Source organism: Collimonas sp. OK242 (assembly GCF_900107095.1).
Lineage (GTDB): Bacteria > Pseudomonadota > Gammaproteobacteria > Burkholderiales > Burkholderiaceae_D > Collimonas.
Map to the genome: position 1 here is coordinate 1 of NZ_FNOR01000011.1, position 57,328 is coordinate 57,328.

The window sequence follows — 57,328 nt, forward strand, 5'->3', positions numbered from 1 at the left end:
GCGGCGGCGATTGCCGGCTTTGACGAAGCTGAAGTGATGTACCAAGGCCAGCGCATGAGCGCGCCGCAAGCGATTGCCAAGGCCGGCGTCGGCCCGGTCAAGTTCGACCTGAAAGCCAAGGATGCCTCGGCCCTGATCAACGGCTGCACCGCTTCGCTGGCGGTAGCGGTATTGGTCGCGCACGATGCACGCAATCTGCTGAGCGACGCCTGTCTGTCGCTGGGCCTGACTTTGGAGGCGATGCGCGCTGAAATGGCGGCTTTCGACCACCGCATCCAGCAAGCCCGTCCGCATGCCGGCCAGATCAAGACTGCCGCCATCATCCGCAATCTGCTGTCGGGGTCGACCCGCACCACGCATGAAGCGCGGGCCGTGCAGTTTCCGGAAGAAACGCGCCGTACCGATATCCCTTACAGCGCGCGCATCCAGGATGTGTATTCGCTGCGTTGCGCGCCGCAGGTCTACGGCCCGGTATTCGATGCGCTCGACTATATCGACAATATCGTCGACAAGGAAATCAACTCGGCTACCGATAACCCGCTGATTTTCGACAAGGAAGGCGGCGGCTTTGAAATCATCTCCGGCGGTAATTTCCACGGCCAATACCTGGCGCAAGCGATGGATCTGCTGGCCATGGCGATTACCGACCTGGGCAGCATCTGCGAACGCCGTGTCGCGCGCCTGATCGACCCGACCCTGTCGTGGGGCTTGCCGCGCAATCTGATGAGCGGCGTGCGTGGCGTCAACACCGGTTATCCGGTGGTGCAATGTTCGCTGAGTTCGCTGGTGATGGAAAACCGCACCCTGTGCATGCCCGGCAGCGTCGACAGCATTCCGGCCAAGGGCAATAGCGAAGACCACGTCTCGAACTCGACCTGGTGCGCGCGCAAGGCGGCGACGGTGGTGGCCAATACGCAATACATCATCGGCGTCGAGATGCTGCTGGCGGCGCAGGCGTTGACCATGACGGAAGATCTGCTGCCGGGCTTCGTGCTGGGCAAGGGAACGCAAGCGGCGTATCAGGAAATCCGCCGCCAGATTCCGGCTTGCCTGGAAGGCGATCGCTGGTTCCACAACGATATCGTGGTGGCGCAGTCGTTTGTGGTGAGCGGTTCGGTGCGTAATGCGGTGGTTAAGCAGATTGGCAAGTTTGCCTGATAAAGAATAGCCGGGCCAAGGTGGCTAGCGCCTCGGGAAGTACGGTATCGGCTTCCTGCGGCCAGCTAAGCTGCAACTGTTCCTCAATTGTAATTGCTCAGACTTAACCGTGAATAAGGGGACAAATTTTATCGCTGATAGACTGAGTTTGAAGAACAGCAATCCGCCAGCGAACCCGGCCGCTTCCACGGAAACAGAGCCCCATCGCTACAACCCCATTGCCCTCGTCAAAAACGCTTTTACATCAGCCTCGGATTTTCTGCCTTGATCGAGACTGGAGCCAGCTGAGACGCCTCGAGCAATGCAGCGCCTGTATTCAGCAACCATAGCCTGGAAGCTGGCGTATTTCTCGCCGGTCAGCAGTCGGTAATACGCATCGTGCCGAACGTCGAGGATAGCCTGGGGACAATCGCGGAGCGTCGTGGCACCGGGAAAGTACTTGAAGTAGACGTGCGTATTGTCGAAATCGTGATAAGCCCCGGGGTACACGTGCACCTCCACCGACTGTCCATCTCGCTTCATAGTGTCCGCGGCATTGAGGCATGGCTGCGCTGGTGTGTAGTCATCCTTCTCGCCCACGGCCAGCATCAACGGTGCCCCTGTCAACGGAGGTGGCGGGACCTCCCACCAGAGTTGAGTGCATCCGGGGTAGAAACCAATCAGTGCAACGAACCGTGTATCGTCGTCGATGACACCTTTTCGGAACGATTCGAGCACCATATCCATCGCAACGTGCCCACCCCGTGAAAATCCGATCTGCCCGATTCTTTGCGGATCGATACGCGGATCCGTACTCAGCAGTTTCAAGGCAAATAGCGCATCGGCGTCGTTGGCGGCAGGGCTCAATTGCGATTGGTCATCCATGGTGCCAGTAATCCCGCGCCCGCCAAACGAGTCGACCACGAACGCTGCGATTCCCATCTGGTTGAACGCACGTACCCAGCGGTCGATGTCCTTTTCCTGTACGCCCGCTGACCCGTGGGAGATCACCATGGCGGGAACTCTGCCTTGGACGCTCTCGGGCATGTACAGCATGCCCCAAACGGTCGTTGGCTTCCTGCCGTACTTACGACGGACTAGCTCCCATTTGCTCTTCGGGGTGACGCTGTTGAAATAGATTCTTCCGGACGGCCTGGAGGCGAGGTCGTTGTAGATTTCCTGAGCCAGTACTGGCAATGCAACCGCTGTGGCAAGGCTGATTGCGAACAACTGACGCAACAAGCTGGTTTTTAACAGACACCTCATGAGTTTTCCGCGTAGTCGTATCCGAACACTGATTGTCCATCGCCAGGCAGCTCTTGTCGAATGGCTCCTTCTGGCCGGACTCTGTCATTCGCGCATGACCGAATTCGCCCCTAGCCGCCAAAAGCGCGTCTCCAAAGAGGACGTAGAAATGTGAACTTGCTCATACGGTTAGTTTGTCATTTCAGATGAGCGGCCATCTGTGCCTTATGAAGCAAGCATTGAGGCTTTACCTGTGGCCTTTTCAAGCGCGGCAAGAGCTAGCAGCCGAGTTGAATCCAACGTTGGCAACGACGAATTACAATCGTTGATGATCAATGGAATTTCTGTGCACCCCAGGACAACGGCATCACACCCATCGTTCTTTAGTTGCTCGATGACGCTTTGAAAACTAGCCACACTTTCTGGCTTGAAAATGCCATGGACCAATTCATCCATGATGATTCTCCCTATCACGGCACGCTCATCATCGCTGGGCCGCACAAAATCCAGGCCCCTTGCCGCTAGGGCGTCGGGATAAACGCAACTATCGACCAACCAGCGTGTTCCGGTGATGCCTAATCGCTGAAAGCCGCGCATCACAGCCGCGGCAGCGACCACTTCCGCGATATGAAGCCAGGGTAAGGGCGATTTTTTCTTCACTGTAGCAAAGGCCTGATGAATTGTATTGTCTGGACATATTAGGAAGTCAGCGCCCGCGGCGGCGAGCTTTCTTGCGGATGACAACATAAGTTCCGCAACGCCCTCCAAGTCCCCTTGATTCAAGCATTCAACATAGTCGGCCAACGAATGTGTGTGAACTGATACTTCCGGGTGAGCATATGGACCGAGTAATTTCGCTCCCTCTGCACAAATTGTACGGTAGCAAAGCGCGGCACCCTCAGCGGAGCATCCAACAATCCCAATATGTAATGGCATAGGCAAAGGAATCCTTTCACTTTCTGTCGAATAAAAAAAATTATATGGCAGGCGATTAGAATTTTTGCTAATTATTTACCTTTCTGGTTATAGTTATAATGCATCGACCAGTTGAATCCGCCGCCGACTCCTGCCCTTTGTGTCACTTGCACTTTAGTTCAAATGAATTGTGGTGTGACTGATGAAGTCGATAATATTATCGATCGCCGCCGTGTCAATTGTCGTTTGACTGACATCGAAGTCGTCAGGAGCACTTCTCATTTCAACACAAAAGGTATAGCCACATGTGGTCCTCGCCCCCCCAGCTTTGAAACTCTGCTTTTGCAAGGCTATTGGGCATCGTTAAGCAAGCAGCACCCGCCGCTCACGCCAACACCGCATACTCGCTAAGCCCGCCCTCGATTTCTTCTCATTCAGAAATTTTCATTTGCATTGGGAAATTTTCATTTACTTTGTAAATGGTAATCATTATTATTCGTATTAACTAAATTTCTCAACGGAGAAACGAAATGGTCCATCACAGCATCCTGAACAGCATCGGCAATACGCCGATCATCCGCTTGTCTCGTCTATTCGACGATCCACGCTGTGAGGTTTTGGCCAAGCTGGAAATGGCCAATCCCGGCGGCAGCGTCAAGGACCGGCCGGCGCGCTATATCGTCGAGCGCGGGCTGGCCGAGGGTTCGATCCGGCCGAATGCGCATATCGTCGAAAGCTCTTCCGGCAACCTGGCCATCGCCCTGGCCATGGTGTGCCGGATCCACGGCCTGTCTTTTACGGCAGTCGTCGATCCCAAGATATCCCCGACCAACCTGCACATCATCCGCTGCTACGGCGGCAAGGTCGACATCGTCACCGAAAAAGATAGCCAGGGCGGTTATCTGGAAACGCGCATCAAGCGCGTCAAGCACTTGTTGCATGAGCAGCCGAACAGAGTCTGGATCAACCAGTACGCCAATAAGCGCAACTGGCAAAGCCACTACCACGGCGAAGGCGAAGAAATACTGCGGCAGCTGGACCGTCCGGCTGACTACCTGGTGCTCGGGGTAAGCACGTCCGGCACCTTGCACGGCATCGCCCGCCGCTTGCGCGAAGCCTGGCCGGAACTGAAGATCGTCGCCGTCGATGCAGTCGGCTCGGTGCTGTTCGGTACGCCGCCCTATCCGCGCGATCTGCCTGGCATCGGCGCCAGCCGCGTGCCCGAGCTTTTGCAGCGCGATGAAATTACGCAGGTCATCCATATCGACGACTACCAGTCTGCCACTGCCTGCCGCCAGCTGGTGGCACGCGAAGGCATTTTTGCCGGTGGCTCGTCCGGCTCGGTCATCGCCGCCATCCAGCACCTGTCCGCCGGCCTGTCCCGGCCAGCCCGCATCCTGACCATCCTGCCCGACCGCGGCGACCGCTACCTGGATACCGTCTACGACGATGACTGGCTGGCACGCATGCAAGAACGTCACTTGATCCGCACCACCGACATTTCCATCAACGCCACTACGGGACAAACAATATGACCAGCACTACCATTGCGCTCTCAACCTCCCCTGCTCCACACCTGCTCTATCTCAGCCGTGCCGACCTGGTAGCTCTCGGCGGCGGTACCTCGCAACCTTACGTCAATGCGATCGGCACCGGCCTGGCAGCACATGCCCGTGGCGACTACGTGCAACCACTCAAACCTTACCTGCGCTGGCCGGGCGCCGACCACATCGCCGACCGCATCATCGCCATGCCCTGCTATATGGGCGGCGAACAAGCAGTGGCCGGTTTGAAATGGATCGGCAGCCGCCAGCACAACCCGGCGCGCTTCGGACTGGAGCGCGCCAGCGCCGTGATTGTCCTGAACGACGCCCAAACCAATTATCCGATCGCACTGATGGAAGGCGGGCTGATCAGCGGCATGCGTACCGCAGCCATCACCGCCGTCGCCACCCGTCACCTGGCGCGCAGAGGTTTTACCGAGGTCGCCTGCATCGGCTGCGGCCCGATCGGGCGGATGCAGATGTTGACGCTGCTGGAGCAGTTTCCGTCGATTTCCCAACTTCATCTGTTCGATCTGTCGCCAGCCGCCGCCGATGCTCTGGCGACCACATTGGCAGAGCGTTTCCCTCACATCGCTTGCGTCTGCGCGGCGTCGGCTGAAGCTGCGGTACGGGCAGCCGAGGTGGTCGTCACATGCACCGTGGCCGACGCGCCCTATCTGACTTTCGACTGGCTCAAACCTGGCGCCTTCGTCAGCAATGTCTCGATCATGGATGTCCATAAGGACGTCTATGCCAAGGCTGACAAGGTAGTGGTCGATGATTGGGACCAATCCAACCGCGAGAAAAAAATCATCAACCAGCTGGTGCTGGAAGGCCGCTTCAGTCGCGAGAAATTACATGCCGAACTGGGCCAGATCGTCATCGGCGAGAAGCCCGGCCGTGAAAGCGACGATGAAATCATCCTGCTCAATCCGATGGGCATGGCGCTCGACGATCTGGTGTGCGCACGCCATTTCTACCAACTGGCGCAAGCCGGCGGCGTTGGCACCCGACTGCCGCTATACGGCTGAAGCGTATGCACGCAACCTCCCCACATCCTTACCGGCAACGGCTAGCCCAGGACCTGCTTGACGCGCTCTGGCTGGAAGACCTGTATGGCTTTCGCACTCACTGCATTTTCCATCCTGTTGCCAATGACAGCGAGGACGCGATGATGCTGGAAGTTGTACTCGACAGCACTCGCTCGCTGCACTGGCGAGGCAGCCGGGCCGGCGGCCTGCGCCCGTTCCGGGTCACGGATCGCGCGGCGGTATTGCAAACTGCAACGCTCGCTATCGAACTGGAACCGGTCAAGGCAGTCGAGATATTGCAAACCGCGGACTGGTGGCAAGACCGGCTGGGCCGCTGCGCCCGCTTCTTCCGCCTGGCTTATCGACAAGCTGCCTTCGCTGCAGAGCGCGAACCGGCCATCCTGGCCCGGCTGGCGACGACGCCGAACCAGCTACTGAGCTGGGAAGCCTTGAGCTGCCTGAAAGACCGGCCCTTCCATCCGCTGGCGCGCGCCAAGGACTGGGGCAGCCTGGATGGCAGTTCCTACGCCGCCGAGACCATGGCCGCTCTGGTGCTGCAATGGGTCGCGGTACCGCGCGATCAGATCTGCGGGACTACTTGCGCCGGCCAGCCGTTGGCTGAAGCTCTGCTAGACACGGCGCAGCAAGATGCGCTGGTCGCCAAAGCCCGCACTTGCGATGCTGACAGCGATGCCTATTTGTGGCTCCCGGTTCATCCATGGCAATGGGCGTGGTTGAAGCAAAGCACTACAGCATCGGTATTGAGTACCTGCATCGATCTCGGGAGCGGCCCGGGAACGGCAACGCCAACCGCCTCGCTCCGTTCGCTCGCTGTCAGCGGATTCCCAGACACTCACCTGAAGCTTGCGCTTTCGGTTAACGCGCTGGGCGCGGTGCGCACGCTGCCACCACGCTACCTGCACAACGGCATGCTGGCCAGTGCTTGCCTCGAACAGCTACGCCAGCGCGACGTCTGGCTGGCCGCACATCTTTTGTTGTGCGACGAAAATCGTTGGTGGGCGCTTAAGCAGCATGCACAAGAAAACGGCCAGACAAATGCGCAAGAACATACGCAAGAACGTGCACTTGCAGCTGAACCGGGCGAATTGGCCTGCCTGATCCGGAGGTATCCGACATTACCCGACACCACTCTGATTCCGATGGCAGCCTTGCCGGTGTCGACCGCCAGCGGCATCTTGCCGGCATTTGAACACTTTCTGGGCGCCTCGGCTCACGAAGCGGCGGCATGGACGTTGTTCGGCGATATCGCCCGCATGCTGCTGGAACTGGGTCTGCGCTGCCTGGCGCAAGGTGTGATGCCGGAGCTGCACGGACAAAACGTGGTACTGGCTTGCCGCGGGCAGAAAATTGTCTCGCTGCTGCTGCGCGATCATGACACCTTGCGCATCTGTCCGCCGCTGATGCAGGCGCAAAACGTCGAGATACCGGCGTACGTGATTGATCGCAGCACGCCCAATACGCTGGAACTGAACGACCCGCGCGCACTGCTGAGCTACCTGCAAACGCTGGCAATCGAGGTCAACCTGTACGCCATCCTGGCCGCACTGTCCGAGCATTATGGACGGGACGAGGCGCATGGCTGGCAACTTGTCCGCATCGCGCTGGAAGATTGCCTGGCGTGCGTGCCGCTACCGGCACGGATCGCACGCCAGACCAGGGAGCTGCTGCTGGATCAAGCCGACTGGCCATTCAAGCAAATACTGGCGCCGTTGCTTGGCCGCGCCAACTTCAGCACTGGCATGCCCAGTGCAATGGGGCGCATCGGCAATCCCTTCAGTGATGCAGCATGAGCATGAGTCCGGCTAAAAAAACAGGCAGAAGCGCAGGCGCAAATTCCCGCAACCTGGCATTGCTCCTGACCTGTCAAGCGGTGACCACGCTCGGCCTCATGATGCTGGTGCCGATCATGCCCTTGTATGTCGCAACGCTGATACCGGCCAATACGGCGGATGTGATCGATGTGGCCGGCGCCGCCCGCTGGAGCAGCCTGGCGCTGGCGGCGCCGGGGCTAGGCACACTATGCTTCGCGCCCTACGCCGGCAAGTGGTGCGACCGTTTCGGCTATCGGCGCATGCTGCTGGTATCGCTGACGCTGTTCATTGTAAGCATGTTGCTGATGGCATTGAGTCCCGGTATTACCGGTTTCATGCTGGGCCGGCTGCTGCAGGGCGTCAGCACCATCGGTGTAGTGCTCACCGCCTTCATCGGCCATGTCAGCAACGACACATCGCGCGGACGCTCTCTCGGCCTGCAGGAAAGTGCGATCGCCTGCGGTGCGCTGGCCGGTCCGGTGCTGGGCGGCATGATGCTGGATTACTGGTCGCTCAGGCCGCTACTGACTGCCAGCGCCTTGGCGACCGGTGTGGCTGGCGGAATACTCTGGAGCCAACTGAGCGAACCGCCAAAGGCTGCCGCCTCGGGACCGGTGCAATTTTCAGGTTTGCGTAGCGTGCTGGCCGATCGTGACTTGCGCCGCTGGATGCTCGCCGTGTGCCTGACCCAAGCGGCAGGATTTGCGCTGATCAACGTTTTCGCACTGTATATTGCGGCGCGTTTTCCACATGCCGGCGCACTAGCCAGCAAGACGGGAACGCTGCACGCGCTGGGCTGGCTGGCGACCATGCTGGCCAGCCCATTGTGGGGCCATCTCGGCGACCGCGGCGAACCGCGCCGTCATTTCATTCTGGCGGCTGGCGCTTGCGCACTGGCCATGGGGCTCTTGACGATCGCCGATCAACTCTGGCTGGTGGCGCTGCTGCGCATCCTCCAAGGCGCCTGCTACGCCGCGCTGATGCAGTCGATGCTGTTGGCCTGCAGCCGTCAATTGCCGGCCTCCGCCTATGGCCACCTCACCGGAATCAGCCGCAGCTTCATGGTGCTTGGCCAAATGCTGGGCCCGTTGCTGAGCATGCTACTACTGCCGATCCTGGCGCCGATCCATCTGTTGTGGGCGGTGGCCGCACTATTTCTGAGCGCGGGGCTGCTGGTCCTCAGCGGCCGCCCGGCGGCTCTGGCCTCTCCTCTGCAAAGTTAAAGAAAGGACTCCGATGTTTTCACATCTGCCGCATCCACCATACCTTAGTGCTATCGACCGGCGCCTGCTGGAGCAATACCTCAATACCTATTGCCGGGAAACCGGCTGTGCCGACCCGCGGCTTATTTCAAGAGATACCGAGCCAGAAGCCTTACAGCCTCAGTTTGCCGCCTGGCGAGAGGCCGGACTGATGCCGTATCTCGTGTCATTCGCAGAGACCGGCTATCAGTTGGCTGGTGCGCTCAATTACTTCTCGCTGATTGGCTATCATCGCGTGGCGCCGTTCGCCTGGATCGGACGCAATGGCGACTGGCGGCCACTGAAGGACGTTACCCCTCTGACCGACTTGATCGCCGATACGCTCGCGAGCCTCAGTGAAGACTCAAGCGACGAGGCAGAACGCTGCAGCGGCCGCCTGCAGGCACTGATGCGCAATAGCGTCGGCAAGGTGCGCCGCTTTCATCAGCATGTGCCTCAGCCACCCCGCTCGCCGTTCGTGGCGGCCGAACAGGGCATGCGTTTCGGCCACATCTTCCATGTCACGTCCAAGGCGTCAGACGGTTTCAGCGACGACGACATGCTACGTTATGCGCCAGAGCTTGGCGCCTCATTCCGCCTGCATTATTTCGCTGTGACGGCTGGCCTGCTAGAGGTGCACGGCGTGAATCGCAAAGCGATGCCGATCGATCCCGCAGTTGCCAGTTTCGCCGAAGGTTTGCTAGTCGATGGCGAATACCGGCTGTTGCCTTGCCATCCTTGGCAGGCTAACTATTTGCTGGCTCTGCCAGAAATCGCGCTGTTGATAAAAAGCGCTGCCATCATCTCGCTTGGGCCGTTGGGCGAACTGGCCTGGCCGACTTCTTCCGTGCGCACCGTATGGCTCCCCGGTCAGAACATGTTTCTCAAACTGCCGCTGAATATTCGCATTACCAATTTCATCCGCAACAACCCGACCGAGCAGGTAGTCCGGGCGCTGGATGCCAGCCTGGCGCTGACGCTGTTGCCGCCGCACGTGCGTGAACAAACGACCTTCCATATTCTGCCGGAACTGGGTAGCCAGACCTTGAAATTGCGCGATGAAGCAATGCGCGCAGCCAGCGCGGTCGTGTACCGGCAAGCCATGCCGGAGGCCGAAGCTGAACAGATCCAGGTGCTTGCCGCGCTACTGGAAGAGCCCGCCGAGGGTGAGATCCCGCTACTCGCGCTGTTGCGCCAGGCAGCAGCGGAATCTTCACACGGCGAGCTGGATCCGGCCCTGGTCCGGCAATGGTGGCAGCGTTACCTGGACGTCACCCTGCTGCCGTTGCTGCAGCTGTTCTCAGGCTATGGCATCAGCCTGGAAGCGCATCTGCAAAATACGATGGTGGCTTTCCGCGACGGCTGGCCGGCACGCGGCTACGCGCGCGACATGGAGGGCGCCAGCATCAGCCGCCAGCGCTTCCCGTTCTGCGACCGCCTCTCGGCCGACAGCCCGGCGCTGTACGACGACGAACAGGCCTGGCATCGCTTCCAGTATTACGTCCTGGTCAATCACATCGGCCATATGATCGCCTGCCTCGGGCGCACCGGACTGATCGAGGAAGCGACATTGTGGCAGGACACGGCGCAACGCCTGCAAGCCAGCGAAATACCGCTGGCGCAGCAATTGCTGAAGCATCCCACGCTGCCAGCCAAGGCCAACATGCTAAGCAGCTTTCACCAGCAGGGCGAACGCCCGATCTGGGTCAGGATCGCCAATCCCCTTCACCGTTTTCAAAGATAAGCCATGCATCCAACCGAATATCATAATCTGATCGACAGCCGGGCCTATCGACAAGCCAGCCGCCGCGTTCTGCGCCAACTGCTGGAAGCCCTGTTGTTCGAGAATGCCTTGCCGCACGTTGAATGGCAGGACGGGCAAGATGGACAGGACAATACACTGACGGTGCCCGGCCTCCGCAACGACGGCGCTACGGTCACCTATCAATGTCAGGCGCAACGCACTTTCAGCTTTGGCCGCATACGGGTGACGACGCCGCTGCTGCGCTACAGTGGCAATGACGGCAATGGCCAGACAATTGCCGAGGAGGCCAGCGATCCGGCGCTGTTTCTGGCCGAAATCGCGCCATGGCTGAACGCCGATGCAGCGCGGCTCGAACAGTTTGCAGCGGAATTGCTGGCGACCCAGATCAAGGATGCGCACACCCTGTATTCGCGCAGCGGCAACGTGCTGCGCGGCGCTGACTACGACACGCTGGAGGCACGCCTAAGCGATGGCCATCCCTACCACCCGAGCTATAAATCGCGCCTCGGCTTCACGCTGGAAGACAATGCCGCCTACGCACCTGAAATCGCCAGCGCTGTGGTGCCAATACTGCTGGCGGTGCGCCGCGGCCGCTGTCGCTGGACGGTCAGTGCTACGCTCGCCCCCACATCCGCAACGCCGGCAAGCAACTTGCTCAGCGACGCCGATTACCGGCAATTTCGCGATGAACTGATCCGACGCGGCCTGCGCCCCGAGGACTATCTGCCGCTGCCAGTCCACCCTTGGCAATGGAACGAGGTGATACTGCCGACCTGTCATCAGGCGCTGGCGCGCGGCGAGTTGCTGGCGCTGGGGCCGTTGTTGGCGCGCTATCTGCCGCAACAGTCGATCCGTACCTTGAGCAATGCCAGCGAGCCCCGGCAGCTATCGCTCAAGCTATCGATGAACCTGGTCAACACCTCGACCTCGCGTGTGCTGGCCCCGCACACGGTGCAAAATGCAGCGCCCATCAGCGACTGGCTGCAAGCATTGGTCGCCGGTACCGACTGGCCGTCGCCCCTGGCGCGTCCGGTGCTGCTGCGCGAAGTGGCTGGCGTCAGTTTTACCGCGCCGGCCCCGGCCCAGGGCCAGTATGGCGCACTGGCATGCATCTGGCGCGAAAGCGTGCACCAGCATCTGCTGCTGAACGAAGCCGCAGTGCCGATGACTGCCGTGCTACACATCGATGCCGATGGCCTGCCTTTGATCCACCCGTGGGTGCAGCGTTACGGCCCGGAAGAATGGCTGCAACGCTTGATCGAACGGGCCTGGCTGCCCGTACTGCATTTGCTGTGGCGGCACGGCACGGCGCTGGAATCGCATGCCCAGAACATGATTCTGTTGCACGCCGACGGGCTACCTTCACGCGTAGCGTTGAAGGATTTCCACGACGGCGTACGTTTCAGCACGGCGCTATTGTCCGGCCCGGCGCCGGCACTCACCGCCGCCCCTGCGGAACACGCTCGCGTCAATCCCAATTCCTTCCTGCAAACCAGCGACGCCGAAGAGCTGCGTGACTTCACTTTCGATGCTTTGTTTTTTGTCAACCTGGCGGAACTTGCATGGCTGTTCGCGCGTTTCTACGACATGCCCGAACGCCGGTTCTGGCAAATTACCGCCAACGTGTTGCACGCCCATCAGCTGCGCCATCCGGAACAGGCGGCGCGCTTCGCCCTGTTCGACTGTTTTGCCGATACCGTCGCGATCGAATTGCTGGCCAGCCGCCGTTTCCAGCCAGAAATTCGCTTGCGCACCCGGCTCACGCCTAATCCGCTAGCGCACTTTGCGAAACCGCCATGTCCCTGAAAACCCGGCTGCAGCAAAGCGAAACACAGAACAATCCAATCTACGGCCTGTTCTGCTCAACCCCGACCGCCCTGAGCATAGAACTGATCGCGGCGGCTGGTTACGATTTCGTGGTGATCGACCTGGAGCACACCTTGACCAGTCCAGAACAACTGGCAGCGATGCTGCTGGCGGCGCGCGCCAGCAGCATCGCTGCATTGGTCCGGGTAGCTGCCCTGCAGCAGGTGGTCCAGGCGCTGGATGCGGGCGCCGAAGGCATCGTGTTTCCGCGTATCCGCTCGGCGCATGACGCGCAGGCGGCGGTGCGCGCCTGCCATTTTGCGCCACGCGGCGAGCGCGGTTTGAACAGTACATGGCACAGTCGCTACGGTCGTGACGACCTGGCACAAGCAATGAATGCAGCAAGCGCGGCTACGCTGGTAGTAGCGATGATCGAGGATATTGAAGGGTTGATGCAGGCCGACGCCATCGCCGCCGTCGACGGCATCGACATTTTGCTGGAGGGAGCAGCCGATCTGTCGCAGTCGCTCGGCCTGCCATGGCAAACCCGTCATCCGCAGGTCACGGCAGCGCTGGCGCGCATACGGCAGGCGGCACAAGGTTGCGGCAAAAGCTTTTGCGCATTGCCGCGTACGCCGGAAGATGCTCAAGCGGCGCATCGGGACCAGGTGCGCATGTTCGTCCTCGGCGACGACCGGGGTATCGCCCGGCGCGCCATGGCCGCACATTTGAAGCAACATCAAATGAAAGATCTTTAAGTAATGAATCGCTCCGTGAATCAATCCATGAGTCAGCCTATGAAACACCAACACCTGCGCAATTATCTGGACAGCAGCACAGAGCCGGTTTGCGCCTATTTATACGATCTGGCGCATTTGCGCCAGCGCGCCGAAATGCTGCGCCAGGTACTGCCGCCGCATTGCAGTTTGTTCTACGCGATCAAGGCCAATAGCGACGCGCCGATCCTGCAAACCCTATTACACCGCACTGACGGCTTTGAAGTCGCTTCGCTGGGCGAAATTGAAAGCGTGCGCGCCATCGACGGCAATGTACCGATAGTGTTCGGCGGCCCCGGCAAGACCGACGCTGAACTGGAAGGTGCGCTGGAACAGCGGGTCATGTTGATTCACGTCGAAAGCGAGCATCAGTTACGCCGTCTCGACTGGATCGCGCGGCGCCGCAATCAGGTCGCCGACATCCTGCTGCGGGTCAATCCGGCACAACTGCCGGCAGATGCCAAGGCAACGCTGCGCATGGGCGGCCAGCCGACCCAGTTCGGCATCGAAGAAGCGCAGATCCCGGCCATGATCGCGCTGGCCCGAAGCTTGCCAGGAATCCGCCTCAAGGGTTTGCATCTGCACGCAATCTCCAACAACCTGGACGCACGCAGCCACCTGGCGCTGCTATCGCATTACCTGACGCTGGCGCAAGACTGGCAACAGCGCTACCGATTGCAGTTTGAATGGCTTAATGTCGGTGGCGGCATCGGCGTCAACTACGGCGCAAACCATGCCCACCCGCACGCCCAGTTCGACTGGGAAAATTTCTGCACTGGCCTGGCGGCACTTATCGCGATGCATCGGCCCGGCTTTCGGATCGTCTTCGAGTGCGGTCGTTTCATCACCGCCGATTGCGGCTATTACCTGGCCGACGTGACTGATGTCAAAACCACCCACGGCAAACATTTTGCGATTCTGCGCGGCGGCTCGCACCATTTCCGCTTGCCGGTATCGTGGCAGCACAATCATCCGTTCACAGTGCTGGCGCGCGAAGCATGGGCCTATCCATTTGCACGCCCGACCGTACGGAATGCCCCGATCACCCTGTGCGGCGAACTGTGCACGCCGAAAGACACGCTGGCGCGCGATGCCCATGTCGACCAGTTGCGCGCAGGTGATTGCGTGGCCTTCTTGCTGGCCGGCGCCTACGGCTGGCATATCTCTCATCACGATTTTTTGAGCCACCCGCATCCCGAGCGGGTGTATCTGGATACCGGAGCGGATAGCCGAGACCATGAATAGACTCGACACACCGGACACGCTGCTGCCACAGCCAACGCAGGAGATCATCCATCTTGTCCGGCTTGAACAGATTCGCCCTAACGAACAACATTATCCCGAGCACGCACTGTTCCTGGCCGATACGATCCTGCGCGAACAACTTTGGCGCATCCCGGTCGCATTGGAACGGCACAGCCTGGCAGTCATGGATGGTCATCATCGGCTTGAGGCTGCGCGCCGCCTTAAACTGGCGCTTGTGCCGTGCCTGCTGCTCGACTATGCGCAGGTCGAGGTCAGCGCAACGCGCCAAGGCTATGTGGTTACTCCGCAGGAGATATTGCGGCGCGCCAGAAGCGGCGAACTGTACCCGCCAAAAACCACCCGCCACAGCTTCAAGTCACCGCCACCGACCTGCAGCATTTCGCTGTCGTTTCTCACTCAGGCAGCGCCGGGAGTTTTACCAGTTTAAATATTTTCAATTCATTGGCCATACAGCAATCAGGTTGCGCGTTATTGCGCAGCATATTGGTTTAGAGGCCGCATTTCAAAAGGGATTCACCCATGTCGCAATTTCGTTTTTCCGTATTGGCAAGCGCACTTTCCCTAGCGTTTTCAACCTCCTCCGCATGCTCGCAAACGCCGCCCGAATCGGATCAGAAAAAAATCAGCTCCGATGCAACTCGTCAATCTTCATCGACAACAGAACATGAATTGACAGCGTTGGATGTCACCACCCAACGGACAAAAAGCGATTTAATGCGCCCGACGCGTCAGGTCAATGTGATCGAGCACGAAGAGTTGGAGGAGCTACGTCAAGGCTCCGGCAGTTTTGCTACGCTGTTGAGCAAAATCATAGCTGGCATGGCAGATTCCAGCCACACCGTCAGTGATTTCGGGCAAACACTGCGCGGCCGGAATATGCTGGTGCTGGTGGACGGTATTCCGCTCAATACCAATCGGGATTCTGCTCGAAATCTGGCCAGTATCAATCCTGCCAGCATTCAGCAAGTCGAAGTTCTGCGGGGTAGCAGTGCGATCTATGGCAGTGGTGCGACCGGCGGCATTATCTACGTGACAACCCGTCCGGCTGGTGGCGAACCCTACGCCGAGACCACGTTTTCAGCGACATCGCCGCTATCCCGTCTAGGTAAAGATGGGCTGGGTGGACAGGTTCAGCATTATCTTTCGGGTAGCAATGGCATCATCGACTACGCACTCGATATTGACATGCAGCATAGCGGCGCCTCGTACGATGGCCGCGGAAATCGTCTGGCGCCGGAACCAAGCCAGGGCGATATGTTCGATAGCAATGCTTATAGCATCGGCGGAAAAATCGGCATGCGCATCGATCGTGATCAGCGCCTGCAATTTGCAGCCAGCCATTACGACGCTAGTCAGGATACTGATTACGGCTCCGATCCTTCAGTTGCCAAACTAGCCGCAGGAACGGCAACTGCGCGCGCCATCAAAGGCTTGCAGTTGGCGGATCAAAACCAGATCAGGAATACCTTGTTAAGCGCCGATTATCAGCATCAGGATTTTTTTGGGAGCACGCTCTCCGCCCAACTTTATTATCGCGATTTTTTCACGCGTTTCCCGCCATTCGATGCACGTGCGGTATCGACCCGTGGCAACAATGTGGATCAAGTGATGCAGAACACCAGCGTGCTTGGCAGCCGGGTCACGCTCAAGACGCCTTTGACTGCCGACAAGAAAACCCAACTGACCTGGGGCATGGACTTTAACCAGGAACGTAGCGACATGCCCACCAACATTTTCGATCCGGCTGCCTACGACGCCAGCGGCGGCCTGGTGTTTAACAAGATCGGCACCCTGACCTACATGCCGTCGCTGACCACCCGCAGCATCGGCGCCTTTGGCCAGTTGCAGCACAAGTTCAACCAGCAATGGTCGGTGGAAGGCGGCGTGCGATATGAACATGCCAATGCCAGGTTCAACGATTTCATCCCGTTGTCTCAATACCGCGCAGCGAATCCGCAAGCGGTCAAAGGCGGTTCAGTCAGTTACGGCTCATGGCTGCTGAACCTCGGCGCTACCTATTCACCGGTGAAACAGCAAGAGTTCTACGCCTCGTTCAGCCAAGGCTTCCAGCTACCGGATATCGGCCTGCAGATCAGGAATGCAACGCCGCGCTTCGACATCGCGTCGTCCAATCTCGAGCCAGTGACAACCAACAATTATGAATTGGGCTGGCGTGGCGCATTTGATAATATGCTGACTTCGCTGGCGGTGTTTTACACAAGCTCCAAGCTGGGTGATGTGCAAAGTTTCAACAATGGTCTGATCTTGACGCGTACCAGCGAAAAAATCCTGGGTGTCGAAGGCAGCCTGGATTATTTGCCGGATGATTCCGTGTGGGGTGCGGGTGGCACCATGACCTGGATGCGCGGCCGCGAACTGCCGCAAAACGCTGTCAGCGATCAGGTTATGACTGGCTATCGCATCCCGCCGCTGAAACTGACCAGCTATATTCAATACAAACCGAACAGCCGTTGGAGCAATCGCTTGCAGGCCACCTATTTTGCGGCACGGGATTATCGCCTGAACGGCCAGAACAGCTTTGGCCGCCGGGAAGTCGGCAGCTATACGACACTTGATCTTGTCAGCCGTTACCAGCTTGGCAAGAAAGATACTATCAGCGGCGGTGTAGAGAACCTGCTCAACCGTCATTACTATCCGCTTTACAGTCAGCTGATGCGCAACAGTAACAACACCAGCCGCCTGCCCGCCCCGGGAGCGGTGCTGAAGGTAAGTTACAACCATGTCTGGTAAAGGCGGCGGCCAACTTAACTGAAGATGCGAGAGATGGCACTAAGTGAATTACGGAAATACTGCGCGCAATTACGCCAGCGCCACCTGCCCCACCAGAGTCTGCAATAGCGACTGGCCGTACAGCCAGTCGCCGAGATTGGATTCGGCATTGATATGCCCAAGCGCGCCGGCATCGACGTATTCCGCGCCCCAGACTTGCGCCCAGTGACGGGCGCGCCGGCTTTCCATCCACGGATCGTTGAGGCTGCCGACCACGATCGACGGCAGCGGCAGGCGTCCGTTCACCGCCTCACTGACGTCGAATTTGTCCGGATCGGCCGGCGCCACCAGCAAGGCCCCGGCCAGATTCGGAATCTCGTTCAGGGCGCTGTGCACCGTAGTCAGGCAACCAAAGCTATGGGCGATCGCCAAAGCGGGTTGCTCCGACTGGCGCAACTGTTGCTGCAAGCGCTCCGACCAGACTTCCAGCAGCGGCGCATCCCAGTGCGCTTGCTCAACCCGTTCGAAAGTTGGATACAGCCGTTGCCATCGGGATTGCCAATGCAGCGGGCCGCTGCCATATAGCCCCGGCACTACCAACACACGAAACGATGAGAGCGTATTCATGTTCAATTTCTGTCAAGTGTCTCTGTCGATATGCCATCTTGCTGCAATGGCGGTGAATCGGCGAATGCATGCAGCGCCGCCTGCGGCAGATCCCACAAAAAACCTTGCGCATGCAAGGGATGGGCGCTGATCCTTGCCAGTTGCTGCAACACCTCCAGATCGCGCGGCTTTTCAAGGCGCTTGAAAATCACCTGGATTCCGCGTGTCGCGCATACTTCCAGCAGACGCGTAGTCTGCTCATCATGCGTGACGCCGCGCGCATCGATCTTGATCACATCCGGCTTCACCCTTTCCAGCAAGGCCGCGGCTTGCGCCACGTCGTCGGCATTCACCGCCAGCCGGAAATGATTGCGCCGGTAATTGTCCAGCACATAGTTTAGCAGCCAGCCCTGGTTCTCGGTAATGGCCGGCAGCTGCAGCACTATCCTGTCATGCGGTAAACCGAGCAGGTTCAGGATACGCCGGAACGCCATGCCGTGATTGCTGTCGACCGCCGCCAGCAGACGTGCATGTACGCTCAGGTACAAATCGCCCGCCGCAGCATCTTCCTGCCGATAAAAATTGATCGAATGCAGCATGCGGCACAGACGATCCAGTGCTATCGATTCGTCGTCGCTGGCCGCATGATCCAGCAATTTCCACAGATACAGGCCGTTGTCGCTGGCCGAATAGCTGTGGGCAAAACCCTCATACCCGACGATGGCGCCCTTACCCGCACCCGCTTCAATCCGGCGCAAGGGCTGGAATACGCTGGTCAGCGCGGTATTGAAATAACGTCCCTGCGCGCGTCCGCCGCCATCCAGCCAGACTCGGCACCCGCTACGGACATCGTTGCGGTTCGGGTCATCCCTGGCGCCGTTCAAACGGGCCAGATACTGCTCCAGTGCGGGAAAGGACATGGCTTGTCTCGATATGATCAATAGTCGGAAGGATGGCTCAGATCTTGGCGATCGATACTTCGGTAGCTTTTACCAGCGCCACCACTTCGGTGCCGATCACCAGTCCCAGGTCCTTGACCGAACGGGTAGTGATCACCGAAGTGACGATGCCGGCCGGTGTCTCGACATCGACTTCCGACACCACGATGCCTTCGATGATTGCCCTGATCTTGCCCTTGAACTGATTACGCACATTGATAGCTTGGATAGTCATGGTTTTTTCCTGAAAAATGCGAATGAATAAAGAGTGAATGAAATTTTCTGATTGCAAAAGAATTACAGTTTGGCGATGGATACTTCAGTGGCCTTCACCAGCGCCACCACTTCCGATCCGACCACCAGTTCCAGATCGCGTACCGAGCGAGTGGTGATGACGGAGGAAACGATGCCGGAAGGGGTTTCGATGTCGAGCGCGGATAGCACCTCGTCCTCGGTAATGCTCTGTATCCTGCCGCGGAACTGGTTGCGGACGTTAATTGCCTGGATGCTCATGGTTTCTCCTTTGGTGATGCGGCCACATCAAAATGACGTCAAAACAACTTCGGAATTACACTCAAATTACGCCCGGATCAGATAGCCCAGCCAACCTGGCTGACCGTCCGCTGCAGCGAGATATCGCCCAGCGCCGAATCAAACTGCGGCGCCGGATGCTTCAGCACGCGCGCCAGGATCCGCTCCTCCAGTTGCGCAAAAGCCGGGTTGCCGCGAGCCCGCGGACGCTGCAGCCTGATCCGTTCATCCAGTGTGATCTCACCGTCCTCGATCAGCAGCACGCGATCCGCCAGGGCAATCGCCTCTTGCACATCATGCGTCACCAGCACCGCGGTAAACCCGCGCTCCTTCCATAATGATTCGATCAGTTGCTGCATGTCGATACGGGTCAAGGCATCCAGCGCACCCAGCGGCTCGTCCAGCAACAGCAAGTCCGGCTCATGCACCAGCGCCCGCGCCAACGCTACCCGCTGCCGCTGGCCGCCGGACAATACCGCCGGCCACTCGCCGGCACGGTCTTCCAGGCCTACCTGGGTCAAGGCTCTGAGCGAAGCCGGCGAGGCGCGCGGCAAACCCAGGCCGACATTGTTCAGCACGCGCTTCCACGGCAACAGACGCGAATCCTGAAACATGATGCGAATTTCAGGCTTGTTTTCAAACTTATCGCCGCGCGCGCCAAAGCCGATGTCACCGTTGCCCGGCTGTTCCAGCCCCGCGATCAAGCGCAGCAATGTGCTTTTTCCGCAACCGCTACGGCCGACGATGGCGACGAATTCACCGGCCGCAATCTCGACATTGAGCGTCTTCAGTACCTCCCGGCCGGCATACGATTTGGATACCGAGCGCACTCGAATGCCGACACCACGGCCAGCATCAAGCCGAACTGCAAGCTGGACGGCAGCGTTGACTTCGGCATTTTCAACAGGATCAATTTGCATCTTCGCGCTCACCTTCGCATTCATCTTTTCCAACTCTCATTTACGACGTCCCTACTGGTAACCCGGATGCCAGCGCAGCCAGTAACGCTCCAGCAGGCGCGCCAGGATATCGGCCAGCTTGCCCAGCAAGGCGTAGAGCAGGATACCTACCAGCACCACATCGGTTTGCAGGAATTCACGCGCATTCATGGTCATGTAGCCTATGCCCGCCTGCGCCGAAATGGTTTCGGCAACGATCAACAGAACCCACACCAGGCCCAGTGCGAAGCGCACGCCGACCAGTATCGACGGCAATGCCCCCGGCAAGATCACATCGCGGTACAAGGGCCAGCCGGACAAGCCGTAACTCTTGGCCATCTCGATCAAACCCTTGTCGACCGAACGGATGCCATGAAAGGTATTCAGATACACCGGGAAAAATACACCTATCGAGACCAGGAACAGTTTTGACGATTCATCGATGCCGAACCACAGGATCACCAAAGGGATCAAGGCCAGCGCCGGAATATTGCGGATCATCTGGATGCTGGTATCGAGCAGGGTTTCCGCCTGCTTGAACGTCCCGGTCAGCAAACCCAGCAACAAGCCCAGGCCGCCGCCCACGGCAAACCCGGAAATCGCACGCCAGGCGCTGATCCGCACATGCGTCCACAGTTCGCCGGATAGCGCCAGCGACCAGGCGGCGCGGGCCACGGCCCATGGCTCCGGCAAGATCCGGCTCGACAGCCAACCGGCCTTGGCGGCACACTCCCAGGCCAAAATCAAAGCCACCGGCAACAACCAAGGGAACAGGCGTTCTTTCCAAATCGCTGCAGCCTGGCTCGCTTTTTTATGCGCCGCGCCAGCTTGCGGCCGCTGCGACTGCTGCTCAGCAATGGGGTCCACTGCTGTAATGATTGCGCTCATATCAATTCCTTCAACTTTGCGATGCTTTCGGCAGCAAGCCGTTGGCAATCACTTCGCCAAATGGCCCCGTCAACGCTTGCTCGCCGCTAGCCGCACGCCCTTTGCCCAATAGCGGGAAAACCAGTTCGGCAAAACGGTAAGATTCTTCCAGATGCGGATAACCAGAAAGAATGAATGTGTCTATGCCCAGCGCCGCATATTCCTGCATCCGTGCCGCCACGGTTTCCGCAGCGCCGACCAGCGCCGTGCCGGCGCCGCCGCGCACCAGGCCGACGCCGGCCCACAGGTTTGGCGATACTTCCAGCTTGTCGCGGCGACCGCCATGCAAAGCCGCCATGCGCCGCTGTCCTTCCGAATCCATCTTGGAAAACGCTGCCTGCGCCCTGGCAATGACATCGTCATCGACATGGCTGATCAAATCCTCTGCCGCCGCCCACGCCGCCTGATTGGTTTCCCGTACGATCACATGCAAGCGAATCCCGAAGCGCACGGTGCGGCCATGCCTGGCGGCGCGTGCACGAATGTCGGCAATCTTTTCAGCCACCGCGGCTGGCGGCTCGCCCCAGGTCAGGTAGACATCAACCTGCTCCGCGGCCAGCTCATGCGCCGGCTCCGAGGAACCGCCGAAATATAAAGGCGGATATGGTTTCTGCACCGGCGGGTAAAGTGTCTTTGCGCCCTTGACCTTGATGTGCTTGCCGATGAAGTTGTAACCGGATTCGCCGCCCTCGCCAGACAAAGCGCCGCGCCACACCTTCAGGAATTCCGAAGAAATTTCATAACGCTCGGCGTGCTCGGCGAACAAGCCGTCGGCTTCCAGTTCGGCCTGGTCGCCGCCGGTAACCACGTTGATCAACAAGCGCCCATTCGACAAGCGATCGAAAGTCGACGCCATGCGGATCGCCAGGCCTGGCGTGCTCAAGCCGGGCCGGACCGCCACCAGGAATTTCAGGCGCTGGGTGAAACCGAGCAAACTCGAGGCGACCACCCAGGCATCTTCGCAAGAGCGTCCGGTCGGCAGCAATACGCCGTCATAACCGAGGGTATCGGCGGCTACCGCGATCTGCTTCATGTAATCGAAATTGACCGGGCGCGCCCCCTGCGAGGTGCCGAGATAACGGCTGTCACCGTGGGTGGGAATAAACCAGAAAACGTTCATGACTGCTTCCGTATTGGTTGATTAATCTGTTTTTCGAATTTCACTGCTGCGCCAGCGGCGCATTCTTTGGCTGCCAGATGACATCGGCCACTTTGACAGCGCGCGGGATCAAGCCGATTTCCTTGAAACTATCGGCGACACGCTGTTGATCGATCGCCATGACCGGACTGATTAGCGCGGTCGGCGACGGACTGGCGCGACGGCTCAGGAACAGATGCACGGTCGCCAGGTTCAAGCCGCTGACATCGGAGATCAGTTGCGCCACTTCCTTGCGATTCTGTCGCACGTAGCGATCGGCTTTGGTCAGTTCGTCCAGCAAGCTCAATACCGTGCCAGGATAGTTTTCGGCAAAACCGCGCGCCGCCAGATAGAAGGAATTATTGTCGGACAAGCCACGGCCGCTGCTCAGTACCCGCGGTTTGAAACTCAGCTCGGCGGCGCCGTAGTACGGATCCCAGATCGCCCAGGCATCGACGCTGCCACGTTCGAACGCGGCGCGGGCATCGGCCGGCGCCAGATAAATCGGCTGGATGTCGGTCCACGCCAGGCCAGCTTTCCTGACCGCCTGCAGCAGCAGGAAGTGCGCACTGGAACCTTTTTGCAAGGCGATCCGCTTGCCTTTCAAATCCACCAGGGTCTTGATCGCCGAAGCGGCTTGCACCAATATCGCAGAACTCTCAGGCTTCGGCGGCTCGGCGCCGACATACAGCAAGTCCTTGTTGGCAGCCTGGGCAAACACCGGCGGGCTATCTCCGGTCATGCCGAAATCAAGACTGCCGGCGGACAAAGCCTCCAGCAGCTGCGGACCGGCGGGAAATTCCAGCCAGACTATCTTGCTGTTCTTGAAGCGTTGTTCCAGCGTGTTGCGTTGTTTCAGGACCACCAGATTGACCGCGCTTTTTTGAAAGCCGATGCGTATCTGTTCAGGTTCTTTTTTGTCGGCCAAGGGTTGCGCTTGCAACGGACCTGGCGACAACAAAGCTGATAATAATAGAAACGTCAATGGAAGCGCCAGCAGCAAACGGCGATGGAGGAAAGCGATAGCCATGATGTCCGGCCTTCTCAAGATTTAGGAGGAAACAGCACGGCGTCACGCGTCGAAATCTTCTTTGGTATCAGTTTCAATTCATAGAAGGCATCGGCGATCTTTTGCTGTTCGTCCAGCACCTTGTTATCGATCGGTTTGTAAATGTGGGCGTAATGCCTGAGGCCGGCTTCGACCACCTCCGGCTCCAAGCCCTGGATCGGCGCCAGTTGCAGCGCTGCTTCCTTGTAATTGGCGCGTATCCAGCGCCCTTCTTTATCGACCTCTTCCATGACAGTATTCATCACCACTTGATTTTTTGAGGCGTATTTGCGCGCACTCAGGAAGAACTGGTGATGGCTGACGGCGCCGCTGCCGCTGGCCAGGACTTTGGCGTCGAGTTGCTTGATCGCTGCCGTTTGGAATGGATCCCAGATCGCCCAGGCATCGACCGCACCGCGCTCGAAAGCCGCGCGGGCATCGGCCGGCGCCAGGTAGATGGGCTGGAATTCACTGTAGGCGATACCGCCTTTCTTGAGCAGGCTGATGACCAGCCAATGCACATCGGACCCCTTATTGAAGGCTATTTTCTTGCCCTTCAATTGCGCCGGCGATGTGATCGGCGAGTTCTTCGGCACCAGGATGCTTTCTGCCTCCGGCGTCGGGATTTCGTAAGCGCTGTACACAAAATCAGCGCCCGCCGCCTGCGCAATGATAGGCGGCGCTTCACCGACATAACCGAAGTCGACCGAGCCGACATTCAAGGCTTCCAGCAATTGCGGACCGGCGGCGAACTCGGCCCATTTCACCTCAATGCCCTGGGCCGCCAGGATTTTTTCCAATGCGCCATGGGCTTTCAGCAATACCAGGGTACTGGCGGCTTTCTGATAACCGATACGCAGCACCTGTTTTTCCTGCGCCTGCGCCAGCTGCGGCGCGCTAACCGCAAACGCACCGGCGGCGACTGCGGAGAGCAACGTCAGCACGTGGCGTCTTGTGTATTTGTTTCTAGTCGAGGCTATCATTGCTGGTTTCCTGATTTTTTAGGCAAAACGATCCCCTCCATCAGCGACGATGGAATTTTTCAAACTGCTGGGCGGGATAAATTGTTAGCTAGTTGATTGGCTATCCGAGTGGATTTTCCTGCTACACGCTACATCGCACCTGCGCAAACGGAATCGGATCGAAATCGTTCGCGCTACCCTTGCGTAACGCCAGCAAGCTATCCGATAACTGCTGCACACCTTCGTTAATCCGCTGGAAGAGATTCTGGTCCAGGCTCAAACCTTCCTGTTCCGACCATTGCACCTGCGCTTCCGTCGCATAAATGCTGGGCAGTACATGCCTGGCGGCCAGCGACGACAATACCGGCCGCAAGGCGTAGTCCAGCGCCAGCATGTGCGATTGACTGCCGCCTGTGGCCAGCGGCAGCACCAGCTTGCCGGCCAGGCCAAACTGCGGCAGCAGATCGAGAAACGCCTTTAGCGCACCGCTATAGGCCGCCTTGTAGACCGGCGTCGCCACCACTACTGCCGTCGCTTGCGCCACTTGCGCCAGCGCGGCCTGAATCAGCGTGTTGTTGAAATCGGCGCGTAGCAATGCATCGCCCGGCAGATCCCGCACATCCAGTTTGCTGTATCGATGTCCTAGCAACGCCAATTTTTCACCTGTGTAATGCAGCAATCGGGTAGAACTCGAAGGCGCTGACGGGCTGCCAGCCAATAACAAAATAGTCATCTGTTGCAATCTTGAAACGCCCCTGCCAGGCAGGGCCGTTGAGTCTTTACGATCAATTCGATCAGCCGGCTTATTTCACGCCAGGCTGATAAATCTTATCGAACACACCGCCATCGCTGAAATGGACTTTCTGCGCATTTTTCCAACCGCCGAAAGTGTCGTCTATGGTGAACAGACTCAGCTTCGGAAATTTAGCCGCATACTTGGCGGCGACTTTAGGATCGATAGGACGATAGTAATTGTGGGCGGCGATTTCCTGCCCTTGCGGCGAGTACAAGTACTCCAGATAGGCTTGCGCCACCTTGCGTGTGCCGCGCTTGTCGACCACCTTGTCGACCACCGCCACCGGCGGCTCAGCCAGGATGCTCAGCGATGGAAACACGGTATCGAACTTGCCTTTGCCGAATTCCGCTTCGACCAGGTAAGCCTCGTTTTCCCACGACAGCAGCACATCGCCTACACCGCGTTCGGCAAAGGTGACAGTCGAGCCGCGCGCGCCGGAATCCAGCACCGGTACGTTCTTATACAGGCGCGAAATGAAATCGCGCGCCTTGGCGTCGTCGCCATGGTTCTTCTTCAGGGCATAGCCGTAAGCTGCCAGATAAGCCCAGCGCGCGCCGCCGGAAGTCTTTGGATTAGCCACCACCACCGATACGCCGGGCTTGACCAGATCGTCCCAGTCCTTGATGCCCTTGGGATTACCCTTGCGCACCAATAACACGATGGTCGAGGTGTATGGCGTGCTGTTATGCGGCAAACGTTGTTGCCAGTCGGCCGGCAACAACTTGGCCTTTGCGGAAATTTCATCGATATCGTAAGCCAGCGCCAGAGTCACCACGTCGGCTTCCAGGCCGTCGATCACTGAGCGCCCCTGCTTGCCCGAACCGCCGTGCGATGCCTTCAGAGTGAGGTTGTCGCCGGTCTTTTCTTTCCAGTACTTGGCAAAAGCCTTGTTGTACTCTTGATACAACTCACGCGTAGGATCGTAAGAAACATTGAGCAGCGAAACATCCGCCGCATGCACAATCGGTGCGCTCTGCGCTACCAAGGCGACGGCGATCGCCGCACGAACGATTTTCTTCAACATGTTCCGCTTCCCTCGTAAATGTTTTTTGTTTTGAGGAATACAGATTAATGAGGCCACCTGGAAAACAGAACGAATTCTTTCTTCTCTCCTTATGCTAAAAACAGATATGCATGGATTGCCCGGATGAATAAGGGGGATGCTTATTCCTGTTGAATTGGCATAAAGCCGCCAAGACGGGCGCTGGCAGCGACCAGCAGCAGCGCGCAACCCAATCCGGCGAAGGCGACGCTTAAACTGGTAGCGTGCGCCACAAAGCCGATCAGGGCGGGGCCGGCCAGAATACCGGCATAGCCGATGGTGGTGATGGCAGCAATTGCCAGGCTGGCCGGCATCGCCGCCTGCCTGCCGGCAGCGGAAAACAGGATAGGCACGATGTTGGATGCCCCCAGGCCGACCAGCACAAACCCGAGCAGCGCGATACCGGCTGTAGTCGCAAACACCGCCACAAAAAAACCGCCGGCGGCAAACAGGCCGCCCAGCAGCAGCACGCGCTTGCCGCCGAAACGCCTGACGATGCGGTCGCCACTGAGACGGCCGCTGGTCATGGCGATGGCGAAAGCAGCGTAGCCGAGTCCGCCCTGGCTGGCAGCCAGACCGCGCGTGGCTGTCAGGAACAAGGCGCTCCAGTCGAGAATGGCGCCCTCCACCAGGAATACGATAAAACACAGCACGCCGATAAAAATCACTGCGCCATGCGGCAGCACGAATAATGCGCCACCAGCGCTCGGTTCCGGCTCGCGCAATAAGTGCGGGCCGGCCGCCGCCAGCACTAGCGCTGCGATAACCGCAGCCACGACGCTGGCCCAGAATGGACTCAAGCCACTCCAAAGCAGCAATGCCATGCCGCCGGCGCCGACAAAACCGCCGACACTGAACAGTCCGTGAAAACCGGACATGAGCGCGCCGCCGCTCGCTTTTTCCACCATCACTGCATGGATATTCATGGCAACGTCCAGGGTGCCGATGGCGGCACCGAACAGGAACAGAGCGATAGCCAGCTGCAACGGACTGGCTGCCAGCGACAGGCAGGGAAGCAGCACGCTAGCCAGGCCGCCGGCAATCAGAACCACACGCCGGCAACCCAGGCGCGCCGCCAGCACCCCGGTCAGCGGCATGGCGAGCAGCGAGCCGACACCGAGGCACAATAAAAGAAGTCCAAGCTCTGCTTCCTCCAGCCCCAGCCGCGTTTTGACATACGGCACCAGCGGCGCCCAGGCCGCCATGGCCAGGCCTGCGGTAAGGAAGGCCAGACGGGTCGCCAAGCGTTGTTCAGGACCGATATTGTTCATTGCATGATCTCCGGAAGCGGCTGCATTTAGTCTTCACTCAGCCTTTGCATACATCAGCTGCACACCTTGCCGGGCAAAGCCATCGGCCTGGCCACTGTCTACGTCAGATTCGAGCACCAGATGGGTGAGATGCGCTACGGGCAGCACCGCATAGTTCGCAGCGGTGCCGAGTTTTTCACTGGTGGCAGCTACCAGCACCGATTTGCTGATTGCTGCCAGGCTGCGTTTGAATTCGGCTTCTTCGTAGTTAAAACAGGTAACGCCGGCTTCGACATCGACGCCGCAGCCGCCCAGAAAGAAAATGTCGGGACGTATGCGCTCCGCGTCGCGCAGCGCGGCGGCGCCCAGGTTAGCGCCGGTACGGCGATCGAAGCGGCCGCCGATCATGATCAGTTCGATTGCCGGCCGATCCTGCAAGGCCAACGCCACCGCGGCGGCATTGGTGATGACGGTGAGCGGCAATTCCGGTAAAGCCGCGGCAATCGCCAGGTTGGTCGAACCGGCATCGATGAACAGCACGCTGTCGGCAACCACCAGCGATACCGCTGACCGCGCCAACCGTGCTTTGCGCTCCGGCGCCAGGGTACGCCGCTCAGCCAAAGGCCCAGCCGCCGGAGACGGCGCTAACGCACCGCCATACACCCGTGTGCACCAGCCGGCCGCAGCCAGATCGCGCAGGTCGCGCCGGATGGTGTCTTCCGAAACGCTCAGTTGCTGCGCCAGATCCAGTGCCAGTACCCGGCCGTCGGCCTGCAGGCGTTGCCGGATGAATGCGTGACGTTCTTTGAGAAGGAGATTGGCGGTGTTCATATCGATCCATATCATGCACAAACAAGTGTAAATATACACAAACGTGCAGACATCATCAATAGAAAGCCGCAACAGGCCCTTTTCGGCGGTTTTAGGTTTTAAGCTTGAGTCAGGACAGGGTAGAGAATGACGGCCCAGGTGGCGACAGCAAGCACACAGGTCAGCAGCACCGCGGCGCTGCCAAAATCCTTGGCGTTCTTGGAGAGTGGATTGCGCTCCAGCGAGACCCTGTCTACCACCGCTTCGATCGCCGAATTGATCAGCTCGATGATGATGATCCAGACCAGCACTGCGATCAGCATCAGTTTTTGCACCGGGGTGACCGGCAACAGCAAGGCGACGATGATGCCGGGAATCACAATCATCAATTCCTGGCGGAATGCATGCTCGTTTTTCCAGGCTGATTTGAAACCCTCCGCCGAATAAAAGAAAGCTGAAAAAATCCTCTTGAATCCGCTGGTGCTCTTGAATTCGCTGATCGGCTGCTGCGACTCTTGCGGTTGCGGTGATTGCTTGTTTTCGCTCATGCTGTGCTGGTTCTGATGGCTAGCTGGAGATGCCAGGCTTGCCTTGATGGAAACGCAGGTTTGCGTGAGTGAATTTTAACAGCCTTGCTGCGCTGCACGCCAAATGCTTTTCTTTTGATTGCGAGAGCAATGCCGGCTCGTGGCGGCACTCTAATCGATGACGATAGCGAAGCACAACTTTTCACATTATGATATAAACATTCCATTGCAATGCACCATTACTCCAATGAAAACAGCCACTCCCGACGACGCCGATAAAATTTCGATCCAGGTCATAGAGCGCATGATCTCGCTACTCGATACCTTGGCGCTCTACCCTGATCCGGTCAGCCTGAAAGAATTATCCGCAGTCACCGGCTTGCATCCTTCGACAGCGCACAGGATTCTCAACGACCTGGTGGTAAAGCGCTTCGTCGACCGCTCCGAACCGGGCAGTTATCGGCTTGGCATGCGCCTGCTGGAATTGGGCAACGTCGTCAAAAGCCGGCTGAATGTGCGCGAGGCGGCGCTCGACTTCATGCGCGGGCTGCATCGCAAGACCAACCAGACCGTCAACCTGTCGGTGCGCCAAAGCGATGAAATCGTCTACATCGACCGCGCGTTTTCAGAACGTTCGGGCATGCAGGTAGTGCGCGCCATCGGCGGCCGCGCGCCATTGCACCTGACTTCTACCGGTAAATTGTTTTTATCCATCGACGATCCGAAAATGGTCCGTGCCTACGCTACCCGCACCGGACTGGCCGGACACAACAAGAATTCCATCACCGATCTGGGCAAGCTGGAGCGCGAATTGAGCCTGGTGCGCGCATTGGGTTACGCGCGCGATAACGAAGAACTCGAACTCGGCGTGCGCTGCATGGCCGCCGGTATCCGCGACGATTCGGGCAAGATGGTCGCCGGCTTGTCGATCTCCGCACCGGCCGATCGCCTGCAAGAGGAATGGGTCGAAGATCTGATCAGCACTGCGAATCAGATTTCCGCGGTGCTGGGCTACACAGCGTAGGGTGGGCAAGTTCTGCCGCCCACGCGGCAGCTGCAAACGCAATGAGAATTTGAGATAACACTTGGGCGCTTCGTGCCCGCCCTACGCCTGTCGTTATCCGCACTCGGCAATCAGTGCCCGGCACAAAAAAAAACAGAGTTTATTCATCAGTCCGCTGACGAATAAACTCTGTTTTTTCTATCGGATTACAGCCTGGATTACGCTCGCATCTCAGGTTTGGCCGTCAGCGATTTTTACGCGCGTCAGGGCTGCAGGATGTGAATCCGCCAGCCATTTGCGAACCCGGTCGGCATCCGCCTGGCGCGAATACTTGCCGCGCGAATCGAGGAACACCATCACGATCTGGCGACCGTCGATGGTAGTTTGCATGACCATGCAACGGCCGGCTTCGTTAATGTATCCGGTCTTTTGCAAACCGATCTGCCACTCAGGTTTGTCTACCAGGTGATTGGAGGTCGAATATTGCAACGGACGTCCGCCCGGCTCCACCACATATTTTGAATCTGTAGAATACTGGCGAATCACCGGATGTTGGTAGGCGGCCATGACCAGACGCGACAAATCGCGGGCGCTGGCGACATTCAGATGCGACAGCCCGGTCGAATCGACATAATGGGTTTCGCTCATGCCCAGGGCCTTGGCCTTGGCATTCATGGCGGCCACAAAGGCCGGCAAGCCGCCTGGATAGTTACGGCCAAGCGCCGATGCGGCGCGATTCTCCGAACTCATCAAGGCGATGTGCAGCATGTCGGCGCGGGTCAATTGCGAACCGATACGCAGACGCGAGCTGCTGTGCTTTTCGCGATCGATATCGTCATCGGTCACGGCCAGCACCTCGTTCATGTCCTGCTTCGATTCAACCACCACCATACTGGTCATCAGCTTGGTCAGCGAGGCGATCGGCAATGCGACCTGGGAATTTTTATCCAGCAGTACTTCCGAACTATTCTGATCCAGCACCAGCGCTACGCTGGATTTCAACTCGAGCGGATCGCGCGTCAAATTCAATCCCGCCTGCTCACCTGCAGACAGGACTGGCGGCAAAGCCGGTACCGCCGGTGAGAATGCCACGCGCTGGTAAGTTACTTTGCGGCGGCCATGAACCATCGCCACTTTCCTCACCAGCTTTTCATTTTTATCGAAAGACGCCGTATTGCTGCCGCCACGCGCAGCGATCACGGCATGTTTTCTGGAGCCGGCTTTGGCTACGGTTTTCTTGTGGGCAGAAGCAGCGCTAGCCGCTGATTTTTTAGCGGCTTTTTTGGTGGTGCTTTGTGTTGTTTGGTCAGAAGCAAGAGCAGCGGGCGCGTTCGCGAGCACGAGGGAGAGTGACAAAAAAACAATTAACGCGGATTTGCCCATTTGCGGCTCCAATATGCGGCGATCTATAACTTTGTGGCAGTGTAGGCAAATATCGAAAAAATCGCAAGAGAATTAGATAGTTAGCGCACTAAATTAAACAACTTTCGATGTCGGGACGACGATTTGCGACATAGATTTTACCGCAACTCATCGGCCCGGTATTTACTTTAGTATCGACTACTTAAACGTGACATTCAAGCAATATTGCATCAATTGAAAAAGAATAATCACCTTGCAGATTGAAATACGTCGTCACCTCTGACGGTGCGCTATCCCACAGAGACTTGATCGCAACTACCCGCTCGGCAGGCGTACGCATTCTGGCTACCCAGGTATCGAACTGCAACGGCAATTTCCAGCTCTGGTCGGCAGTTGGGCGCAAGCCTGCCTGATTCAGCAACTGGCGCCAGCTGGACAAGCTGCGATTACGTACGTGCGAAGTGTCGCGCAGCAATTCGACGGACTGGAAGTAGGTGTCGCTCAAGACATCCTCCGGCGCCGCGGTATCGATCACGATGCACATGCCGCCCGGCTTCAATACGCGCGCCATCTCGGCCAGCGCTTCCGGCAGCCTGGTCCAGTGATGCGCGCTAAACCGCGTGCACACCAGATCGAAGCAGGCGTCGGCAAAGGGCATGCGTTCGGCACTACCCTGCTGCACGTGCAGATTTTTCAAACCGCGCTCGGCAGCGGCATGCTGCACTACATCCAGCATTTCTGTAGCCAGGTCGTACGCGATTACCGTGCCGATATGCGGCGCAATGGCGAAAGCGGCATGTCCTGCGCCGCAACCGACATCGAGCGCTTTGCCTTGCGGAAACCGGCCGGCATAGGCGGCGAGTTGCTGTAAATCCGCGCCTTGGGCGTGAACCGTGCTGGTCAGGTAAGCGGCAGCGGTGCTGCCGAATTGTTCAGAAACCACTTTATCGTGATTGCGGGCGACGATCATCAGTTTTCTCCTCAGAAATGAGTCAACGCAAAGCAATAGTGTTTGCGGCGGAGTTCAGTGTAATTATTTTTTATCCTGTTACAAGACTAGTGTTTATACTAGTACTACTAATAACAGGATAAACGGGAACAGCGTGGATCAAGCCGGAAAACGCAAAGCACTTGGCGAATTCATCAAAACCCAGCGCACCCAGATCCCTACCGCCGCATTGCGCCTGGGCGGCAGCACGCGCCGTCGGACTCCGGGTTTGCGGCGCGAGGAAGTCGCCCAGCTGTGCGATATCAGCGTCACTTGGTATACCTGGATCGAACAGGGCCGCACCGTCTCGGTATCGGCGGCGGCATTGGCACGGATCGCCGAGGCTTTACAGTTGTCGCGCGCCAAGCGCGCTTATCTGTTCGAGTTGTCCGGTAAAAAGGATCCGCAGGCGCTGGATGCGCAGGCCCAGGAAATTCCTGATGAAATACTGGCAGTCACCGGCGCCATCAAGACCCCGGCTTATCTGCTGGATCGCCACTGGAACGCGATCGCCTGGAACCGCGCTGCCAAAACCTTGTTCGTCGGCTGGCTGGACAGGAAAAGCGCCAGCAGGAACTTGCTTGAGTACACCTATTGCCAGCCTGAAGCGGCAACCTTGATCAGCGACTGGGAGCAACGCGCAAGCCGGCTGGCGGCGGAGTTTCGCGCCGATTGCGGCATGTACCTGGACGAACCGGAGATTGCCCGGCTGGTAACCCGCTTGAGCGCCGCCAGCGCTGCTTTCAAGCGGGCCTGGAATCTGCACGACGTGGTGGAAAAAGAAGGCGGCGAGCGCCGCTTCAGTCATCCGACGCTGGGCCAGCTGGCGTATCGCCAAGTCAATCTGCGGGTCGCCAACCGGCCTGAGTTGAAGCTGGTGATGTTGCTGCCGCTGGCGCCCGCCTAGGGCGTTTATTTTTTCATGACGAACACCACGCCCAATATCGCCACGGCCATGCCGGCGATGCCGAGCAAATTGAAGACTTCGCCGAACATGAGCCAGGCCATCAGCGCAGTGGTCGGCGGCGTCAGGTAGAGCAAGCTGGTAACGCGGGTTGCCGCGCTCTTGCGTATCAGTGCGAACAACAGGAAGATCGCGCCTATCGACAAAGCCAGTACCGACCACAGCAGCGCGCCGATGAAGCGCGGCGTCCATTGCACGGTGTCCAGGCTTGGCGCCAGGTGTTCGTAGAAAATCGCAAACGGCAGCAACACCACGATCGAGGCGGCAAACTGGATGATGGTGCCGGTGCGCAAATCAAAATGCGAGCAGTGGCGTTTCTGGTACAGCGTACCAAGCGTAATCGAAAGCAACGCCAGCAGGCACAACGTAATACTTTGCCAGGACAAGCCGACCAGGCTGATTTTAGCGGCCACCACCAGCCCTACTCCGCAAATGCCAAGCAGCAGGCCCAGCCATTGCCGCGGCCGTACCGACTCACCGATCAAGGGTGCGGCAAATGCGGTCAGGATAGGCTGCATGCCGACAATCAGCGCCGACACGCCGGCCGGCATGCCGAGCTTGATGGCGCACCACACGCCGGCCAGATAACCGCCTTGCAACAAAATTCCGGCCAGCGCGATGTGACGGATCTGGCCCAATGGCCAGGGAGCGCGCATTAACAAGACCAAAGGCAGCAGGACCAGCAGCACGCCGACGAACCGCAGCAATAGAAATGTCAGCGGCGGCGCATACGGCAAACCGAATTTGGCAACCACAAAGCCGGTGCTCCAGAGCAGCACAAACACCATAGGCATGGCCGCTAGCAGGAGAGGAGCTGGCCGCGATGCGGCCGGAAGGCTGGCTGATTGCATGAATTATCCGTGTTGAATCCGGCTTGGATCCGTATCAAGTAAGCAGTTGCTCCGCACTGTGCAGACGCGCGAAACCTGCCGCAAGCGCGATAGTTTGCAGGTGGATCGCTACCGTGTCTTGTATATTCTTGCCATAGCCGCCGGCCATGGCGATCGCCACCGGTATGGCACGCTGGCTGGCGGTCTCCAGCAGCATGGCGTCGCGCCGGGCCAGGCCGTCAAAACTCAGCTTCAGGCGCCCTAGCCTGTCGCCTTCATGCGGATCGGCGCCTGCCAGGAAAATAATCAGCTGCGGCGAAAAACGCGCCATCATGGTTGCCAGTGCATCCTGCAGCGCGCTCAGATAAGCCTCGTCGCCGGTGCCGTCTGCCAGCGCCACATCCAGATCGCTGGTCTCCTTGTCGAACGGATAATTGCGGGCGCCATGCAGCGACAGGGTGAAAATCGAATCGTCATCGGCCAGGATAGCTGCTGTGCCGTTGCCTTGATGGACATCCAGATCGACGATGGCGACCCGCTGCACCCGGCGCTCCGCCTGCATCAGACGGGCCGCAATCGCAGCGTCGTTAAAGACGCAGAAGCCGGCGCCCTGATCGGCAAACGCGTGATGGGTGCCGCCGGCCAGGTTGACCGCAATTCGCTCGGGCTCTGTCAACGCCGCGCGACAGGCAGCGATGGTGGCGCCGGCGGAGCGTCGCGAGCGCTCCACCATCTGCGGCGTCCACGGGAAACCGATGGCTTTTTGCACACTTTCAGCCAAAGTGCCGTCGCTGACTGCGGCTATATAGTGCGGATGATGGGCAAGCGCCAGCACGCCGTCGCTAGTGGTCGGCGCCTCGTGAAAATCGATATCGCCGATGCTCGCCAGCGCGGCTTCGTGGATAAGCCGGTATTTTTGCATGGGGAAGCGATGGCCGGCCGGCAAGGGCAACACGAAATGGTCGCTGTAGAAAGCTTTCAAGGTAGATGCGGAAGTCAGGTAAAGCGATCAGTCTACCATCAGGCAATGGCAAGCGAAGAGTACTCAAAATAACAACATTTAACTACGCTAATACATTGATTTTATAAGCTTTCGCTTAAATGATATAAACAATATATTGCGGCGCACAAAAAATATCTTGACACCGGTTCAGAATAATTTAGAATGAAATTGTTGCATCGCACAATGTTCATTTAAGGCCATCGGCAGATGCAATCAACGGCTAGATCTTAGCCACCCTAAGTCACTCTATCGCTCTATTTTGTCATTTTTACAGTATTGAACCCTAGGAGAAGCCATGTCTACCGTTGCAGAACAATTTTCAGCCGCCACTAAAGCCAACTTTGAAGCTAATCTGGCCCTGTTCACCGATTTCACTACCAAGGCATTTGCCGGCGTGGAAAAACTGATCGACCTCAACCTGAGCGCCGCCAAGGCCTCGCTGGAAGAGTCGAACGCCACTACCCAGAAATTGTTTGCGGCGAAAGATCCACAAGAATTTTTCTCGCTGAGCGCAGCCCTGGCCCAGCCGAACACTGAAAAAGCCATTGCTTACGGCCGTCATTTCGCCAGCATCGCTTCCAGCACACAAGCCGAGCTGACCAAGGCGGCAGAAGCGCAAGTCGCAGAAACCAAGCGTAAAGTCATCGAGTTCGTCGACCAGGCATCGAAAAACGTACCGCCAGGCGCAGAAGGCGCAGTTGCTTTCGTCAAATCGGCAATCGGCAGCGCCAACGCCGGTTACGAACAGTTCGCCAAGAACACCAAGCAAGCCGTTGAAACTCTGGAAAGCAACGTCAACAACGCTGTCGACCAATTGTCCCAAGCTGCTACCAAGACTGCAGCGCGTCCGGCCAAGAAGTAATTTGTCAAACAGGCGTGCCTGGCGCGCCTGCCTGAATCTCCTCGGTATCCGGCAGCGCCGGTATCGTTATTTACCCCGGATCACCGGGGTATTTTTTTTGCCTGTCAGAATTAACTATGGCGCCAAACCGGCATCAAGGTTTGATCTGAGCCACAAGTTTCAACAGTCGCTGCAGCGTCGGTTCATCCATCAAGGCCGGCAAGTCGCAAATATACAACAGCTGCTGCTCGACATTTCTCGCTGAAGCGCCCGCCTTCAATGACGCTTGCAACACCTCAACCTGCAATTGCAAACGTTCGCGCGAGAGCGCTGCAGGGCTCTCGATTCCTGCCAGGATTTCAGCCCGCAACAACTCCTGTTGTAGCGCCGGGCGCTGGTTTTCAAGAGTAGCCGCGTAGTTGCCGCTATTCTGCAACGCCCGTTCGAAACGCGCCGCGACGACTTTTTCAAATGCCGGGGCCAGCTTCGGCAATGCTTGCCAGCTACCGCGCCAATCCGATTCGGCCTGGCTTCCTGCAGAGCCTGCATCTGCGTGGACGATGCTTGCTTCAACTTGCTGGCACAAAATCAGTTTGTCGCGCAAGGCGTCGGCTTGCGCCTGCGCCGCCTGCTGCCGACTCTGGTCGAGCCGCGCTTGCAGCGCGCCGAGCGCGGCCTGGAAACGTGCGTCGATCTGCGCCTGAAGCGCACGCGGCACTGGTCCGCTGCGCGCCCACTCTTGCTGGGCTTGCTGCAGGATTTTCGGCAATTCCGGCTGCGGCCGGTCTAGCGCTGCTTCCAGCACCGCGCATTGCTCTTCGCGCAAATGCAGGTTGTCGCGGCGTTCCGCATCGGCGCTTGATGCGGCCTCCTTGCGTTGGGCAAAGATGGCGTCGCATGCACTGCGAAAACGCAGCCACAGTTCCTGCTCATCCTGCCGCGGCAAAGGCAGCGCCTTGGCTTGCTCTTGCCAGCGTTGTTGCAATTCTTTCACACGCTCAGCCGTATCGCGCTGGTTGGCGGGCAACTGCGCCGCTTCGGCAATTAATTTTTCTCGGCGGGCGATTTCGATATCTTGTTGCTGCGCCAACGGCGCCAGCAAGGTTTCGATCGCGGTGGAAAAACTGTTATCGAGTGTCTTTTTCTCACTGCGATTGATCGGTCCCAGGTTCTTCCACGCCTGCTGCTTTTGCTGGCAATACTGGGCGACGGCTTTCCAGTCCGGCGCAGCCTCCGCCGACAGCATCGCTTGCGCATGCTGCTGCACTTCATCGATCAAGGTGCGGGCATTGGCTTGATTGGCTTGGCGCTGTTCAGCCTGTTGCTGGAAGTGCGCGGCGACCGGCGCATAAGCGCTGGTGCAAGCCGCATCAAATCCCTCCCACAGGATTTTCGGCGCCGGTCCTGAATTGCCATCCAAGGACTTCCAGCGCGCCCGCAGGCTGCCGATTTTCTTTGCCAGTTCGGCCGGCGCCAGCGCCTGCAGCGGCAATTCCTGCGCAGCCTTGGTCAATTCTTCACGCGAGACGTTGCCGCCCCAGCGCGCCCAGCCTTGCAAGCGGGTCAATTCGCCGCGTGCTTGCGCCAGACGGCTGCTTTGGCTCGCATTCGGTTTGCGCAACTTGAAATCGATAGCGCGCAATATCTTGTCGAAATCCATCGCCACTTGCAATGCACCGTCTTCCAATGCCTTTTCAAGCCCATCCAAAGCTTCGGCAATTTGCGGGCCCTCGGCCGCTTCAGCCGGTGCTGCCGACGCATGAATCTTTTGCGGTTTGGCAGGCACTGCCGCATGTTGCTTCAACAACGCCTGATAGCGTTGCTCCAAACCATCGTCAAGTAACGCCGCAGGCAATGTCGGCAGTGCCGACCAGCCGGCTTTTAGCGCATCCGGATTCAGCGTCTCTGTGGCCGCTTCCCAGTTTGCCAGCGCGTCGTTGCGCGCCTGCAGAGCCGATTGATGCTGTTGCAAAGTCGACAGCAGCTTGCGTAACGCCTGGGCTTCCTGTGCGAACTCTGGCGCCAGATGGCGCGGCAAGCTCAGCGCTTCCGCGTGAGCGGCGCAGACGGCCATTTGCGATTCCAATGCACCCAGCTCCTGTTCGAGCTGCGGAGCAACGGCCATCGTCGCTTTAGCCTGCGAATGCAGCGCGCGCGCACTGTTCAATGAAGCGATGGCGCTGCGTTGCAAGTCGGCCTGGGCCGTCAAGCGATCGGCAAGCACGGCACGCAGCTGCGTGAATTGTTGCAGTAATTCGGCGGGCACATCCTTGGCGTCCCAGCCGCGGTCCAGCTCCGCAACCTGATTCGGCATCAGCTGCGGCTCTTGCTGCAAGCGCTGCGCCTGCGCCACGGATGCGGCCGCCCTGTCGGCGATCAATTGCTGCTGACGCCCGCTGTCCAGCCTTCCCTGCACTAATTTGGCAACCCGCCTGTCGGTATTGCGGCAGGCCTGCAGCACTTGTTCCAAAGCTGCGCGCGACTGCACCTGCTGTGCCGCACACAAGCGGGCGTCGGCAAACGTCGATTGCAAAATGAACGCGACCGCGGCAGCTTCATCCGGCAAAGCCTGCGCCTGTTGCAGCGCTTGCTGCCGGGCCTGGCCGGACGCTTGCCTGGCTTCGGCGCGCAATGCGTCCTGGGGAGCAACGACCGGTTGTGGCGCCTTGCGCTCAGCGCGCTTAAAGAGGAATCCGAACATGTGATATCAATCAGATGGAAGCAGATTGCCGTTAGTCGCTAGCGGCAAAAGCTTTGGTTAAGTAGGGAAATAAATAAGGGAAATAAGTAAAGATAGAAAATGGCTCAGCCCGGCAACTAAGCCGGCCGGTACTCTGCCTTGAGCTGATCGAGGCCGGACAGCATTTTCTTGAATGCTGCTGCGCTCTGCACCGGTTCGCCCTTGACGCCGAGATCGATGTGGCGTCGGGTGTCGGCATCGCCGACATGCGGCAGGCTGAATACCTTAACCAAGGGGAATTCCGTCTCGATGGCTTCCATCAACGGTGTCAGCGTCGACTCCATGGCGCCGAACACCAGTACCGATTGCTCCAGCTGCGGATTCTGATGGAAGCGGTCTGCGTAATACGTATCCAGTACCCACTCGAACATGGGCCAGGCCATCACCGGGAAACCCGGCGCAAAATAATGTGCGCCCGCGCCTTGGTGCAGCACTGAAAAACCGGGAATCTTGTTAAACGGGTTGGGAATGATGGCGGCGCCCTGCGGAAACTCGCCCATCTTCAGCCTGTGCAGGTTATCAGGCGTGTCGTAGTCAGGTTCCGACCCGGCGTCGCGCGCGGTGTCGGCAATCCGTTCACGGATTTTCTCGCGCGCTTGCGGATGCAACACCAGCGGCACGCCAAGCGCCGCCGCCGCACACTGACGCGTGTGATCGTCTGGCGTGGCGCCGATGCCGCCGGTGCAAAACACGATGTCGTCGCTGGCGAATGTACGTTTCAGGGTCGCCGTAATGCGGGCCGGATCGTCGCCTATGCATTCTGCCCAGTCCAGGCTTAAACCGCGGGCGGCAAGCATTTCCAGTATTTTCGGAAAGTGTTTATCGACTCGCCTGCCTGACAGGATTTCGTCGCCGATGATGATAAGTCCGATTGCCATGGGGGATCGCCGTTTACTTGGAAATTAACTGAAGATGAGCAGAAATAGGTGGCAGAAAGATAATGAATCAGGGAATAGCGCTAAGGTATTCTATACAAATCTTAACTCCAAATCTTTACCGGCACAGCAAACCTAATCCGGGGTATCCGACAATTGGTGTATCACCCGGCTGTCGTGGCGTTCAGCAATAATGATGGCAGCCTGGCCAGCTGCCCGATATTTGGCCAGAGCCGCCAGGCAATAATACTCAAACCACAAACCGGTGAACACAAACACCAGAACGTAAAGCCAGATGGAGCCGGCTGCCAGCAAGGGGAAAATCACCAGCCACATGGCGCCGCCCAGCCACAGTATGGTTGGCGCCGCGCCCATGGCGCCGGCAATCACGCCGATCAGCAGCAGCGGCCAGCGATGGATCCGCAGCAGCGCCCGCATTTCTTCCTTGTCGGCATGCGCTGCCAAGGCTTCATAGGCGAACACCCGATACGTCAGCCAGCCCCACAGCACCAGCGGCACCAGGAAGGCGAACGGCGGAATCAGCCAGAGCGGCAAAGTCACCAGCCACAATACACAAAACAACAGGAACGCGGTAAACGAAGTCCAGACGCTGCCGAGCAGCGAGCCGCCCTTGCGCAGTTCCAGATCGGGGAAGTGACGGCGGCCGATGTGGCGCGCAGTTGCCGGCAAGGCAAACGCGCCGACGAACAGCAAGGCGGTCAGAATCATTAGCGGCAGCAGGGCCCACAACGCCAGCCACGGCACGATGACGGTCTTGAGTGCGCCCAGGCCGAGCCAGGCGGGAACGTAGTTGGCGATGCCCCAGCCATCGTTGCCGGCAAAATAATTCTTTTGCAGCCAGTCGATCATCGGTTGCAAACCCCACCACAGGGCCAGCCCCCAGATCAGCACCGACAACACAAATGGCAGGAAAGTCAGCATCAGCATGCGGTAATGCAGCTGCGACAATACAGCCCGGCCGAAGGCTACCAGTACCGGGCGCATCAGCGGGACGGCTTTCTGGCAAATTCAACCATGCGCTTCAGGCCCAGCCATTGCTGCGACCAGAACCCGCGGCCATAGTCGCGCGCCGGCCTGCTTGCCGTCGGCAACTGGTCGCGCACCCCGGTATGTTCGAAGGTCTTGCCGAAATAGGCGCTGCGAAACAAGACATCCCAGAATGCAAACAGCACGCCGAAATTGTGGCCGCCCAATGTGCCTCGCCCTTTGCTTTCATGGCCGATGCCGATCGCGTGGTGCCAGCGATGGAAGCGCGGCGAGACGACAATGGCGTCGCCCAGGCGGCCAAAGTGAATTCGCACATTGGCGTGTTGCAGGCTTTGCAACATGCGGGTGACTGACACCAGCAGCACGTATTGCGCAGGCTCGACGCCGATCGCCAGCGCTACCAGGGCCAGCACGACGTCATGAATCAAACCGTCCAACAGGTGATTGCGATCGTCGCTCCACAGGTTCATGTTTTGCTGGCTGTGATGCAAGCTGTGCAAGCCCCACAACCAGCCGACATTGTGCTGCGCGCGGTGATACCAGTATTCGCACAGATCGAGCACCAGCAGATACATCAGGAAGGTAATCAAAGGCCGGTCGGTAACACCCGGCAACAGGTTTTCCAGGTTGAACGGATTGAGCCCCTGCAGGTGCAGCACCTCAGTGACTTTCGCCATCAGCGGATCGACCAGGAAGAACACCAGCACCGAAAAAGCGCCGAGACGGTACAACACGGTATAAATGAAATCCGTCCGGCGTGCGCGGCGGTCGGTAAAGGCATGCACCGGAATCGCTGCCTCCAGCGGCCGCAGGACAAGGAACAGGACAATCAACTCGCAGACGCCGATCAAGAACCATTCAGTGCCGTCGAAGGCGTCTTCCAGATATTCGCTAAAACCTGCATGAAACATGAGCGGCTGCACCACGGCCTGGAACAGCCAGGCCTGGGCGCTTGCAAACCAGTCCATCAAGGTATTTGTCATGATGCTTTACGGGCCTTTCCAGCGGTAGTCTCGGCGACCGGCCCTTTCAAGTTGCCCTTGTAGGCCGGATGCTCGCGCAGCGTCGCAAAACAGAAACCCTTTTTCTCCAGGCCGCTGATCAAGGGTTCCAGCACCGCCGGCGCCCAAGGATCCTGGCGCGACCAGATTCCCAGATGCGCCATGACGATATCACCATCCTTGAGATTTTTCAGCATGCGCTCCAGCAACATCTGATTCGGCCATTTATCGCTGGGCAATTCGTCACCGGAGAAACCGGCTTCGGCCCATGCCACGTGCTGGTAGCCGCAGGCCTCCCCTGCCGCCAGCGTGTGCGGCGTCAGATGGCCGCCGGGAGTGCGCCAGAAACGGTCGATATGGGTACCGGTGAGGGTTTGGAAGCGCTGGTCGACGCGCTTGAGTTCGTCGCAATATTGTTGCGGCGTCCAGGCCAGCAGCTTGCCGCCATTGGCGCCGAACTGCGGCTTCACTTCGATCTTGCCATCGGCCAGGTCGCGCTTGGCGTACACATGGTCGAAGGTATGGGTGCCGAAGGCATGGCCGTCAGCCACCAGCGATTTCCAGAACGGCGCCCAGGCCGGGTCCAGCGTGTAATCGCCATTCACGGTTTTCTCATTGGCCATGAAAAAAGTGGCCTTGATATGGTGCCGCCTCAGGGTCTGGGCGATGTACTCGGCTTGCGACTGGCTGCCGGTATCGAAACTCAGGAACAGCGTGCCGCTGCTGCATGCCTTGGCCGGCTGAGCCAGTGACAGCGCGGCGGGCGCCAATGCTGCCAGCGCCACGGCGGCTGCCAGTAAATTACGCTGCAAAGTAGGAAACATGCAGGGAAACATGCGCATCACACTTCAGACGCGCGGTTATGAAAATAGATGCCGTGCGGCGAGCGCCCCACCGGAATCGACTTGATCACTTTACGGCTTGCCAGATCGACCACCGAAACTTTCTTCAGCCAGCGCTGGGTGACCCACATGGTCTTGCCGTCTGCTGTCACTTCCATGCAATCCGGCCCGCCGGGAACGGCGATGCTGCCGACGCTTTCCAGCGTGTTCAGATCGAGCACATTGATGGTGCCGGCGACCCGGTTGGAGACGAACAGATGGCGATTGTCGCCTTGTGGACGGAAATTATGGGCGCCGTCGCCGGTCTTGATTTTCTTGACGATCTTCCGGGTGCGCCAGTCGATCACGGCGACGTAGTCGCTGCCCATCACGCCCACCAGCAGATACTTGTTATCCGGGGTCATGTACACGCCGGCCGGCTGTTTACCGACGGGCATGGTCCACTTCACTTTTTGCGTTGCCAGATCGACTGCGGCCAGTTCGTCGCTGCCTTGCAGGCTGATGAAAGCCACTGAACTGTCGGCGGTGAATGCCATATGGCTAGGCATGGCCGGCAGCGGCAGGCGCTTAGCCAGCTTCAGACTCTTGCCGTCGTAGCCATAGATATCGATACGATCAAGGCGCAGGCCGTTGGCGATAAACCATTTCTGATTGGGCGAAAAGCCGATTTGGTAAGGATCGACAATATCCTTCACCTGGTTCTGGATCTGCCCGCTTTTGGGGTCCAGGAACAACAGCGAGTTGCCGGTGGCGGCAGCCACGATCAGCGATTTATTGTCTGGCGTCGGCATCAGGTGATGCGGCTCCTTGCCGACTGGAAATGTACCGATTTCCTTATAAGTTGTCTGGTCCAGCAAAGTAATGGTGGCGTCGCGCGAATTCAGCACGACCACGGTATTGCTGTTCGCTGTAGCAGGAAGAACAGGCGTTGCGGCGGCAGGTGCTGCCGCGAAAGTGGACAGTGCAGTCAACAAGCCGCAAACGGCTACAACAGAACGACGAACAAAAACAGACGTAACAACGAACATAAGGAAACTTTGAAAAGCAAAAACGGCTATTTTACCGTGCATGAATGCTGCCTATAGATTTAAATGACTTATGCCGGCGTGCCGAGGCAGTGCACTAGATTGCCTCGCGGCATGGGTTGCCGGCTGAATTTTGGTTTACACTGCACTACCTAGCAGGGCGGCTGGCTCGAGCAAGAACTCTTGCGCTGCCTGGCAATTATTGACCACTTTAAAAGGATTCCCATGTCGACCACCACTACCGTTTCCGGCCTGCAGTATGAAGATGTCACCGTCGGCCAAGGCGCTGAAGCCAAAGCAGGCGATCATGTGACCGTGCATTACACCGGCTGGCTGCAAAATCCGGACGGCAGCGCCGGCAAGAAATTCGACTCCAGCAAGGATCGCAGCGACCCGTTCGAATTCCCGCTGGGCGCCGGCCATGTCATCAAAGGTTGGGACGAAGGCGTGCAAGGCATGAAAATCGGCGGCGTGCGCACGCTGATCATTCCGGCAGCGCTGGGTTATGGCCCGCGCGGCGCCGGTGGCGTGATTCCACCAAACGCTACCCTGATTTTTGAAGTTGAACTGCTGGGCGTATAAGCTCGCCGCGCCCGGCAATGGCAATGGCCGTCCAATGAAAAATTTCAGTTTGCCTGATACCGTCCTGAATAGCCGCTGCATCGCCTCATTGCTGGTGGCGTTGCCGCTGTTGGCCGGCTGCACCGTCGTCAGCGTCACCACTAGCGTGGTCGGCGCCGGCGTCAGCGTCGGCAGCGCCGCCGTCAGCGTTGCCTCTACCGTGGTGGAAGGCACCGTGAAAGCGGGTTCCGCGGTGGTGGGCGCTGTTGCCGATTGATTCGATTTTCTCCCTCTATCCTTACGAGACTCTAATGACCCTCCAAGCCCAGTTCGAACAAGCCCAGGCCGACTCAAAGACATTGAGCGAGCGCCCTGACAACATGACCATGTTGAAAATGTATTCGCTGTTTAAACAAGGCAGCAGCGGCGACGTCCAGGGCGAGCGCCCCGGCATGACGGATTTTGTCGGCCGCGCCAAATGGGATGCGTGGAATGAGCTGAAAGGCAAAAGCCAGGCCGAAGCCCAACAGCAATATATCGATCTGGTCGAAGGCCTGAAAGACTAAAGAAGCGTTGTAGGGTGGGCACATCGTGCCCACCCTACGGCTAGCTCAACGTAACCCGGCCCAGCACTTCCGGGTTGAGCAGGTTCGGCGGCCATTTCCGCTCCGCCGTCGGCAACAATGCCGCCAGCAGGTTATCCGCCGCACAGTCGGCCATCGCCCGCCGCGTAGGCTCCGAAGCGCTGGCAATATGCGGCGTCAAGACCACATTCGACAGTTCCAGGAAATCAGGATGCAGCGCCGGTTCGTTCTCGAATACATCGAGTCCGGCAGCCGCAATTTTCTTGTCGCGCAAAGCGGCAATCAGCGCCAGGTCGTCGACAATACCGCCGCGCGCCAGATTGACCAGGGTCGCTCCAGGCTTCATTAACGCCAATTCGGCGGGGCCGATGGTGTGATGCGATTCTTTCGAATACGGCAGCACCAGGATCACATGGTCGGCGCTGGCCAGCAACTCTTCCTTGCTGACATAACGCGCATTGTTCGCGCGCGCCTCCTGTTCTGGCGCCAGGCGTGAACGATTGTGATACAGCACTTGCATGTCGAAACCCAGCGAACGCCGCGCAATCGCCTGGCCGATGCGTCCCATGCCGATGATGCCCAGCGTGGCGCCATGCACGTCTGCGCCGAGGAAACTGTCGTAGCGCCATTGTTTCCAATGCCCGGCGCGCAGCCAGTGCTCTGCCTCGGTGACCCGGCGCGCGGTAGCCATCAGCAGGGCCCAGCCGAAATCGGCGGTGGTTTCGTTCAATACGTCCGGCGTATTGGTCACCATCACCCCGGCCTTGGTGGCCGCGGCGACATCGATATTGTTGTAACCGACGGCTTGATTGCACACCGCCTTCAGACGCGGGCTGGCCTGCAACAGCTCGGCGGAGATGCGTTCGCTGGCGGTGGCGATCACACCATCCTTGTCGTGCAATTTTTCAGCCAGCTCTGCAGCGCTGAAAATACGGTCCTCTTGATTGCTTTCCACGTCGAAATGCTGCTGCAATCTTGCGATCACATCCGGAAATACCGCGCGCGCCATCAATATCTTTGGTTTCATCGTTCTGCCATTAACGGAAAAAAATCAAGGTCATTATCACAAACAAGGGCAACAATACGACACAAGCCCAGCCCATGTAACCGAAGAAAGACGGCATGCGGATGCCGCGCTCTTCGGCGATGGCTTTCACCATCAGGTTGGGAGCGTTACCGATGTAGCTGTTGGCGCCCATGAACACTGCGCCGCAGGAAATCGCCGCCAGCGTCGCCGCCAGCCTGGTCATCAGTTCTGCGGCGTCGCCGGAAGCCGTATTAAAGAACACCAGGTAGGTCGGCGCATTGTCGAGGAACGAGGACAGTATGCCGGTGGCCCAGAAATACATGATGTTGTTGGGCTGGCCGTCGGCGCCGGTGACAGCGCTGACCACCAAGCCGAAAGCGCCGTGCTCGCCGGCGCGCAACATGGCGATCACCGGTGCGATGGTGACGAAAATCCCGGCAAACAATTTGGCTACCTCAAGGATAGGTCCCCAGCTGAAATCATTGCCTTCGCGGGCGATTTTAGGGGTCAGCCAGAGCGAGCCCAGAATCACCGCGACCAGCAAGCCGTCGCGCAGCAGATTCTGCAATTCCACCGGCGTGCCGTAGATATCATAGCTGATTGCGGGCTTCCAGAAGCCGCTCATCAGCACCAGCAGGACCACCGCGGCCAGCAGGACAAAATTGAATTTTCCTTCGAAGCGCAGCTTGGCATCATCCGGCGTTGGATCCAGCGACGGCGCGAACTCCTCTTCGCGCTTATGGAAATAAAAGCGGTCTAGGCAATAGAAAATCGCCAGCAGCGAACCCCACATGAACATGGTTTCGCCAAAGATGTTCTTGAGGGTCCAGGAAAAATCCACGCCCTTCAAGAACCCCAGGAACAAGGGCGGATCGCCAAGCGGCGTCAAGGCGCCGCCGGCATTGGCTACCAGGAAAATGAAGAATACGACGATATGCAGCACATGCTTGCGATTGTCGTTAGCACGGATCAAGGGCCTGATCAGCAGCATTGAAGCGCCGGTAGTGCCCATCAGGCTAGCCAGCAGGGTGCCGATGGCCAGCAAGCCGGTATTCAGGGCCGGCGTCCCATGCAGATTGCCGCGCAGGCATATGCCGCCAGCCACCACGAACAGGGCCGTCAGCAAGATAATGAAGGGAAAATACTCTGCCATGAAGGCGTGCACTACGCCGGCGGCAGCTGTCGGCACACCAAACGCCAGCGCACACGGAATCAGGAAAGCCAGCGACCAGGCTATCGCAATCTTGCCGAAATGATGGTGCCAGAAGGCCGGCGCCAGCAAGGGGCCGAGCGCGATCGACAGCAGCAAGCCCATGAAAGGCGCGCCCCACCAGACCGACAGCCGAGCGCCGTCCAGTTCCGCTGCCTGCGCGGCTACGGGCAGGAAGGCAATCAAGATAGCGAGGATTTTTTTATGCAATGTAGTCTTCCGGATTAGGTGATCGATCGGTGCTTGATCGGTGTTTGATCGAAGCGCGGGCTATTTTAGCGCGAAATAGATATCAAACAAATAACAAAGACACCACACTATGTTGCAGCGGCAAGCGGATCGGCTATCTCGAAAACCTGGCGCAGGTAGTTCAGATAAGCCTGGTCATCGCACATATTCTTGGCTGGCGTATCCGACAGCTTGGCGACCGGCTGGCCGTTACAGCGCACCATCTTTATAACGATTTGCAATGGCGTGTAGCCGAGGTCGTTGGTCAGATTGGTGCCCACGCCGAAAGCCACCCGGGTCCGGTCCTTGAACCGCAGATACAGCTCGTTGACCTTGCCGAAATCGAGGCTATCGGAAAACACCAGGGACTTGGTCGACGGATCGACACGATTATCCTGATAATGCTTGATCAGGCGCTCGCCCCATTCGAACGGATCGCCGGAATCATGGCGCGCGCCGTCGAACAATTTACAGAAATACAAATCGAAGTCGCGCAGGAACGCCGCCATGCCGTAGACATCGGACAAGGCAATCCCGAGATCGCCGCGATACTCCTTGGCCCACATCTCAAACCCGAAAATCTGCGAGTCGCGCAGGCGCGGGCCAAGCGACTGGCAGGCTTGCAAATACTCATGCGCCATCGTGCCCAGCGGCGTCATGCCGTATTTCATGGCGAAATAAACGTTGGAGGTACCGACCAGATGTTGCGCGAAATCGCGCTGCAAAGTCTGCACTACTTCTTCGTGCCAGCTACGGGAAAAACGGCGGCGCGTGCCGTAATCGGCGATCTTGCAGCCGGCCATGGCGGCATCGTCGCGAATCAAGGCCATCTTGCTTTGCAGGCGTTGGCGCCCTTCCGGATAATCCGGCGCAATCTCGGTGGCACGGAAATAGACTTCATTGACGATCGCCAGCACCGGCACTTCAAACAGGATCGTATGCAGCCACGGCCCTTTGATCACGATATCGATTTCGCCGTTATCGGCTGCCGACGGCTGCACATTGATATATTTTTGCTGCAGATGAAACAGGCTCAGGAAATCGATGAAATCGCTCTTGATGAAACGCAAGCTGCTGAGATAAGCCAGTTCCTGCTCCTGGAAGCGCAGGCGGCACAGGCCGGCGATTTCATCGCGGATTTCATCGACGTAAGGCCGCAAATCCACGCCCTTGTTGCGGCATTTGTAGCGATACTCCACTTCAGCTGCCGGAAAATGATGCAATACCACCTGCATCATCGTAAATTTATATAAGTCTGTGTCTAGCAGCGAAGTAATGATCATGGTGTGTGAATGCGGGACGGTGACGACTGGAAAAATGGCTGCTGCCGGATAGGCCAGAATCGATTTCGCATCTTACAACAGCAGCCATGCAAACGACGGCAAGCGGCTCATTTGCTGCATTCGCCGCGGTAGCGCGCTTCCAGCTTGCGGCGGTCGCCGTATTGCGGGGCCTTACCATTCGCGCTTTGATAATAATGTGGCTTGTTCATTCGGCTCCGGCAGCAGCCTGTTTCAACAACGCATGGTCGGGCTCGAAGAAACACCAGTGCACCTGCGGCCAGCGTTGCTGGATCCCGGCCTCGATGCGGTTGATCGCATCCACCAGCGCCACATCGGAAGACTGTGGCCGCATCACGGCTTGCACCGCAATCATGACTTGCTCGCCCCATTGCATCGAAATCAGATTCCTGATGCTCGCCACATCGACGTCCGCTTCGATATGCGCCTTGATGGCGGCATGCACCTCAGGTGCAGCGGACTCGCCGGTAACCATGGCTTTCACTTCGCGTATCACCATCACCGCGACCACCATCAGCAACACGCCAACCGCAATCGTGCCGCAGGCATCCCACAGCGGATTGCCGGTGATCACGGTCATCAGGACGGCAGCAAACGCCAACGCCAGACCCGCCAGCGCGGCGATATCCTCACCTGCCACCACCATCAGTTCCGACTGCCGGGTTTCACGAAACCATCGCATGAATGGCTTGCCCTGCGCAATCTTGCGGATTTCCACCATCGCTCCGCGCAGGGAAATTGCTTCCAGCACCACCGACACCCCCAGCACGCCCAAGGCTATCCAGGGAGCGCTGATCGGCTGCGGATGCTTGAAATGCGCGATGCCTTCCATGACCGAAAACGCGCCGCCGACAAAAAACAACAGCAGCGCCACCATCATCGCCCAAAAATAAACCACGCGCGCATAACCCATCGGATGGGAGGCGTTGGCCGGTTTTTTGGCTTCTTTCAAGCCGATCAGCAAAAATACCTGATTGGCGCAATCGGCCAGCGAATGAATGGCTTCCGCCAGCATGGCGCCGGAGCCGGTATAGATCGAGGCGGCAAACTTGGCCAGCGCAATCCCGCCATTGGCGCCCAAAGCATAAAATATCGCTTTGGTGGAGCCTTCCGTCGAAGATGACATAATTATTCCATAGCAACAAAGGCATTCACGATAGCCATTTTGCCAAGTTCGCGCAAGCAATCCTGCGGCGCTCTCAAAAAAACCGGGGCGGATATGGTAAAACTGCAGATACGGCGGCATTTGCGGCTAATGTGAATTTCACATTTGCTTATATGGATTCTATATAACAGCTGTTTGTGGGAAACCCCGAATTACCTTAAAATACAAGGCTTTGCGACAGGGTGTGCAGAACAGCGCCGCTTGCTGGAAAACCCCTGCCGCCGCCTCAAGAACCGCTTCAAGACCATTATTACAGATAGGACTGTTGTTATGACCCACGTTGTGACCGAATCCTGCATTCGCTGCCGCTATACCGACTGCGTGGATGTATGCCCGGTTGATTGCTTCCGGCAAGGCCCTAATTTCCTGTCTATCGACCCCGACGAGTGCATCGATTGCGCAGTCTGCGTCGCCGAGTGCCCGGTGAACGCCATCTACGCTGAAGAAGATGTGCCTGCGGATCAGCTGCATTTCATCAAGCTGAATGAAGACCTGTCGCGCCATTGGCCATCGATCACCAAGACCATTGCACCTTTGGCGGAAGCCGAGGAATGGAAAGATGTAAAAGAAAAACTGGAATTTTTGCAACGCTAAGCTGCTTCCTGGCCGCCGTTCAAATGGCGGCCCGGCGCAGCAGCGGCGCCAAGCCGCCAGTTCAGTTACGTCAATAAGTTACGTCAATAAGTTACATTAAATTAAGCCAGGCCATCACCCCCAGCCTCAGCGCAACACTTATATTCGCCGTCAGACAGAAATTCGCGAAATTTTGATCCAATCGCCGTCGCAGCCATCGCTAACACACCGCCACGGCGTTTTTGGGGACCCAACTGAAACAGGAATCAGATCGTCGTTATGGATACCAACGTCAAGCTTGCAGCAGCACTCAACTCCGCCAACAGCACACCGATAGAGACCGATGCCGTCATCGTCGGCGCCGGTCCGGTCGGCCTGTTCCAGGTCTTCGAACTCGGCCTGCTGGAAATCAAGGCCCATGTCATCGACTCCTTGCCGGTGGTCGGCGGCCAGTGCGTGGAACTGTACCCTGACAAGCCGATTTACGACATTCCGGCAGTGCCGGTCTGCACCGGCCAGGAACTGACCGATAACCTGCTCAAGCAGATCGAACCGTTCGAGCCGACTTTCCACCTGAACCAGGAAGTAACGCTGGTAGCGCGCCGCGAAGACAATCGTTTCGACCTGGAAACGTCGGCCGGCACCCGCTTCATCACCAAAACCATCTTCATCGCAGCCGGCGTCGGCTCGTTCCAGCCGCGCACCATCAAGGTCGACGGCATCGACCAGTTCGACAATACGCAACTGTTCTACCGGGTCAAGGATCCAGCCCAGTTCCACGGCAAGAACCTGGTGATCTGCGGCGGCGGCGATTCGGCGCTGGACTGGGCGCTGGATCTGGTCGGCAAGGCGGAATCGGTCGTACTGCTGCACCGCCGCGAAGAATTCCGTGCTGCGCCGGCTTCGGTCGCCAAGATGAAAGCCTTGTGCGAAGCCTACGAAATGCAATTCCTGGTTGGCCAGGTCACCGGCCACGAAGCCAAGGACGGCAAGCTCAGCGAGATCAAGGTCACCGGCCCGGATGGCGTCACCCGCCGCCTGCCGCTGGATACCCTGCTGGTGTTCTTCGGCCTGTCGCCAAAACTCGGTCCGATCGCTGAATGGGGCCTGGATATCGAACGCAAGCAATTGCGCGTGGTCGATACCGAGAAGTTCGAAACCAATGTACCTGGCATCTTCGCGGTCGGCGATATCAACACTTACCCGGGCAAGAAGAAACTGATCCTGTCGGGCTTCCATGAAGCTGCATTGGCCGCATTCGGCGCTGCGCCGTACATCTTCCCGGACAAGAAGATCCACATGCAGTACACCACCACATCGCCAAAACTGCACAAGATTCTGGGTGTGGAATCGCCAGTGTTCGATTAAACAAACCTTGGCTAGACAAAAAAAAGCCGTCTGAGAAGCGATTCTCAGACGGCTTTTTTATCGCCGTATTGTGCGGGAAGATTAGCCTCCTTATCGCCATGCCGATCACGCATAACGAAAGCAATTTCTTAAAACCGCTTTAAATTCATTGTTTTTTTAATAAAAATATTGACTATGTAATAATTTATTTCTACATTCTTAGTCATAAAACCCCTGCACAAACATTCATGCGCTGCTTTATTCCTCTCTGGAACCGCATCACTCTCACTCGCGGCGCTCAGTCGTATTGACGGGAGTGTCGTCACACGTCCGCCTGAATTTTTTGCGCGCTTTTGACAAGACATCGACATCCGCTTCTCAACCCGCCTTGAAAAAAAAGGAAATGATCATGAAAAAACTAGTTCTGGCAACAGTACTGAGCGCAATGGTTGTAGCACCAGCGATGGCGATAGAAAGCAAAATTTCGGCTGACGATACGCAACAAATATTCCATACGGGTCGCCACCCTCTTGAACTATCCGATCTTTCTCAGCAAGAGATGAAAGAAACAGAAGGGGCTTTTCTTCCCCCGCCTGTCGTTGGCGCGATAGGCGGCGCAATCGGTGGGGCGGCTATCTATGCCGGAAGTAATTATCTTGCAAGTAAACCAGTGACTTGGATGGGCGCCGGAATCGCAGCTGGGGCTGGAGCATTAGTGGGTTCCGGTGGAGGGGCTTTAATAGTAGCATCAGGTGGGGGAGTCGCAGGTAATCTTGCCTGGCGCCCTGCGATGATTGCAGCAAATTATAGTTTGCAACAAATTGGCAATGGAACAATAGGTAAACCGGGACTTGCTTGCACAGGCAACCCTTGCATTTTACCTAAATAATAGACAAATCAATTCTATGTTTGAATTGATAGGCGGCTTCATTGGTGGTGCATTAGTCGAATATTTCCGCTTTCGGAAAATAGCAAAATGCAAAGCATTCTTTCTAACTTTTTTGCTTTTCACCGGGGCGCTAGCAATACCGGGAATTTTATATTGGCGACCAAATGAAAAATTGCTTGCTCTTACAGTAGCAATTGGAATAGGAGTATCGGTTGCATTTTCTTTCGTTGCAATTCTAGTACTGGACGAAATACTGGAAAGAAGGAAAAGACAAAATATAGAAAAGCATGAATGATTTTATATCTCCCCCAAAACCTGGATTGACGCTGCCGCCTTGCACTTAGGGAAGCGCTTATATGGACGTCCCCTGAAATGCCAGCAATAACAAAAACGCCCGGAATGCAAATGCATTCCGGGCGTTTTTCACACAGCTAAGTTACTGCGTAATTACTGCGCCGCTGCCGGAGCAGCTTCGCCGCCTTCGTCGGACTGAGCTGCCTTCATCGACAGTTTCAGACGGCCGCGGTCATCGGTTTCGAGAACCTTGACGCGCACTTGCTGGCCTTCTTTCAGGTAATCGGCAACCGCATTCACGCGCTCATTGGCGATCTGGCTGATGTGCAGCAGACCGTCTTTGCCCGGCAATACCTGCACGATTGCGCCGAAGTCCAGCAGCTTCAGGACAGTACCTTCGTAGACCTTGCCGACTTCAACCGAAGCCGTCAGCTCTTCGATGCGGCGCTTGGCTTCCTGGCCTGCAGCAGCGTCCACCGAAGCGATAGTCACGACGCCTTCGTCGCTGATATCGATCTGGGTGCCGGTTTCTTCAGTCAGCGCACGGATCACGGCGCCGCCCTTGCCGATCACGTCACGGATCTTTTCCGGATTGATCTTGACGGTGATCAGGCGTGGCGCGAAATCGGACAGCTCGGTCTTACCGTGCGGTACCGCTTCTTGCATTTTGCCGAGGATATGGATGCGACCTTCTTTAGCTTGCGCCAATGCGACCTGCATGATTTCCTTGGTGATGCCCTGGATCTTGATATCCATTTGCAACGCAGTGATACCGTTGGCGGTACCGGCTACCTTGAAGTCCATGTCACCCAGGTGATCTTCATCGCCCAGGATGTCGGTCAGGACGGCGAACTTGCTGCCTTCCTTGATCAGGCCCATGGCGATACCGGCAACGTGCGCTTGCATAGGCACGCCGGCATCCATCAATGCCAGGCAGCCGCCGCAGACCGAAGCCATCGACGACGAACCGTTGGATTCGGTGATTTCCGATACCAGGCGTACCGAGTAGCTGAAATCTTCCGGCGCCGGCAATGCTGCTTGCAGTGCGCGCTTAGCCAGACGGCCATGGCCGATTTCACGGCGCTTAGGCGTACCGACGCGGCCGGTTTCGCCGGTTGCGAACGGTGGCATGTTGTAATGCAGCATGAAGCGGTCCGAATATTCGCCCATCAGCGCGTCGATCTTTTGTTCGTCGCGTGCGGTACCCAGCGTGGCAACTACCAGCGCTTGGGTTTCACCGCGGGTGAACAGCGCCGAACCGTGGGTACGCGGCAAGACGCCGGTACGGATCGTGATCGGGCGCACGGTGCGCGTGTCGCGGCCGTCGATACGTGGCTCGCCTTCGAGAATCTGCGAACGGACGATCTTGGCTTCCAGGTCAAACAGGATGCCGCTGACTTCCGAAGAATCAGGTGCGGCGGCGCCAATCGAAGCAGCTTCAGCAGCCAATGCCGTGTTGACTTCGGCAAAAGCGTCTTTCAGCTTGGCAGTACGGGCTTGCTTGTCTTTGGTTTGATAGGCTTCACGCAGCTTGGCTTCGCCGAAATGCGCAACGCGAGCGATCAATGCCTCGTTCTTCGGCGCCGGGCTCCATTCGACTTCAGGCTTGCCGCCGTCGCGTACCAGTTCGTGGATCGCGTTGATAACCGCCTTCGATTGCTCGTGGCCGAAAACTACCGCGCCCAGCATGATTTCTTCCGACAATTGCTTGGCTTCGGATTCCACCATCAGCACTGCGGTTTCAGTACCGGCAACCACCAGATCCATGGCTGACTTGGTCAGTTGCGAAGTGGTTGGGTTCAAGACGTATTGACCGTCGATATAACCGACGCGCGCAGCGCCAACCGGGCCGGCGAAAGGAATGCCGGCAACCGACAGGGCAGCCGAAGCGCCGATCATTGCAGCGATATCGGGATCGATTTCAGGATTGACCGACAACACGTGAATGATGACTTGCACTTCATTCAGGTAGCCTTCTGGGAACAACGGACGGATCGGACGATCGATCAGGCGCGATGTCAGGGTTTCTTTTTCCGAAGGACGGCCTTCGCGCTTGAAGAAACCGCCTGGGATACGGCCGGCAGCGTAAGTCTTTTCAACATAATCAACGGTCAATGGGAAAAAATCCTGACCTGGCTTGGCATCTTTGCGTGCCACAACGGTAGCCAGCACAACGGTATCTTCGATCGATACCAGCACTGCTCCGGAGGCTTGGCGAGCGATCTCGCCGGTTTCCAGCGTAACTTGATGCTGACCATACTGGAATGTCTTCGTAACTTTATTAAACACAATATATCCTTTCATTTTGCCGACAGATTTTCAGGCGCTGTCGTTCACCTCACCACTGACGATTCATCGCTGGCTGCTGCCAATGAATTGCCGTCTCCTTGCTTAGTACTAACCTCTTGAAACTTGTGCAGATAAGCCGCAAAGAAGCTGCTGCCAAAAGCAAAAATGCCCGCATCAGAAACTGATACAGGCATTTTTTTCAACTTATCGACGGACCAAGGACATCGTCACGAAATATCGAAACAGGATGTCGCTGAAAATATCGGAGGCCGACGACGAGTCGCGCACTTACTATTACTTACGCAAGCCGAGTTTTTCGATCAGCGAGCGGTAACGGTTCAGATCCTTACCCTTGAGGTAGGACAGCAGGCTTTTACGACGGTTAACCATCATGATCAGGCCGCGGCGGGAATGATGATCCTTAGCGTGGGCCTTGAAGTGACCGTTCAAGTCGTTGATACGGGCAGTCAGCAGCGCAACTTGCACTTCTGGGGAGCCGGTGTCGTTTTGACCGCGCGCATTATCAGTGATAATAGCGGCCTTGGCTGTTTTTTCGATAGTCATGCTTTACCTTTCACAAGCGGTGTACAGAGTACGCAACCCTATGCACCGTGAACAAACAATTAAAAAATCCGGTCAAATGACCAGACGCGCAGTATATAGCAAAAATCCTGCTGATTCAAACAGTTAGCACGCCCAACAACAATCAATATTGGAGTATTGCCATGAAACCCCTCTTCCCCACCCTGCTAGCCTGCTTGTTGCTGAGCCTTGGCGGCTGCGCATCCCTCCTGGCGCCGCCGGTCAATCCCGGCGAACCTGAGGCGCAGGTGCTGGCCCGCCTGGGCAAACCGAGCGGGACTTATCAAGACGGCAACGATGTATTATTGGAATACTCCCGCGGCCCGTTTGGCCAGGCGACTTTCATGGCAAAAATCGGCCCGGACCACAAATTAATTTCCTATGAGCAAGTGCTGACTCTGGAAAAATTCGCCACCATCAAAGTGAATCAGTTCAACCAGAACGATGTCTTGCGGACCATCGGCAAGCCGATCGAAACCATCTACTACGACCGCGTGAAACTGAACGGCTGGAACTACGGCTACAAGGAAAGCGGCGTCTGGAACTCGATGATGACGGTCTACTTCGACGACAGCGGGATTGTGCGCAGACTCGAAAACGGCCCTGACCCGCGCTACGAACATAGCAGGTTTGGCATGTAAGGGCTTAATCCAAAGAGAAAGGCGGCATCAATGATAAAACTCCCCGCACGTCAACCCACTTCGGCCCAGTCCTGATACGGTTCCAGTCCGCGCTCTGACAGCCGCAGGATGCGGCCGCAGCGGCGCGCCAGTTCAATGTCATGGGTGACAATCACGAACGCAGTACCCAAGGTTTGCGACAACTCCAGCATCAGGTCGAAAGTCATCTGCGCGGTGGCGCGGTCCAGGTTGCCGGTTGGCTCGTCAGCCAGCACGCAAGCCGGCCGGGTAACCAGCGCCCGTGCCAGCGCCACCCGTTGGCGCTCACCGCCGGACAACTCGCCCGGCACGTGAATCACGCGCTGCGCCAGGCCGACCCGGGCCAGGATTTCGCGCGCCTGCTGTTGTGCATCGCTACGCTTGAGGCGGCGAATCATCAACGGCATGGCGACGTTATCCAGCGCGGAAAATTCCGGCAGCAGATGATGGAACTGATAGACGAAGCCGAGTGCGTTATTGCGCAAGTCGCCGCGTGCCTTTTCTCCCAGCGTCGTGAAGTCCTTGCCCAGCAGGCTGACGTTGCCGGCGGTCGGCGCATCCAGGCCGCCCAGCAAATGCAGCAGGGTCGATTTGCCCGAGCCGGAAGCACCGACGATCGCCACTTGTTCACCCTTGGCGACATCGATATCGATGCCGTTCAACACCTTCACCGAATAACTGCCCTGGGTAAAGGTTTTTCCCAAACCGCGGCAGGACAGAACGATTTGATTGTTGCTCTGATTATTTGTATTACTCATAGCGCAATGCCTCAGCAGGTTTCACCCGGGCAGCCCACCAGCTCGGATACAAAGTCGCCAGGAAGGCCAGCACCACGGCGACGACGCCGATAGTCCAGACATCCGGCCAGCGCAAGTCCGACGGCAATTCGGTAATCACATACACGCTCTTGGGCAGGAACTGCACGTGCAGCAGGTTTTCGATAAACGGCACGATGACGTCGATGTTCAAGGCCACCAGCACGCCCGCCCCGACCCCGATGGCGGTGCCGATCAAGCCCACCAGCGCGCCCTGGATCATGAAAATCTTCATGATCGAACCCGGCGAGGCGCCCAGCGTACGCAGGATCGCAATATCGGCCTGCTTGTCGGTCACCGTCATCACCAGCGTCGAAACCAGGTTGAAAGCGGCCACCGCGATGATCAGGGTGAGGATGATGAACATCATGCGTTTCTCTGTCTTGACTGCTGCGAACCAGTTACTGTTCTGCTGGGTCCAGTCGCGCAGATACAAATTGGGCGGCAGCGTGGTCGCCAGTTGCTGCACGATCTGCGGCGCCTGCAGCATGTCGGTGACCTTCAGGCGCACGCCGGACGGC

At 57.9% G+C, this 57,328-nt stretch carries 56 protein-coding genes (1 of these 56 cut by a window edge); 22 read left to right on the forward strand and 34 right to left on the reverse strand.

Annotation, left to right across the window (positions count from 1 at the left end; translation table 11 throughout):
* The coding region (gene hutH, locus BLV81_RS13405; RefSeq protein ID WP_092356998.1) for an HAL/PAL/TAL family ammonia-lyase at positions 1-1,158 on the forward strand (1,158 nt) is incomplete at its 5' end.
* A 207-nt stretch (positions 1,159-1,365) separates the two neighbouring features.
* On the opposite strand, the gene BLV81_RS13410 is transcribed toward hutH, so the two are convergent.
* A complete protein-coding gene (locus BLV81_RS13410; protein WP_092357001.1) occupies positions 1,366-2,403 on the reverse strand; it encodes a dienelactone hydrolase family protein in 1,038 nt (345 codons plus the stop codon).
* Positions 2,404-2,607: 204 nt separating this feature from the next.
* Positions 2,608-3,318, reverse strand: coding sequence for an aspartate/glutamate racemase family protein (locus BLV81_RS13415; protein WP_092357004.1), 711 nt, complete (start codon positions 3,316-3,318; stop codon positions 2,608-2,610).
* Positions 3,319-3,827: 509 nt separating this feature from the next.
* On the opposite strand from BLV81_RS13415, the gene sbnA reads away from it, so the two are divergent.
* The 10 genes from sbnA to BLV81_RS13465 all read left to right on the forward strand — a co-directional run bounded on the left by sbnA (position 3,828) and on the right by BLV81_RS13465 (position 17,309).
* On the forward strand, positions 3,828-4,832 hold the full coding sequence (sbnA, locus tag BLV81_RS13420; RefSeq protein ID WP_092357007.1) for a 2,3-diaminopropionate biosynthesis protein SbnA: 1,005 nt from the start codon (positions 3,828-3,830) through the stop codon (positions 4,830-4,832).
* Positions 4,829-5,872: a 2,3-diaminopropionate biosynthesis protein SbnB gene (gene sbnB / locus BLV81_RS13425; RefSeq protein ID WP_092357009.1), complete on the forward strand. Its 1,044-nt coding sequence runs from the start codon at positions 4,829-4,831 to the stop codon at positions 5,870-5,872. The genes sbnA and sbnB overlap by 4 nt, the downstream gene beginning before the upstream one ends.
* Positions 5,873-5,877: 5 nt before the next feature.
* The gene (locus tag BLV81_RS13430; protein ID WP_092357012.1) at positions 5,878-7,683 is read left to right on the forward strand and encodes an IucA/IucC family protein; all 1,806 of its coding nucleotides are present in this window, start codon (positions 5,878-5,880) and stop codon (positions 7,681-7,683) included.
* A 2-nt stretch (positions 7,684-7,685) separates the two neighbouring features.
* Positions 7,686-8,927: an MFS transporter gene (locus BLV81_RS13435; RefSeq protein ID WP_092357016.1), complete on the forward strand. Its 1,242-nt coding sequence runs from the start codon at positions 7,686-7,688 to the stop codon at positions 8,925-8,927.
* A 13-nt stretch (positions 8,928-8,940) separates the two neighbouring features.
* Positions 8,941-10,689, forward strand: a complete 1,749-nt coding sequence (locus BLV81_RS13440) for an IucA/IucC family protein (protein WP_092357019.1) — start codon at positions 8,941-8,943, stop codon at positions 10,687-10,689.
* A gap of 3 nt (positions 10,690-10,692) precedes the next feature.
* Positions 10,693-12,516, forward strand: coding sequence for an IucA/IucC family protein (locus BLV81_RS13445; RefSeq protein ID WP_092357022.1), 1,824 nt, complete (start codon positions 10,693-10,695; stop codon positions 12,514-12,516).
* Complete coding sequence (locus BLV81_RS13450) at positions 12,507-13,274, forward strand: HpcH/HpaI aldolase family protein (protein ID WP_092357025.1); 768 nt, start codon at positions 12,507-12,509, stop codon at positions 13,272-13,274. The genes BLV81_RS13445 and BLV81_RS13450 overlap by 10 nt, the downstream gene beginning before the upstream one ends.
* Positions 13,275-13,313: 39 nt before the next feature.
* Positions 13,314-14,537, forward strand: coding sequence for a type III PLP-dependent enzyme (locus BLV81_RS13455; RefSeq protein ID WP_092357028.1), 1,224 nt, complete (start codon positions 13,314-13,316; stop codon positions 14,535-14,537).
* A complete protein-coding gene (locus tag BLV81_RS13460) occupies positions 14,530-14,985 on the forward strand; it encodes a ParB N-terminal domain-containing protein (protein ID WP_092357031.1) in 456 nt (151 codons plus the stop codon). The genes BLV81_RS13455 and BLV81_RS13460 overlap by 8 nt, the downstream gene beginning before the upstream one ends.
* 92 nt (positions 14,986-15,077) lie before the next feature.
* Positions 15,078-17,309: a TonB-dependent receptor gene (locus tag BLV81_RS13465; protein ID WP_092357034.1), complete on the forward strand. Its 2,232-nt coding sequence runs from the start codon at positions 15,078-15,080 to the stop codon at positions 17,307-17,309.
* A gap of 69 nt (positions 17,310-17,378) precedes the next feature.
* Here the strand turns inward: BLV81_RS13465 and BLV81_RS13470 are convergent, their stop codons facing one another.
* The 14 genes from BLV81_RS13470 to BLV81_RS13535 form a co-directional block, all read right to left on the reverse strand.
* Positions 17,379-17,915, reverse strand: coding sequence for an RBBP9/YdeN family alpha/beta hydrolase (locus BLV81_RS13470; RefSeq protein WP_092357037.1), 537 nt, complete (start codon positions 17,913-17,915; stop codon positions 17,379-17,381).
* 2 nt (positions 17,916-17,917) lie between these two features.
* Positions 17,918-18,814, reverse strand: a complete 897-nt coding sequence (locus BLV81_RS13475; protein ID WP_092357040.1) for an EAL domain-containing protein — start codon at positions 18,812-18,814, stop codon at positions 17,918-17,920.
* A 37-nt stretch (positions 18,815-18,851) separates the two neighbouring features.
* Positions 18,852-19,067, reverse strand: a complete 216-nt coding sequence (locus BLV81_RS13480) for a TOBE domain-containing protein (RefSeq protein WP_092357043.1) — start codon at positions 19,065-19,067, stop codon at positions 18,852-18,854.
* Between the two features lie 62 nt (positions 19,068-19,129).
* Positions 19,130-19,345, reverse strand: a complete 216-nt coding sequence (locus tag BLV81_RS13485; RefSeq protein WP_092357046.1) for a TOBE domain-containing protein — start codon at positions 19,343-19,345, stop codon at positions 19,130-19,132.
* 77 nt (positions 19,346-19,422) lie between these two features.
* The gene (locus BLV81_RS13490) at positions 19,423-20,283 is read right to left on the reverse strand and encodes an ATP-binding cassette domain-containing protein (protein WP_092357367.1); all 861 of its coding nucleotides are present in this window, start codon (positions 20,281-20,283) and stop codon (positions 19,423-19,425) included.
* A 51-nt stretch (positions 20,284-20,334) separates the two neighbouring features.
* A complete protein-coding gene (ssuC, locus tag BLV81_RS13495) occupies positions 20,335-21,189 on the reverse strand; it encodes an aliphatic sulfonate ABC transporter permease SsuC (RefSeq protein WP_092357049.1) in 855 nt (284 codons plus the stop codon).
* A gap of 10 nt (positions 21,190-21,199) precedes the next feature.
* Complete coding sequence (gene ssuD, locus BLV81_RS13500; protein ID WP_092357052.1) at positions 21,200-22,348, reverse strand: FMNH2-dependent alkanesulfonate monooxygenase; 1,149 nt, start codon at positions 22,346-22,348, stop codon at positions 21,200-21,202.
* A 40-nt stretch (positions 22,349-22,388) separates the two neighbouring features.
* Complete coding sequence (locus BLV81_RS13505; RefSeq protein WP_092357055.1) at positions 22,389-23,396, reverse strand: aliphatic sulfonate ABC transporter substrate-binding protein; 1,008 nt, start codon at positions 23,394-23,396, stop codon at positions 22,389-22,391.
* 14 nt (positions 23,397-23,410) lie between these two features.
* Entirely contained in the window at positions 23,411-24,397 is a 987-nt protein-coding gene (locus tag BLV81_RS13510) for an aliphatic sulfonate ABC transporter substrate-binding protein (protein ID WP_092357058.1), read from the reverse strand.
* A gap of 121 nt (positions 24,398-24,518) precedes the next feature.
* The gene (gene ssuE / locus BLV81_RS13515; protein WP_092357061.1) at positions 24,519-25,109 is read right to left on the reverse strand and encodes an NADPH-dependent FMN reductase; all 591 of its coding nucleotides are present in this window, start codon (positions 25,107-25,109) and stop codon (positions 24,519-24,521) included.
* A 70-nt stretch (positions 25,110-25,179) separates the two neighbouring features.
* Positions 25,180-26,196: a sulfate ABC transporter substrate-binding protein gene (locus BLV81_RS13520; RefSeq protein ID WP_092357063.1), complete on the reverse strand. Its 1,017-nt coding sequence runs from the start codon at positions 26,194-26,196 to the stop codon at positions 25,180-25,182.
* A 140-nt stretch (positions 26,197-26,336) separates the two neighbouring features.
* Positions 26,337-27,485: an MFS transporter gene (locus BLV81_RS13525; RefSeq protein ID WP_092357066.1), complete on the reverse strand. Its 1,149-nt coding sequence runs from the start codon at positions 27,483-27,485 to the stop codon at positions 26,337-26,339.
* Between the two features lie 33 nt (positions 27,486-27,518).
* Positions 27,519-28,295: a DeoR/GlpR family DNA-binding transcription regulator gene (locus BLV81_RS13530; protein WP_092357369.1), complete on the reverse strand. Its 777-nt coding sequence runs from the start codon at positions 28,293-28,295 to the stop codon at positions 27,519-27,521.
* Between the two features lie 98 nt (positions 28,296-28,393).
* Complete coding sequence (locus BLV81_RS13535) at positions 28,394-28,822, reverse strand: diacylglycerol kinase (protein WP_092357069.1); 429 nt, start codon at positions 28,820-28,822, stop codon at positions 28,394-28,396.
* A 226-nt stretch (positions 28,823-29,048) separates the two neighbouring features.
* Between BLV81_RS13535 and BLV81_RS13540 the strand changes: the two genes are divergently transcribed.
* Entirely contained in the window at positions 29,049-29,825 is a 777-nt protein-coding gene (locus BLV81_RS13540; protein WP_092357072.1) for an IclR family transcriptional regulator, read from the forward strand.
* A gap of 210 nt (positions 29,826-30,035) precedes the next feature.
* On the opposite strand, the gene pbpG is transcribed toward BLV81_RS13540, so the two are convergent.
* Positions 30,036-31,187, reverse strand: coding sequence for a D-alanyl-D-alanine endopeptidase (gene pbpG / locus BLV81_RS13545; protein WP_092357075.1), 1,152 nt, complete (start codon positions 31,185-31,187; stop codon positions 30,036-30,038).
* 181 nt (positions 31,188-31,368) lie between these two features.
* A complete protein-coding gene (locus tag BLV81_RS13550) occupies positions 31,369-32,136 on the reverse strand; it encodes a class I SAM-dependent methyltransferase (RefSeq protein WP_092357078.1) in 768 nt (255 codons plus the stop codon).
* 133 nt (positions 32,137-32,269) lie between these two features.
* Here BLV81_RS13550 and BLV81_RS13555 point away from each other — a divergent pair, with 133 nt between their 5' ends.
* A complete protein-coding gene (locus BLV81_RS13555; RefSeq protein WP_092357081.1) occupies positions 32,270-33,061 on the forward strand; it encodes a helix-turn-helix transcriptional regulator in 792 nt (263 codons plus the stop codon).
* Between the two features lie 5 nt (positions 33,062-33,066).
* Here BLV81_RS13555 and BLV81_RS13560 read toward each other — a convergent pair whose 3' ends face one another.
* Complete coding sequence (locus BLV81_RS13560; RefSeq protein ID WP_092357084.1) at positions 33,067-33,969, reverse strand: DMT family transporter; 903 nt, start codon at positions 33,967-33,969, stop codon at positions 33,067-33,069.
* A gap of 34 nt (positions 33,970-34,003) precedes the next feature.
* The gene (locus tag BLV81_RS13565) at positions 34,004-34,930 is read right to left on the reverse strand and encodes a histone deacetylase family protein (protein WP_092357087.1); all 927 of its coding nucleotides are present in this window, start codon (positions 34,928-34,930) and stop codon (positions 34,004-34,006) included.
* A gap of 316 nt (positions 34,931-35,246) precedes the next feature.
* On the opposite strand from BLV81_RS13565, the gene BLV81_RS13570 reads away from it, so the two are divergent.
* Positions 35,247-35,813 carry a phasin family protein gene (locus BLV81_RS13570; protein ID WP_092357090.1) on the forward strand — a complete coding sequence of 189 codons (567 nt, stop codon included), beginning with the start codon at positions 35,247-35,249 and terminating at the stop codon, positions 35,811-35,813.
* A gap of 133 nt (positions 35,814-35,946) precedes the next feature.
* Here BLV81_RS13570 and BLV81_RS13575 read toward each other — a convergent pair whose 3' ends face one another.
* From BLV81_RS13575 to BLV81_RS13600, 6 genes are all read right to left on the reverse strand, one after another.
* Positions 35,947-38,493 carry a DUF349 domain-containing protein gene (locus BLV81_RS13575; protein ID WP_092357093.1) on the reverse strand — a complete coding sequence of 849 codons (2,547 nt, stop codon included), beginning with the start codon at positions 38,491-38,493 and terminating at the stop codon, positions 35,947-35,949.
* 116 nt (positions 38,494-38,609) lie between these two features.
* Positions 38,610-39,410, reverse strand: a complete 801-nt coding sequence (locus BLV81_RS13580) for a competence/damage-inducible protein A (RefSeq protein ID WP_092357096.1) — start codon at positions 39,408-39,410, stop codon at positions 38,610-38,612.
* A gap of 132 nt (positions 39,411-39,542) precedes the next feature.
* The gene (locus BLV81_RS13585; RefSeq protein WP_092357099.1) at positions 39,543-40,412 is read right to left on the reverse strand and encodes an EI24 domain-containing protein; all 870 of its coding nucleotides are present in this window, start codon (positions 40,410-40,412) and stop codon (positions 39,543-39,545) included.
* Positions 40,412-41,398, reverse strand: coding sequence for a sterol desaturase family protein (locus BLV81_RS13590; protein WP_092357103.1), 987 nt, complete (start codon positions 41,396-41,398; stop codon positions 40,412-40,414). The genes BLV81_RS13585 and BLV81_RS13590 overlap by 1 nt, the downstream gene beginning before the upstream one ends.
* Positions 41,395-42,258, reverse strand: coding sequence for a polysaccharide deacetylase family protein (locus BLV81_RS13595; RefSeq protein WP_255365204.1), 864 nt, complete (start codon positions 42,256-42,258; stop codon positions 41,395-41,397). Before BLV81_RS13595 ends, BLV81_RS13590 begins: the two co-directional genes overlap by 4 nt.
* Entirely contained in the window at positions 42,258-43,328 is a 1,071-nt protein-coding gene (locus BLV81_RS13600) for a YVTN family beta-propeller repeat protein (protein ID WP_092357106.1), read from the reverse strand. Before BLV81_RS13600 ends, BLV81_RS13595 begins: the two co-directional genes overlap by 1 nt.
* A 180-nt stretch (positions 43,329-43,508) precedes the next feature.
* On the opposite strand from BLV81_RS13600, the gene BLV81_RS13605 reads away from it, so the two are divergent.
* The 3 genes from BLV81_RS13605 to BLV81_RS13615 are packed head-to-tail and all read left to right on the forward strand — an operon-like array spanning position 43,509 to position 44,410.
* Entirely contained in the window at positions 43,509-43,865 is a 357-nt protein-coding gene (locus BLV81_RS13605; protein ID WP_092357109.1) for an FKBP-type peptidyl-prolyl cis-trans isomerase, read from the forward strand.
* Positions 43,866-43,899: 34 nt separating this feature from the next.
* A complete protein-coding gene (locus BLV81_RS13610; RefSeq protein ID WP_092357112.1) occupies positions 43,900-44,121 on the forward strand; it encodes a hypothetical protein in 222 nt (73 codons plus the stop codon).
* Positions 44,122-44,155: 34 nt separating this feature from the next.
* Complete coding sequence (locus BLV81_RS13615; protein WP_092357114.1) at positions 44,156-44,410, forward strand: acyl-CoA-binding protein; 255 nt, start codon at positions 44,156-44,158, stop codon at positions 44,408-44,410.
* Positions 44,411-44,450: 40 nt separating this feature from the next.
* Here BLV81_RS13615 and BLV81_RS13620 read toward each other — a convergent pair whose 3' ends face one another.
* The 4 genes from BLV81_RS13620 to BLV81_RS13635 all read right to left on the reverse strand — a co-directional run bounded on the left by BLV81_RS13620 (position 44,451) and on the right by BLV81_RS13635 (position 49,320).
* Positions 44,451-45,455 carry a 2-hydroxyacid dehydrogenase gene (locus BLV81_RS13620; protein WP_092357117.1) on the reverse strand — a complete coding sequence of 335 codons (1,005 nt, stop codon included), beginning with the start codon at positions 45,453-45,455 and terminating at the stop codon, positions 44,451-44,453.
* Between the two features lie 10 nt (positions 45,456-45,465).
* Positions 45,466-46,875 (reverse strand): sodium:proton antiporter, encoded by a 1,410-nt coding sequence (locus BLV81_RS13625; RefSeq protein ID WP_092357120.1) that lies wholly within the window; start codon positions 46,873-46,875, stop codon positions 45,466-45,468.
* 107 nt (positions 46,876-46,982) lie between these two features.
* On the reverse strand, positions 46,983-48,176 hold the full coding sequence (gene pncB / locus BLV81_RS13630; protein ID WP_092357123.1) for a nicotinate phosphoribosyltransferase: 1,194 nt from the start codon (positions 48,174-48,176) through the stop codon (positions 46,983-46,985).
* A gap of 205 nt (positions 48,177-48,381) precedes the next feature.
* A complete protein-coding gene (locus BLV81_RS13635) occupies positions 48,382-49,320 on the reverse strand; it encodes a cation diffusion facilitator family transporter (RefSeq protein ID WP_255365207.1) in 939 nt (312 codons plus the stop codon).
* 309 nt (positions 49,321-49,629) lie between these two features.
* On the opposite strand from BLV81_RS13635, the gene fdxA reads away from it, so the two are divergent.
* From fdxA to BLV81_RS23655, 4 genes are all read left to right on the forward strand, one after another.
* Complete coding sequence (gene fdxA / locus BLV81_RS13640; protein ID WP_092357129.1) at positions 49,630-49,953, forward strand: ferredoxin FdxA; 324 nt, start codon at positions 49,630-49,632, stop codon at positions 49,951-49,953.
* A gap of 258 nt (positions 49,954-50,211) precedes the next feature.
* Positions 50,212-51,300, forward strand: coding sequence for an NAD(P)/FAD-dependent oxidoreductase (locus tag BLV81_RS13645; RefSeq protein ID WP_092357132.1), 1,089 nt, complete (start codon positions 50,212-50,214; stop codon positions 51,298-51,300).
* A gap of 388 nt (positions 51,301-51,688) precedes the next feature.
* Entirely contained in the window at positions 51,689-52,168 is a 480-nt protein-coding gene (locus BLV81_RS13650) for a hypothetical protein (RefSeq protein WP_143036335.1), read from the forward strand.
* 16 nt (positions 52,169-52,184) lie between these two features.
* A complete protein-coding gene (locus tag BLV81_RS23655) occupies positions 52,185-52,463 on the forward strand; it encodes a hypothetical protein (protein ID WP_143036336.1) in 279 nt (92 codons plus the stop codon).
* Positions 52,464-52,615: 152 nt separating this feature from the next.
* On the opposite strand, the gene pnp is transcribed toward BLV81_RS23655, so the two are convergent.
* Positions 52,616-54,751 (reverse strand): polyribonucleotide nucleotidyltransferase, encoded by a 2,136-nt coding sequence (gene pnp / locus BLV81_RS13655; RefSeq protein ID WP_092357373.1) that lies wholly within the window; start codon positions 54,749-54,751, stop codon positions 52,616-52,618.
* A gap of 294 nt (positions 54,752-55,045) precedes the next feature.
* Entirely contained in the window at positions 55,046-55,315 is a 270-nt protein-coding gene (gene rpsO, locus BLV81_RS13660) for a 30S ribosomal protein S15 (protein ID WP_014007042.1), read from the reverse strand.
* Between the two features lie 161 nt (positions 55,316-55,476).
* Between rpsO and BLV81_RS13665 the strand changes: the two genes are divergently transcribed.
* Positions 55,477-55,974, forward strand: coding sequence for a hypothetical protein (locus BLV81_RS13665; protein ID WP_092357138.1), 498 nt, complete (start codon positions 55,477-55,479; stop codon positions 55,972-55,974).
* A 50-nt stretch (positions 55,975-56,024) separates the two neighbouring features.
* Here the strand turns inward: BLV81_RS13665 and lolD are convergent, their stop codons facing one another.
* Complete coding sequence (gene lolD, locus BLV81_RS13670) at positions 56,025-56,750, reverse strand: lipoprotein-releasing ABC transporter ATP-binding protein LolD (RefSeq protein WP_092357141.1); 726 nt, start codon at positions 56,748-56,750, stop codon at positions 56,025-56,027.
* On the reverse strand, positions 56,743-57,328 hold the 3' end of the coding sequence (locus BLV81_RS13675; protein WP_092357144.1) for a lipoprotein-releasing ABC transporter permease subunit. The gene runs 680 nt beyond the window's last position; only the last 586 of its 1,266 coding nucleotides appear in the window; its start codon lies off the right edge, out of view; it ends in the stop codon at positions 56,743-56,745. The genes lolD and BLV81_RS13675 overlap by 8 nt, the downstream gene beginning before the upstream one ends.

Coding starts and splice junctions, on each gene's coding strand:
- BLV81_RS13410 (WP_092357001.1), bottom strand. CDS start 2,403: ATGAGGTGTCTGTTAAAAACCAGCTTGTTGCGTCAGTTGTTCGCAATC.
- BLV81_RS13415 (WP_092357004.1), bottom strand. CDS start 3,318: ATGCCATTACATATTGGGATTGTTGGATGCTCCGCTGAGGGTGCCGCG.
- sbnA (WP_092357007.1), top strand. CDS start 3,828: ATGGTCCATCACAGCATCCTGAACAGCATCGGCAATACGCCGATCATC.
- sbnB (WP_092357009.1), top strand. CDS start 4,829: ATGACCAGCACTACCATTGCGCTCTCAACCTCCCCTGCTCCACACCTG.
- BLV81_RS13430 (WP_092357012.1), top strand. CDS start 5,878: ATGCACGCAACCTCCCCACATCCTTACCGGCAACGGCTAGCCCAGGAC.
- BLV81_RS13435 (WP_092357016.1), top strand. CDS start 7,686: ATGAGTCCGGCTAAAAAAACAGGCAGAAGCGCAGGCGCAAATTCCCGC.
- BLV81_RS13440 (WP_092357019.1), top strand. CDS start 8,941: ATGTTTTCACATCTGCCGCATCCACCATACCTTAGTGCTATCGACCGG.
- BLV81_RS13445 (WP_092357022.1), top strand. CDS start 10,693: ATGCATCCAACCGAATATCATAATCTGATCGACAGCCGGGCCTATCGA.
- BLV81_RS13450 (WP_092357025.1), top strand. CDS start 12,507: ATGTCCCTGAAAACCCGGCTGCAGCAAAGCGAAACACAGAACAATCCA.
- BLV81_RS13455 (WP_092357028.1), top strand. CDS start 13,314: ATGAAACACCAACACCTGCGCAATTATCTGGACAGCAGCACAGAGCCG.
- BLV81_RS13460 (WP_092357031.1), top strand. CDS start 14,530: ATGAATAGACTCGACACACCGGACACGCTGCTGCCACAGCCAACGCAG.
- BLV81_RS13465 (WP_092357034.1), top strand. CDS start 15,078: ATGTCGCAATTTCGTTTTTCCGTATTGGCAAGCGCACTTTCCCTAGCG.
- BLV81_RS13470 (WP_092357037.1), bottom strand. CDS start 17,915: ATGAATACGCTCTCATCGTTTCGTGTGTTGGTAGTGCCGGGGCTATAT.
- BLV81_RS13475 (WP_092357040.1), bottom strand. CDS start 18,814: ATGTCCTTTCCCGCACTGGAGCAGTATCTGGCCCGTTTGAACGGCGCC.
- BLV81_RS13480 (WP_092357043.1), bottom strand. CDS start 19,067: ATGACTATCCAAGCTATCAATGTGCGTAATCAGTTCAAGGGCAAGATC.
- BLV81_RS13485 (WP_092357046.1), bottom strand. CDS start 19,345: ATGAGCATCCAGGCAATTAACGTCCGCAACCAGTTCCGCGGCAGGATA.
- BLV81_RS13490 (WP_092357367.1), bottom strand. CDS start 20,283: ATGCAAATTGATCCTGTTGAAAATGCCGAAGTCAACGCTGCCGTCCAG.
- ssuC (WP_092357049.1), bottom strand. CDS start 21,189: ATGAGCGCAATCATTACAGCAGTGGACCCCATTGCTGAGCAGCAGTCG.
- ssuD (WP_092357052.1), bottom strand. CDS start 22,348: ATGAACGTTTTCTGGTTTATTCCCACCCACGGTGACAGCCGTTATCTC.
- BLV81_RS13505 (WP_092357055.1), bottom strand. CDS start 23,396: ATGGCTATCGCTTTCCTCCATCGCCGTTTGCTGCTGGCGCTTCCATTG.
- BLV81_RS13510 (WP_092357058.1), bottom strand. CDS start 24,397: ATGATAGCCTCGACTAGAAACAAATACACAAGACGCCACGTGCTGACG.
- ssuE (WP_092357061.1), bottom strand. CDS start 25,109: ATGACTATTTTGTTATTGGCTGGCAGCCCGTCAGCGCCTTCGAGTTCT.
- BLV81_RS13520 (WP_092357063.1), bottom strand. CDS start 26,196: ATGTTGAAGAAAATCGTTCGTGCGGCGATCGCCGTCGCCTTGGTAGCG.
- BLV81_RS13525 (WP_092357066.1), bottom strand. CDS start 27,485: ATGAACAATATCGGTCCTGAACAACGCTTGGCGACCCGTCTGGCCTTC.
- BLV81_RS13530 (WP_092357369.1), bottom strand. CDS start 28,295: ATGAACACCGCCAATCTCCTTCTCAAAGAACGTCACGCATTCATCCGG.
- BLV81_RS13535 (WP_092357069.1), bottom strand. CDS start 28,822: ATGAGCGAAAACAAGCAATCACCGCAACCGCAAGAGTCGCAGCAGCCG.
- BLV81_RS13540 (WP_092357072.1), top strand. CDS start 29,049: ATGAAAACAGCCACTCCCGACGACGCCGATAAAATTTCGATCCAGGTC.
- pbpG (WP_092357075.1), bottom strand. CDS start 31,187: ATGGGCAAATCCGCGTTAATTGTTTTTTTGTCACTCTCCCTCGTGCTC.
- BLV81_RS13550 (WP_092357078.1), bottom strand. CDS start 32,136: ATGATCGTCGCCCGCAATCACGATAAAGTGGTTTCTGAACAATTCGGC.
- BLV81_RS13560 (WP_092357084.1), bottom strand. CDS start 33,969: ATGCAATCAGCCAGCCTTCCGGCCGCATCGCGGCCAGCTCCTCTCCTG.
- BLV81_RS13570 (WP_092357090.1), top strand. CDS start 35,247: ATGTCTACCGTTGCAGAACAATTTTCAGCCGCCACTAAAGCCAACTTT.
- BLV81_RS13575 (WP_092357093.1), bottom strand. CDS start 38,493: ATGTTCGGATTCCTCTTTAAGCGCGCTGAGCGCAAGGCGCCACAACCG.
- BLV81_RS13580 (WP_092357096.1), bottom strand. CDS start 39,410: ATGGCAATCGGACTTATCATCATCGGCGACGAAATCCTGTCAGGCAGG.
- BLV81_RS13585 (WP_092357099.1), bottom strand. CDS start 40,412: ATGCGCCCGGTACTGGTAGCCTTCGGCCGGGCTGTATTGTCGCAGCTG.
- BLV81_RS13590 (WP_092357103.1), bottom strand. CDS start 41,398: ATGACAAATACCTTGATGGACTGGTTTGCAAGCGCCCAGGCCTGGCTG.
- BLV81_RS13595 (WP_255365204.1), bottom strand. CDS start 42,258: ATGCGCATGTTTCCCTGCATGTTTCCTACTTTGCAGCGTAATTTACTG.
- BLV81_RS13600 (WP_092357106.1), bottom strand. CDS start 43,328: ATGCACGGTAAAATAGCCGTTTTTGCTTTTCAAAGTTTCCTTATGTTC.
- BLV81_RS13605 (WP_092357109.1), top strand. CDS start 43,509: ATGTCGACCACCACTACCGTTTCCGGCCTGCAGTATGAAGATGTCACC.
- BLV81_RS13610 (WP_092357112.1), top strand. CDS start 43,900: ATGAAAAATTTCAGTTTGCCTGATACCGTCCTGAATAGCCGCTGCATC.
- BLV81_RS13615 (WP_092357114.1), top strand. CDS start 44,156: ATGACCCTCCAAGCCCAGTTCGAACAAGCCCAGGCCGACTCAAAGACA.
- BLV81_RS13620 (WP_092357117.1), bottom strand. CDS start 45,455: ATGAAACCAAAGATATTGATGGCGCGCGCGGTATTTCCGGATGTGATC.
- pncB (WP_092357123.1), bottom strand. CDS start 48,176: ATGATCATTACTTCGCTGCTAGACACAGACTTATATAAATTTACGATG.
- BLV81_RS13635 (WP_255365207.1), bottom strand. CDS start 49,320: ATGTCATCTTCGACGGAAGGCTCCACCAAAGCGATATTTTATGCTTTG.
- fdxA (WP_092357129.1), top strand. CDS start 49,630: ATGACCCACGTTGTGACCGAATCCTGCATTCGCTGCCGCTATACCGAC.
- BLV81_RS13645 (WP_092357132.1), top strand. CDS start 50,212: ATGGATACCAACGTCAAGCTTGCAGCAGCACTCAACTCCGCCAACAGC.
- BLV81_RS13650 (WP_143036335.1), top strand. CDS start 51,689: ATGAAAAAACTAGTTCTGGCAACAGTACTGAGCGCAATGGTTGTAGCA.
- BLV81_RS23655 (WP_143036336.1), top strand. CDS start 52,185: ATGTTTGAATTGATAGGCGGCTTCATTGGTGGTGCATTAGTCGAATAT.
- rpsO (WP_014007042.1), bottom strand. CDS start 55,315: ATGACTATCGAAAAAACAGCCAAGGCCGCTATTATCACTGATAATGCG.
- BLV81_RS13665 (WP_092357138.1), top strand. CDS start 55,477: ATGAAACCCCTCTTCCCCACCCTGCTAGCCTGCTTGTTGCTGAGCCTT.
- lolD (WP_092357141.1), bottom strand. CDS start 56,750: ATGAGTAATACAAATAATCAGAGCAACAATCAAATCGTTCTGTCCTGC.